The sequence below is a fragment of the Galbibacter sp. L-19 genome, from assembly GCF_056857615.1.
In genome coordinates this window covers 57,672-115,342 of sequence record NZ_JBSXNL010000046.1, presented here as the reverse complement: position 1 = coordinate 115,342, position 57,671 = coordinate 57,672, and the positions used below count along the sequence as shown (strand labels likewise).

Here is a 57,671-nt window from a genome sequence, read left to right as displayed (position 1 = left end):
GGATGGTCTTCTACAAAAGAACGAGAGCCATTCAATCCTTGTTCCTCACTTCCCCATAGTCCGATAATAATAGTACGCTTTGGATTAGGATACATTTTCTTTAAAACTCTCGCAGTTTCCATCATGGTAATGGTTCCAGTACCGTTATCGGTTGCTCCAGTTCCTCCATCCCACGAATCGAAATGAGCAGAAAGAATAACATATTCTTCTGGCTTTTCGGTTCCTTTAATTGTTGCAATGGTATTAAAAGTAGGAACTACGCCAAGGTCTTTGGCTTCTGCTACTATTTTAAGTTGAGGTTTTGCTCCATGTTCTACCATTCTGTAAAGCATTCCGTAGTCTTCTAAAGCAATATCTACCATTGGAATTTTTTTAGTACGAGCACTAAAAATTTTATTAACTCCAAAACCTTTAGACCAATAGGATTGTGCAATTCCAGCAGCGCCAGCTTTTTCTATTGCTTCTGGAAGTGTTCTAGAAGTATAACCCGTTTTTCTCATGTTATCTCGCCATGCTTTGTCTAAAGAATCGCGTTCTGCTTTCATTTTTTCAAAAGATTCTGGGGTAGCATATTCTTCCCAATTATCGTCTGGTCTTCCTGTAATCTGGTTCATAGAAACCATTACAATTTTTCCTTTTACAGATTTTAGCCATTTATCAAAAGCCAAGGAATCTTTTACTGTAGGAAGAACTATTAATTCTGCTGTAACTCCTTTGCTAGAAGTACCAGGATTCCAAGCAAGCTGTGTGCCTTCAATAGTTTTTACACGCGGATAGACCATGTCAATATGAGTAATTCCTCGTTCCCAGCCTTTCCATTCGCCCCATTTTTCATTTTCTGCAGCAATACCCCAAGAATCAAATTTCTTAACGGCCCAGTCATGCGCTTGTTCCATCTGTGGAGTTCCCACTAAACGCGGACCAATGCCATCCATAAGCTCATAAGCCAATTCTTTTAATTGCGAATTTTGAGAAGCTTCATTTACAATGTTCTCAATAACTTCTTTATCGGTTTGTGCATTTACAACACTGGTAATGATAAAGAATGCGGATAGTAGGTTTATTTTTTTAATCATGTTCTATAGGTTATTTTTTAAATTCTTTTAATGCAGCTTTGTTAGGTAATTCTTTATAACCCATATTGTAAAGGGTAAATCCAAAAATATCTGCATATTGGTCTATTGTTTTGCTTACTGGAGTTCCAGCTCCGTGTCCAGCGTTGGTTTCAATTCTAATAAGCACAGGATTGTTTCCACTTTGTTTTTCTTGTAATTCTGCCGCAAATTTAAAACTATGAGCAGGTACTACGCGGTCGTCATGGTCTCCCGTTGTTATTAGCGTTGCTGGATAAGCAGTTCCTTCTTTTACATTATGAACAGGCGAATATGCTTTTAGGTATTCAAACATTTCTTTATCGTCTTCGGCAGTACCATAATCGTACGCCCAACCTGCACCCGCAGTAAATGTATGGTAACGAAGCATATCTAAAACTCCTACAGCTGGTAAAGCTACTTTCATTAAATCTGGACGCTGTGTCATGGTTGCGCCAACCAATAATCCTCCATTAGAACCTCCGCGGATTGCTAAATAATCTGATGAAGTATAATTTTCTTTGATGAGGTATTCTCCCGCTGCAATAAAGTCGTCAAAAACATTTTGTTTCTGAAGTTTTGTTCCAGCATCATGCCATTTTTTACCGTATTCTCCACCACCGCGTAAGTTTGGAACTGCATACACACCACCTTGTTCTAACCAAACAGCCATAGCCGTACTAAATGAAGGTGTTAAGCTGATGTTGAATCCGCCGTAACCATAAAGAATAGTTGGGTTTTTTCCGTTAAGCTCGATTCCTTTTTTATAGGTAATAAGCATAGGAACTTTTGTACCATCTTTTGAAGTATAAAAAACTTGTTTTGACTCGAAATCGTTGCTATTAAAATCTATTTCTGGAGTCCAATAAACTTCAGACTCTCCTGTTTCAGGATTGTATTTATAAGTACTTCCTGGGGTGTTGTAATTGGTAAAAGAATAATAGATTACATCGTCTTCCTTTTTACTTCCAAAACCACCAACACTTCCAATACCTGGTAATTTAACATCTCGAACTAATTTCCCGTCGTAATCATATTGCTTTACTTGAGAAACGGCATCCACCATATATTCCGCAAAGAAATAACCACTTCCCGTATTCGGACTCAAAACATGTTCTGTTTCTGGAATAAAATCTTCCCAATTTTCTGGACTCGGATTAGAAGCATCTACAGTAACTATTTTTTTGTTTGGAGCGTTTAAATTGGTTACCAAATAAAGTTTAGAACCTACATTTTCTATTACATAAGTATCACTTTCTGTAGTTTCGATGATGGGAATTAAAGGAGCGTTCTTTTTATTGAGGTCTTTAATAAATAGCTTGTTTCCAGAGGTGGAAATAGATGCACTAATTAATAAATAATTATTGTCCTCGGTAACGTTTCCACCAACATAACGGTGTTTCTCGGCTTCTGTCCCTCCAAATATAAGCTGATCGTCTTTTTGAGGAGTTCCTAATTTATGATAGTACAATTTATGCTGATCTGTTTTTGCTGAAAGTTCACTTCCTTTTGGCTTGTCGTAGCTCGAATAAAAGAAGCCTTCGTCTCCTTTCCAAGAGAGGCCGCTAAACTTTACATCAACAATAGTATCTTCTACAATTTCTTTAGTTTTAGCATCTTTTATAATTACTTTTCTCCAATCGCTTCCTCCTTCAGAGATTGAGTAAGCAGCTAGATTTCCACTTTTAGAAAAACTTAAACCGCCTAAAGAAGTAGTTCCGTCTTCAGAAAAAGTATTTGGATCTAAAAATACTTCTTCGTTTCCTTCTTCTCCTTTTTTGCGGTACACTACATATTGATTCTGTAGTCCATCATTTTTGTAGTAATACGTATAATCTCCTTCTTTAAAAGGGGCAGAAATTTTCTCGAAATTCCATAGTTTTTCTAATCGTCCTTTTAACTGATTTCTAAAAGGGATTTTTTCCAGATACCCAAAAGTTACTTCATTTTCATTTTTTACCCAAGTAGCAGTTTCTTCAGAGCGGTCGTCTTCCAACCAACGGTATGGGTCTTTTACTTCGGTACCGAAATAGGTGTTTACGGTATCTACTTTTTTAGTAGCAGGATATTTCAATGTTAAATCTTTTTTGTTTTCGGTAGTATCACAAGAGGTTAAAACCCCAGCAATCACTACGCAAGTGATGAGTTTCTTCATTATTTATTGATTAGTAATTAGCGAGGATAATTTAAAGAAAAAGCCCTTGATAGCTTACTATCAAGGGCTTTTTTAACATATTTTTATGGTATCCTTATTACACCAATTTATTTTCTACCAAATACTCAGCAATTTGTACTGCGTTTGTTGCAGCACCTTTACGAAGGTTATCGGCTACAATCCACATATTAAGGGTGTTAGGTTGCGACTCATCTCTTCGGATTCTTCCTACAAACACATCGTCTTTATCATGCGCATAAATTGGCATTGGATATGTATTTGTATCTGGATTATCCTGTACTACAACCCCAGGAGTATCGTTTAAAACTCTTCGGATATCTGCTAAAGTAAAATCTTTTTCAAATTGAACATTTACAGCTTCAGAGTGTCCCCCAGAAGTAGGAATTCTAACTGCTGTTGCAGATACAGCAAATGTTTTATCGCTTAATATTTTTTGTGGCTCGCGGGCTAATTTCATTTCCTCTTTTGTGTATCCATTTTCTTCAAAAACATCACAATGAGGTAAGGCATTTCTGTTAATTGGATAAGGGTAAGCCATTTCTCCTTCTACACCAGCCAACTCGTTTTCCAACTGTTTAACAGCTTTTACACCCGTACCAGAAATAGATTGGTAGGTAGAAACTACCACACGCTTCATTCGGTATTGTTTGTGTAGTGGTGCTAATGCCATTACTAACTGAATAGTAGAGCAGTTAGGGTTCGCAATTATTTTGTCTTCTTTTGTAAGCTCATTTGCATTAATTTCTGGAACTACTAATTTCTTTGTAGGATCCATACGCCAAGCCGAAGAATTATCGATAACGGTAACCCCAGCTTCTGCAAATTTTGGTGCCCATTCTAATGAAGTTCCACCACCGGCAGAGAAAATGGCGATGTCTGGTTTTGCAGCCACAGCATCTTCTAGACCTATTACTTTATATGTTTTATCTTTAAAAGAAAGTTCTTTTCCTACAGATCGCTCTGATGCAACTAATAATAATTCTGTAATAGGGAAATTACGTTCCTCTAAAACTTTAAGCATTACTTCTCCAACCATTCCGGTTGCTCCTACAACGGCTATTTTCATGTGTTTATTTTTATTGTTTTTAACGGTAACATGGAACATCTAAAATAATCATTCTACAGGATGTCTACATTTAGACATGGATGTTTCATCTTTATCGTATTAATGTAAAGTTTATTGCTGGTAAACTTGTTTCTTCTTCAATTATGTAAGGCAAAAGTAATTAATATTCACAGTTGTACAACCTAAAAAAAGAAAATTCAAAAAAATATAACAGATTGTTATAAAAATAACTTTTTAGAAATTGTATTTCAAAAAAAAGAAGAAATTGAGTAGGCAAAGAGAAAATGTACTATATTTATTGAATTCCTCATAGAGGTTTTTATTCCCCAGAGCCTGTGCTGAGTTTACCGTAGGGCTCTACGTCTAAATGGATTAAATTATTTTCCTTTGAATCCCTCGTAGGCTTACCTCGAGGTAGTTGATTTGGTAGATAAATATATCAGTTATCAAATGGATGAGCCTTATATAGAACGTTTTGATGAGGTATTTCCTTATATGATTAAAAATAAACTAAATGAATAAAATATTTTTCTATATAATTATTTTCCAACTTTGTAGCTGTACTATTAGTAATAGCGGGGAGAATGCTGTTGTAGTTGATAAAAAAACTCAGGATTCCATTATCAAGATGTATGCTGCAGAATGTGCACATGCTTATAACTACAATCTTGATATGAAAAAATGGCAAGATTGTTTGGATAAGGGTTTGGCGGTAGATAGCACGATTGCATATTTATGGCAACAAAAAGCAATGCCTTATTTTAAAGCAAGAAAATATGAGGTAGGGATGGAATATATTGATAAGGCAGTAAAATACAATCCAAAACGATATTTAGGCTATCGGGCATTTATAAAATGCATTTTTGCTAAAACGTATCGTGATGCTATTGTAGACTTTGAAAAAGCTAAAGAGTTAGAAGGAAACAATTATGTAATGGATCATACTTACAATTTCTATATAGCACTATCTTTATTACAATTAAATGAATTTCAAAAGGCAGAAAAAATTTTTAAAGACGATATTTTTAACCAAAAAGAGCAATGGGGAGAAGGACATTACTTAGATTTATTTTATTACGGAATTTCTTTATATGAACAAGATAAGTGGGAAGAAGCAATTGTACAGTTTGATAAGTCTTTATTGCAATACAAGGAGTTTGCAGATGTCAAGTTTTTTAAAGCCACTTGCTTGTTTAAATTAGAGAAAATAGAGGAAGCGAGCGCGCTTTATGCAGAAGCAAATTTAGACGCAGAAAATGGATTTTCGATAAATGAAGACAATAGTATTTACGAAACATATCCATACCAAAGGAGATGGAAGTAGTAATTTTTTATAGCCTACAGTAGTCCTTTATAATATAACAGTACTAAAAAAACCACCTGTTTATAAGGTGGTTTAAGTTAGACTACATGTGTAGCGGTTTTGTCTCAATTAATGAGCTATATTATTTAGTGTTTTGCTTTTTAAGCTCGTCTCTAATTTCTGCTAACAATTCTTCGGTAGTAGGTCCAGCAGGTGCTGCAGGCGTTTCTTCTTCTTTCTTTTTAGTTTTTTCGTATGCTTTTAATACCATAAAAATACAGAAACCTATAATTACAAAATCCATTATTGTTTGGATAAACATACCATAATTAATGGTTACGGCTTCTGTTACGACTTCTTCCCCGTTTAAAATAGCATCTTTTAAAACAATTTTAAGTTCAGTAAATTTTACACCCCCAAGAAGCATTCCTATGGGAGGCATTAAAATATCTTTTGTAAAAGAAGTAACAATTTTTCCGAAGGCACCACCTACAATTACGGCGGTAGCCAAGTTTACGATATCGCCTTTTAGTAAGAAAGCTTTAAAATCTTTAAAAAATCCCATATATGTTTTTGTGTTAATCCCTCATAGAGGGTCTAATTCCCCGACGCTCTGCGTCGAAATGAATTAAATTTGTTTCCTTTGAATACCTTGTGAGTTTGCCCCGAGGTAGTTAATTTAGTCATTAAATAAAGATATAAAAAAAATGATAAAGTTTTTAGTCGATAAATAATGAAAAAATTGAGTGCTAAATATTATTTATAGAGAATGTAATTCTTTACAAATACCTAATAAACAATTTTACGTCTTATCCTTTGGGAAATGGCAGTTAGGATTTCGTAAGAAATTGTTCCAGCGGTAGCAGCAAATTCACTAGCCGTTGGGTTTTCTCCAAAAACAACAACTTCGTCTCCTTCTTTACACGCTACATTAGTAACGTCTATCATAAGCATATCCATACATACATTACCAATAATAGGGCATTTTTTTCCGTGTACTGTTAAAAAACCTTTTCCCTTTCCATAGTGTCTGCCAATTCCATCGGCGTGTCCTAAAGGAATCGTTGCTGTTTTCATAGTTGTCTTTGCAATATGCCCCTTATTGTAGCCTATGCTTTGGTTAGGTGTAATGCTATGAATTTGAGAAATCACACTTTTTAAAGCAACTACAGGTTTAAAGTCTTCTTTAAAACGAGCATCATTTCCAAAACCATAAAGACCAATACCACTTCTTACCATGTCAAATTGAGCTATGTCGGCATAATTTAATATGCCAGAAGTATTTAGAATATGGAGTAAGGGTTTATAATTTAATAGCGAAAGTAAACGATTTGTTATTTCTTTAAACGAAGTAATTTGCTGAAGTGTAAATGCTTTTTCTGTCAAATCTTCCGAAGCTCCTAAATGCGAAAATACGGAGGCAACCTTTATATTTTCATTGTTAATCAAATGGTTTTCTAAGGTAGAAATGTCTTCCGCAGAAAAACCAAGCCTATTGAGTCCAGTGTTAAATTTTAGATGCACAGGATATTCTTTTTCCTTTTCCGAAGCTATTAAAAAGGCATCAAAAACGTACTTGTTATAAAGGCTAGGTTCTAATTTATAAGCAATAAGCTCTGGAAAATGTATAGGGAGCGGGTGCAAAACTAAAATAGGCTTGGTAACGCCAGCTTTTCTTAATGCAATTCCTTCATCGGTATAAGCCACCGCAAAATAATCCACTTGAAGTTTTTCTAGAAAAAGGGCTAATTGTTCGGCGTCACTTCCGTAGGCATATGCTTTTACAACCGCCATAAACTTGGTAGACGGTTTTATTTTAGACTTTAAAAAAGATAAATTATTTTGTAATGCTGGGAGATTAATTTCTAGGGTTGTTTCCTGAATTTTCGTCATCATCAATATTTTTTCCACTTTCTTTTGAAAGTAATTCAACAGGATCTTTTACTTCTATTTTTTGTACTTTTTCTCTCAGCATAGCTTTAAAAAAAGCAGCTCTACTTAAAGGTTCATACTCTTCTGTTTCTCCAAGTAATACTAATTTATCATTAGTAGATTTTCTAAAACTGTAATTAGCAAGATTTCCTGTTCGGGTACAAATGGCGTGTACTTTGGTAACATACTCGGCAGTAGCCATTAAAGCAGGCATGGGGCCAAATGGATTTCCTTTAAAATCCATGTCCAATCCAGCTACCACTACTCTTATGCCTTTATTGGCAAGATCGTTACATACCGATACAATTTCATCATCAAAAAATTGAGCTTCATCAATACCAACAACATCGCAACCATCTGCTAATAAACGGATATTAGCTGCGGCAGGAACGGGCGTAGAACGGATTTCATTAGCATCATGAGAAACCACCATTTCATCATCATAACGAACATCTACCGCTGGTTTAAAAATTTCTACTCTTTGCCTTGCAAATTGGGCACGTTTTAGCCTACGGATAAGCTCTTCGGTTTTACCGGAAAACATGGATCCGCAGATGACTTCTATCCAGCCAAATTGCTCTTTATGATTTACTGTATTTTCGAGAAACATTTTGTAATTTTCTGTACTGAAAAGAAAAGAGATTTCTTTTCTAGAAAAACTAAACAAACTTAAGCAAATATTTAAAGCTGGATTTAGTATTGGAGAAATAATATCAACAAAAGTGAACTTTTTTTTAAGAAACCTGTTTAAGCAAGCTCACTGTTATAAGGAACATCAGTTTTAGTTTTAAAAGAAAATTAATAGAGAAATAGTAAAAAAATAGCTATCTTTTATGCGTATTTGGTAGTAATAAACTTAAAACCAAGCAAGTTGGTGTTTATTGAAAAGTTTTAAACTTTAGAGAACAATAGTATGAAGAAGAAATTAGAAGAAGAATTAGTTAGTATAGCGCACAGGATTTTAAAATTAAAAGGAAGAGAAAATCTTGATGCTTTGCAAAGTGAGGCTCAAAAATTATATGAGAAGTTGACATTGTTAAAGTATGTTGAAGATCATTTTGGAGAATTACAGTCAACTACTGGAAGAAGTGAAGTAGCCGATAAGTTTGAAATCCTTGCAAATTCTGTTTTAAAGGGAAATTCTGATGTGCCAGAATCAAACCCAAATGAACATGAGGATGAAATTATGACGCCTGTTATAAACACTATTAGAGATATTGTACAAGAAATGCCAGAAGAAGAAACACTAGATGACATCTTATCTGGAATAACACCAAACCCTACATTTGTAAAACGCGATATGGATTTGGTAACACCAAAGGTGAGTAACGGAAATACTGCAGTTGCAGAAAAAAGAGCCCGCTCTTTAAATGAACAATTAAAAGGAGGTTTTGCCATTGGTTTGAATGATAAATTGGCATTTATAAAACATTTATTTAACGGCAGTAATGAAGATTACATTAGAGTGATTTCTCAAATTAATACGATGGATTCTTTTGAAGAAGCCCATGGTTTTATAACTGAAATGATAAAACCCGATTATGAAAATTGGGAGGGAAAAGAAACTTATGAAAATCGTTTTTTAGAGATTATCGAGAAAAAATTTTCTTGAAAACTTTAAATTATTAAGCTTAATTAATTATGAAAATAAAGCTAATTTTATATTGGATAGTAACAGGACTTCTGTCCTTATTTCTTGCATTTGCCGTTTTTAATTACCTCACAAAATTTGAAATGGTACAGGAGATGCTTCAATCGTACAATTACCCATCGTACCTTATTTATGTGTTGATTATTGGTAAAGTTCTCGGGATTATAGCGCTGTTAGTGCCCGTAAAGGGAGTGCTAAAAGAATGGGCGTATGCAGGCTTATTTTATAATTTTATTTTAGCATTTTTAGTACATTATGCCGCAAATGATGGTGAAGGTGGTGGTGCAGTTATTGCTTTGGTTTTATTGATTATATCTTATTTTTTAGGGAAGCAAGTTCGCCCATGGATTATTAGGGGGTAAAAGTATTTAGGCTAATTTCCTTTTTTTACCTTTGCTACAAACTATAGTATGTCTAAATTATACATTGTACCTACGCCTATTGGGAATCTCGAAGATATAACCTTAAGAGCTATTAGCGTATTAAAAGAAGTGGATCTTATTCTTGCAGAAGATACCCGTACTAGTGGAAAACTTTTAAAACACCTAAATGTGCAAACGCATATGCAAAGTCACCATATGCACAATGAGCATAAAATGGTGGAAGGCATATGCCAGAAAATTCTAAGTGGAACATCGGTAGCATTAATTAGTGATGCAGGAACTCCTGCAATTTCCGACCCAGGCTTTTTATTAACCCGATCTTGTATAGAAAAAGGAATAGAAGTGGATTGTTTACCAGGTGCTACTGCTTTTGTGCCCGCAATTGTTAATAGTGGACTCCCAAACGATAAGTTTGTTTTTGAGGGTTTTCTTCCTGTAAAAAAAGGGCGCCAAACACGATTAAAATTTTTAGCTGAAGAAACAAGAACGATGGTTTTTTATGAGTCGCCTCACAAACTACTAAAAACCCTAAACGATTTTTCTACCTATTTTGAAGAAAAAAGACAAGCTTCTGTTTCTAGAGAAATAACAAAACTACATGAAGAAACTGTAAGAGGAACCTTAAAAGAACTGATTCAGCATTTTGAAGAAACTGCCCCTAGAGGTGAGTTTGTTTTAGTAGTAGCTGGAAAGAAATAGGTTTTTTCTGAGGAAAATGGTTTTCTTTTAGTTAATTGTTTTATCATATTTGAGAAAAATTGAATTTGATGGCAAAAATTAGAATAGAAAGAAATTCTGAATGGAATAATAAGGCTCGTGCAATCGGAATTTATATCGACGGAAAAAAAGTTGGAACCATAAATGACGGAGAAACTCAAGAATATCAAGTTGATAATGGAAAGCACGAAATTTTTATGAAAATAGATTGGTGCAGAAGTCCAAAGATTAATTTGGATATAACCGAAAACGAAACAAAAATTTTAAAATTGAGTGGATTTAAATATGGCGCGTGGATTTATTCAATTTTATTCGGAATAATATTAATCTATTTCATTGGAAAATACGCTTTAAATATTAATTTGAACTTTTTAATTTGGATTATGGTAATCGGATTTCTATATCCAATTTATTTCATAACAATCGGAAAAAATAGATATTTAATATTAACTGAAAAAGATAATAAAAACGTGTTACAATAGCATATATAGTTTATGGCATATTTTGTGTTAAACCGAAAAATTATAGAAAGCTTAAAAGTTCAACCGAATGGCGAGCGGTTTTATCCCGCCACAAACCATATGCGCAAACCATTACATACAAGCTGAAAAATGAAAACTCAAGAACACAAAATCAAATTGTATGAAAGTCTATTCATTTTATATAAATGTAAAAATTCAACCGACCTCATTTGGGAAAAAATAAATCAAGATAAATCAGTTTTAAAAGGAGCTAATTTCTCAGACTCACCTTTACTTTACCATATAATTCTAGAAGTTGTTAGCTTTCAAGAAGAGTATAGGAATTTTAGTTCGAAAACTCTAATTGAGTACTCCGAACGAGTTAATCAAGTGAGGGCAATTAATAAAAGCATCATTAAAAAAATAAATAAATGGGACTTACTTAGCTTTAGAAATAATATTGTTGCTCATCCATGGAGAAAAGAAGGTAAATTCATAATACCTGACTCAATCGAATATAATATACCGAGAAATATGTTCGAATTTCAACTATTAATTAATTATTTGAGTTATGCATGGAAAATGATAGAATCGGAATTTTCTAAAGAATTCGAATCCGCCATAGATTATATGCTGACAATTACAATTAATAGAAAACCAAAGCCTGATTATAAAAATATAAACGAAGAACAATTAAAACTTGCAGAAGATGTAAATAGAATTTGCAGAAAATTCGATAAGAACTATACTTTGAAAGTGTTTTTATATGATTTTGACAAGTAAAAAATGCAGCTACAATTTATATAAAAAATGACGGTTTAATCGCTTGAACAAGGGTAATTAGTAAAATAAATGAAAAGTTACATATTAGACGAAGCTGAAGACCTTTTGATTTGGAAAAAGGAACTAAAGAAAGAGACAAATATGAATTCGAGCTAAATCTTGAGTCATAGAAGTATGATTAAATTTAAACATACAGCTCTAAAAAATGATCATTTTATTTAAATAAAACAGTCCAAGAAAAACAATTATACCTAGCTCAATCTAATTAAAATATTTATTAATTGATGCAAAAGTTACTTCAAGAAATAAGTCAATGTCAAGTTTGTGCGGAATACCTTCCGTTAGAGCCAAGGCCTGTTTTAAGGGTTACAAAAAAATCTAAAATTTTAATTATTGGTCAGGCACCAGGATTAAAGGTTCATACAAGTGGGATTGATTGGGATGATCAAAGTGGAAAGAAATTAAGAACTTGGCTTGGAGTAGATAACTATACTTTTTATAATTCAGATAATTTTGGAATTCTCCCAATGGGATTTTGTTACCCTGGAAAAGCAAAAAGCGGAGATTTACCGCCTCGACCAGAATGCAAACCTCAGTGGCATGATAAAGTAGTAAAACAATTGGAATCTGTAGAACTCACTATTTTGGTGGGACAATATGCTCAAAAAAGTTATTTAAAAGACAGGTTTGAAAAGAATCTTACTGAAACAGTAAGAAAATACAATGAATTTCTACCAGAATTCCTTCCTATTCCACATCCATCTCCTACTAATAGATTTTGGATAGCAAAAAATAAATGGTTTGAAACCGATGTAATACCTATTCTTCAGCAGAAAGTAAAAGAAATTTTAAAATAAAAAGTACACGAAGTCCTTAAATGAATGTAGTGTCTTCAAAAGAGAATGTGTATTTTTGAAGTCTCCAAGACAAATAACTATAACTCATACTTTGGCAATGCCCTTTGGGAAGCTTAGGGCAAGCTTTTGAGAAATTAACTCTTGAAGAAATCCATAAGAAAGTCGAATTAAAATAATAAAAATGGGAGCTACAAATACCGTAATTACTACATGGAAAAAGAACATGCAATTTCATTCAACAAATCCAGCAGGCGATTTAATTATTGATGCTAGTCCTGAAGATGGTGGAAATGGCGATGGACTAAGGCCTAAGGCGTTAATGCTTTCTGCATTGGCAGGATGTTCTGGGTTGGATGTAGCTTCATTAATTAAGAAAATGAAATTGGAAGTAGACGATTTCAGAATAGATATTATTGCAGAACTTACCGATGAGCATCCTAAATATTATCATAAAGTAAAAGTAGAATATCACTTTTATGGAGCTGCTTTAGATGAAAAAAAATTACAGAGAGCAGTAGATCTTTCCGTAGAAAAATATTGTGGTGTAATGGAAATGTTTCGTCAATTTGCAGCAATGGAAATTGAAACTACGTTTCATTCAGCATAAAATATTTTACTAAAATAAACTACCTCATAGTAAACTCTGGAGGCAATAATTATTGATTGTTGAGTAAAACATATATATTTTTAAATGACTCGTTGGACTGTAAAAGCATCACATAATAAAGAAGCTATTAACTCACTTTCAGAAACATTGGGAGTGGATACTGTTATTGCTAGTTTACTTTTACAAAGAGAAATTACAAATTATGAAGAGGCAAAAAAGTTTTTTCGCCCTTCTTTGAGTCATTTACACGATCCTTTTTTGATGAAGGATATGGAAAAAGCGGTATCTAGAATTGAAAAGGCAATTGCCGAAGGAGAGAATATTTTAGTGTATGGAGATTATGATGTGGATGGAACTACGGCAGTTTCTTTGATGTCGTCTTATCTTTTAGAAGCATATCCAAATGTGGCAACATATATTCCAGATAGGTATAATGAAGGATATGGTGTTTCTTATCAAGGAATTGATTTTGCAGATGACAATGGCTTTACCTTAATTATAGCACTAGATTGTGGCATTAAAGCTGTAGATAAAGTAGCTTATGCCAAAGAAAAGGGAATCGATTTTATAATTTGCGATCACCATAGACCAGGCGATGTAATTCCAGATGCGGTAGCTATTTTAGACCCTAAACAAGACGATTGTAACTATCCATACGACGAACTTTGTGGTTGTGGAGTTGGGTTTAAATTAATCCAGGCTTTGGGTACAAAAGCTGGAAAAACAATCCTTGATTTTATTCCGTATTTAGATTTGGTGGCTACTGCTATTGGTGCCGATATTGTGCCTATAACTGGAGAAAATAGAGTGCTGGCTTATTTTGGATTAAAGGTTATAAATGACAATCCCAGAGCTGGAATTAAAGCAATTATCTCCAAACACCTTAAAAAGAAATTAACTATTACCGATGTTGTTTTTGTAATAGCTCCTCGGATAAATGCAGCTGGAAGAATGAAACATGGGTTGCATGCAGTGCAACTTTTAACAGAGAAAGATTTTGAAACAGCGCAAAGTTTTGCTGAAGAAATAGATATTTTTAATTCGGATAGAAAAAGCTTAGATAAAGAAATAACGAAAGAAGCGCTTCAGCAAATTATAGATAATAAAGAAGAAGATAAATTTACTTCGGTAGTTTATAATGAAGGTTGGCATAAAGGTGTTATCGGAATTGTAGCTTCAAGACTTATAGAAACTCATTATAGACCTACTTTAGTATTTACAAAAAGTGGCGAAAAACTTGCTGCTTCAGCCCGTTCGGTAAAAGGTTTTGATGTTTATAATGCTATTGAAGCTTGTGAAGATTGTTTGGAGCAATTTGGAGGACACAAATATGCGGCAGGGCTTACTTTAAAGCCGCAGCAATATGAAGCTTTTAAAACAAAGTTTGAGAAAGTAGTTTCGGAAACTATTGACACAAAACTTTTAACTCCTGAAATCATTATTGATAGCGAGCTTAATTTAGACCAAATTACACCTAAGTTTTATCGTATTTTAAAACAATTTGCTCCATTTGGTCCAGGGAATTTATCGCCATTGTTTCTTACCCAAAATTTAAAAGATACAGGATATAGCAAATGTGTGGGACAAGATGATGCACATTTAAAAATAAGCGTATCTCAAAATGGAAGTCCTTCTATTAATGGAATTGGTTTTAATCTTGGAGATAAAATAGCAAGGATTAAAAACCAACAAACATTTTCTGCTGTGTATGCTATTGATGAAAATGAATGGAATGGAACTATTTCCCTTCAACTTAAATTAAAAGACATCAAATAAGAGCAATCTAATTTTATCTTTTTCTGCTTATCATTTAACTTCAATTTATAGTATTTTACATATTTCAGTATTAGTTTTAAAAGAAGAAATAGGATTTGCATAATTACGATTAAATTCTATATCTTTAGAAGAAGTTATGTTTATAATTGTAAGGAATTGATAGTTACTTCGACTATTATTAAGTATCAAATAAGTCGAGATACCAAAATTTCATTAAGAACATTTTTAACCAATAAAGAAAGGACACTACAGTATGTTAACTTGGAAAGACGTTATTAATTTTTCTGTAAAAGGGAATCCAAAGCCAGACAGGCGTGTTGAAAAAACAGAGGCAGAATGGAAAGAAATACTCACATCAGAACAATATAGAATAACACGTTTAAAAGGCACGGAAATGGCACATTCGGGTGCTTTATGTTCTATTTATGATGCTGGACAGTATAATTGTGTATGTTGTGATACACCTTTGTTTGATTCTACCATAAAATACGATTCGAGTTCTGGTTGGCCAAGTTTTACACAACCAATAAAAGAGAATGCTATTAAATATATAAAAGATAGCTCCTTTGGAATGGTACGTGTAGAAGTTTTGTGTAATACTTGCGATGCGCATCAGGGACATGTTTTTCCAGATGGTCCAGAACCAAGTGGATTACGATATTGTATAAATTCAGTATCAATTAAATTAGAAAGGAAAGAAAATGACAACTAAAAAATTAGAATTAGCAACAATAGGTGGCGGATGTTTTTGGTGTATTGAAGCAGTTTTTCAAGAAGTTGCAGGGGTAGAAAAAGTTGTTTCTGGTTATACAGGGGGTAATGCTCCTGGAAAACCTACTTACCGAGAGGTATGTTCTGGACTTACAGGGCATGCGGAGGTAATACAGATAAGCTTTGACCCACAAGTTATTTCTTATGATGATTTGTTAGTTATTTTTATGACAAGTCATGATCCAACAACCATGAATCGTCAAGGAGCAGATGTTGGTTCTCAATACCGTTCGGTTATTTATTATCATAATGAGGAACAAAAGAAAATTGCCGAAGAAGTAGCAAAGCAAATAGCACCTTATTATGAAGATGAGATTGTTACAGAAATTAGTCCGATAGGAGCGTTTTTTGAAGCGGAGGAGTATCATCAAGATTACTATAAAAATAATCAAACACAAGGTTATTGCAGTGCTGTAATAACTCCAAAATTGACAAAATTACGTAAAATGCATGCCGATAAATTAAAAAAGGCGGCTTCGTAATTTTTAGTACTAATACCTCATAAGCATATTTTATATTGAGGGAATTTACTTAGATTATTTAACATTTTGAGCACCTAAGAGTTTATCTTTTAGGTGCTTTTTATTCCAAATAAGTGTAATCATTTTAAAAAGAAAGGGAATGAATAATGAGCAATCAAAATGAAGACAAAACAATATTTAATGCTCCAGCATTTGATGTAAATTTATGGATAGATGCTGATGGAAATAAAACAAATCCCATTGAGTTGTCCGATTTTCAAGGAAAATTCAAAGTAATATATTGTTTTCAAAGTTGGTGCCCAGGCTGTCATAGTCAGGGACTTCCAGCCTTACAGAAAATGGTAGAAGCATTAAAAAACAAGGATGAGGTAGAATTTTTAGCCATTCAAACCGTTTTTGAAGGACATGATGCTAATACTTTTGAAAAAATGGTAGAAACGCAGGCTAAATACAATTTAAAGATTCCTTTTGGACATGATCCTGGAGATGAGACTACAGGAAATCGTTCTAAAATCCTAATTAATTACCAAACGGGGGGAACACCTTGGTTTATTTTTATTGATAAGCATGATAAGGTAGTTTTTGCAGACTTTCATTTAAATGTGGAGAATGCGATTGAATTTTTAAAAACAGTTTAATGAAAAAAAATATTCCTATAATTAAATTATACGGAGCAGAAGGTTGTCATAAAACGCGCTACTACCAATTATTGTTGGAAGCGCGTGGACTTCCTTTTCAATTTTTGGATGTAGAAAAAAATGAAGATTATGCTGAGGAACTAAGAAGTTTGTATGAATCTGGGAAATTAAATTTTCCAACAATTACAATTGGATCAAAAAAGTTGAGAAATCCTAATAAAGAGGAACTCAATAAATGGATTAATAAGCTAATACCGTCAATTTTGGATGTACAACATGATAAAGTAAATAATGCGTATCTTTTAGCTATTAATGAGGAAATAGCAAAAGTTGAATATCAACTTAAAAATGGTAAAATGTATTTAATTCATTCTGAAGTTCCGATACAATTAAGAGGTAGAGGAATAGGAAAAGAATTGGTAGAAAAAACATTTGAAAAATTAACTAAAGAAGGTTATAAAGCAGTTGCTGTTTGTTCTTATGTTAAAGCTGTAGCTAAGAGAAGTGATAAATGGAAAGAAATAATAGAATTTTAAGAAAGTGAATACTATACAACTAAACATACAAGATACTTTTAATAAAGAACTCCCAGCAGACCCTATTTTAGAAAATTCAAGAAGGCAAGTTAAAGAAGCTTTCTTTTCATATGTTACTCCCAAAAAAACGACAGCGCCAGCGTTACTCCATGTGTCGGATGCTATGTTGCAAGCGCTTGGGATATCTGAGGAGGAAAAAAAATCGGATGCCTTTTTAAAAATTTTTACTGGAAATGAGGTGTTGGATAACACCAAGCCTTATGCTATGTGCTATGGCGGACATCAATTTGGGAATTGGGCAGGACAACTTGGAGATGGTCGCGCTATTAACCTTGGAGAAGTAGTTCACAATAATAAGCGGTGGGCAATCCAATTAAAAGGCGCTGGAGAAACGCCATATTCTAGATCTGCTGACGGACTTGCAGTATTGCGTTCTTCAATTCGAGAATATTTGTGTAGCGAAGCAATGTTTCATTTAGGAGTTCCAACTACAAGAGCCTTGTCTCTTGCGCTTACTGGAGATGAGGTATTAAGAGATGTGCTTTATAATGGAAATCCAGCTTATGAAAAAGGGGCTGTAGTTTGTAGGGTTGCACCTTCATTTATACGATTCGGGAATTTTGAAATTTTTGCAGCAAGGGGAGATCATGAGAATTTAAAAAAGCTAGCCGACTATACCATAAAACATTTTTATCCGTATTTAGGTACTCCTTCAAAAGAGGTTTATATTCAGTTTTTTAAAGAAGTAGCAATCCAAACTTTAGAAACGGTTTTGCATTGGCAACGAGTTGGCTTTGTACACGGAGTTCTTAATACAGATAATATGTCTATTCTAGGTCTTACCATAGATTATGGGCCTTATGGTTGGCTTGAAGGATTTGATTTTGGATGGACGCCCAATACAACAGATGCTACTAATAAAAGATACCGTTTTGGAAATCAACCAAATATTGGACTTTGGAATTTGTATCAGTTGGCAAATGCTATTTATCCGTTAATTGATGAAGTAGAAGGGTTAGAAAAAATACTAAACGACTATAAGGTAGATTTTGAAGAAAAGTCTTTAGAGATGATACGAAGTAAGCTTGGATTAGAGCAAAACGAGGAGGAAGATTCTCGCTTAATTCTTCAATTAGAAGAAAATTTAGAATTATCAGAAACAGACGTGACGATTTTTTTCAGAAATTTGAGTAAATTTACGAAAGAAAAAAATGGGAGTGGGGTAGACATAGTAAAAGAGGCTTTTTATTCTTCGGAAGAAATTCAAGGAGAAATTCTTGAAAAATGGAACACTTGGTTTACTTTTTATAGAAACCGATTGAAAAAAGAGCGCTTATCTGATGAAGCTAGAAAAGAGAAAATGAATAATGTAAACCCTAAATATGTATTGAGAAATTATATGGCTCAACTAGCAATAGAGAGTGCCGATAAAGGCAATTATTCTTTGATAGAAGAGTTATATCAATTACTAAAAAAACCGTATAATGAACAACCAGACAATGAGAAATGGTTTGTTAAACGCCCTGAATGGGCACGCCATAAAGTAGGTTGTTCCATGTTATCGTGTAGTTCTTAACCAAAAATAAAAAAATGAAAACAACCGTATTAACACTATTACTAATAGTTATGACCAATGCTGAAGGAATTGCTCAAAAAGGAAATCAATGGGTAGATAAGGTATATAGTATTAGAGGGAATTGGAGCGTTCAGAAAGAAAATAAAGAGATGTACTTTGTACTTGGAGGGGATTTTTACACCTTGGCTGGTCCAGATTTAAAGTTATATCTCTCTCAAAAAGAGATGAGTGAAATTAACAACAGAGATGCTATCGACAAAGAAGGAGGCGTTTATGTTGCAAGTTTAAAGTCGAATAAAGGGGCGCAGAAGTATAAATTTCCGCCAGATGTAAATATGGCAGACTATAAATCTTTGGTAATACATTGTCAGAAATTTTCAGTTGTTTGGGGAGGTATTGATTTAATGGATGAAGAGTGATACTTGAAAAAATAAAAAATTTACCTCTTGGTTATTCTGAAGTTGAATATCAACAGAAAAAATATGGAGTAACTAGAGCCGATTTTAATGATGGTAAAAGCATTAAAATCTATGCTAAAGAGCTTGGAGGAAATGATTTTATTAGTTTGAATTATTATATAACAAGTAAATCTGAAAATTTAAAACCTTGTGAAATGCCTGAACAAAAAGTGATTCATTTTTTAAATAATTATAAAGGGTAGAAATTAAAAAACAATAATAATTAAAATGAAATACAGAGCAAGTTGGAATGGAGAAATTTTAGCTGAAAGTAGTGAGATTAAAGAGATAGAAGGAAATAAATATTTTCCTCAGAATAGTCTTAACAAACAATTTTTTAAGGAAACAGAAACACATACTACTTGTTCTTGGAAAGGAAAAGCATCTTATTTTAATATTGATGTAGCTGGTAAGACTAATAAAATGGCTGCATGGTATTATCCAAATCCAACGCCATTGGCAAAAGAAATTAAAGATTATGTAGCCTTTTGGAAAGGGGTAGAAATAACAGAAGAAGGATAGTAAATGAATGAAATAGCACTTAGCGGGAGCTGTTATTGGTGTATGGAAGCTATTTACCAGTCGCTTGTAGGAGTGAAAAAAGTAGCGCAGGGGTTTGTAGCTTCAAAAGAGTATAAAGACCAATTTTCTGAGGCTATTATTGTTCATTTTATTCCAGATGAAATTTCTTTAAAAACGCTTATAGAAATTCACTTACATACCCATAAAAGCACTGTTAATCATAGTTGGAGAGATGCTTATAAATATGCAATCTATACTTTTTCAGAAGAGCAGAAAGATAAATCGATGGAGGTTTTAGAGTTGTTACAGAAAGAATTTTCAGAAGAAATAATTACCAAGGTATATAGTTTTGAAAGCTTCAAACCTTCTGAAGAAATGTTTCATAATTATTATTTCAGTAATCCAGAAAAGCCGTTTTGTAAAAGCTACATCAATCCTAAATTGAAAAAGTTATTAAAAGAATTTTCTGAATTTACAAATAAAGAAAAGTTAGAAAGCACTTTATAAAACTGATATATGCAAAGCCTTATTGAGGGATTTATTATAGCCAAAATAAATGCTTCCACAAAAGAAGATGAATAAAGCGAAGGCTTTTTAAGAGGTAGTGCTTGAGTGCTTAATTATGTAATATTCTAAAAAATAAATGTTTAACTTAATTTTATTCGTGTGAAAAATTCAAAGCTAGATATTATTAATAAAAAGGGATATAAGTTACAAGCTTATTTAGAGCTTCCTGCAAACCAAAAACCTAATTATTATGCAATTTTTGCGCATTGTTTTACATGTAACAGCAGTTTTGGTGCAGTACGTAATATAAGTAGGTCGCTTACAAATTTTGGCTTTGGAGTAATACGTTTTGATTTTACGGGTTTAGGGCGAAGTGAAGGAGAGTTTGCGGAAAGTCACTTTTCTGCAAATGTTGATGATTTGCTGGCTGTGAATCAGTTTGTAAAAGAAAATTATGCCGAACCTTCACTATTGGTAGGTCATTCTCTTGGAGGGGCAGCGGTTTTAGTGGCTGCATCTATGTTGGATTCGGTAAAAGCGGTAGCAACTATTGGAGCACCAGCTTCGATTTCCCATGTTAAGCAGTTGTTTTCTCATCAAATTGAAGACATAGAAAAGAAAGGAGATATTGAAGTAAACATTGGAGGGAGACCTTTTACAATTGATAAGGATTTTGTGGAAGATTTTGATAAGAAAAACCTTCCAGAAATTGTAAAATCCTTAAGAAAGCCTTTATTAATTATGCATGCTCCTTTTGATAAGAAGGTTGGGATTGAGAATGCACAAGAATTGTATCATAATGCAATGCATCCAAAAAGTTTTATCAGTTTAGATGATGCAGATCATCTTTTGTCGGAGACGAAAGATAGTGAGTATGCAGGAAATATAATTGGAATGTGGACACAACGTTATTTCTCTTCAGAAGAAAATAAAATGTTAAGTCCAAATGGCGAGCAATTAGTAGCTCATTTAAACTTAAAAGAAGATAATTTCACTACTAATATACAGACAAAAAATCACGCCTTTATTGCAGATGAACCCCAAAGTTTTGGTGGAGATGATTTTGGGCCAGGCCCCTACGATTATTTAAGCGCTGGATTGGCTGCTTGCACAACCATGACGATAAAACTTTATGCAGAAAGGAAAGGATGGCCGCTGGATGAAGTATTTGTATATATAACACATTCAAAAAAACACAGCGACGATTTAAAGGTAGATGTAGAAAAACCTGGACGGATTGATTATTTGTCCAAGAAATTAAAATTTGTAGGAAATTTGGATGAAACCCAACGGAATAAATTAAAAGAAATCGCCTCGAAATGTCCTGTTCATAGAACATTACAGAATGAAGTGATTATTGAAACAGAAGAAATTAAAAATCAATAAAAAATGAAAGAAAGTATTGTTGATAGTGTAAAAAGGTATTTTAAGAGTAAAGAAAATAATGATTCTGTAGGGAAATCTCCAGAAGGAATTTGCCCAAACTGTTGGGGAAGCCAAGAATGGGAAGGGCAGTTTTATGAGCTTATGAGAGCCAAAGACGTAAACCCACTTCATGATAATTATAATAATTTCATCAAAGAATTTGTTACTCAACATATAAGTGGTATTATTTTGGACGAACACTCGTATACATGTGTTACATGCCAAATAAAGTATGATTAATGAGTGGAAATAAGACAAAAATAGGTTTAGGTTTAGCAGCGCTTGGACGTCCAGAATATATTAATGTAAATAATTCGGTTGTAGATAATAAGTCAGAAAAAGCTTTTAAAAATAATGCATTTGAAGTTTTAGATCAAGCTTATAAATTGGGAATTCGTTATTTTGATACTGCTCCTTCTTACGGAAAGGGAGAAGCTTTTTTGTATGAATGGAATGTTAAACACGGCTACACAGATGTTGTTTTGGGTACTAAATGGGGCTATACATATATGGCAGACTGGGAACTTGGATATGCTGGAAAACATGAAATTAAAGAACATTCTTTATCAAAATTAACCGAGCAATGGGAAGTTTCTAAAGTGTTATTACCACAGCTTAAGTATTATCAAATACATTCCGCTACCTTAGAAAGTGGGGTTTTATTCAATAAGGACGTTCTAGTTAAGCTTTCTAAATTAAAAAGAGAATTTGGATTAAAAATAGGCTTAACATCTAGCGGAATTAATCAATCTGAAGTTATAAAAACTGCATTAAGTTTAGAGATAGATGGTATAGAATTATTCGATAGCTTTCAAGTAACATATAATATATTTGAACAGAGTGTTTTCAATATTTTAAAGGACGCAATAAAGAAACAAAAAACTGTTATTATAAAAGAAGCTTTGGCCAATGGAAGAGTTTTTAAGAATGAGAGTTATCCACATTATTCTGATTTATATGAGCTTTTAAAAACACTTTCTAAAAAATATAATGTAGGGTTGGATGCCATTGCTTTGCGTTATGTTATGGATAGTATAGAACCTTCCATTGTTTTGAGCGGAGCCTCTTCTAAGTCTCAATTAATAGATAATTTGAAAGCATATACTTTTGAATTATCTGAAGCGGAAATTGCACTATTAACTAAGCATAAAATTGCTGTAAATGAATATTGGGAGGAAAGAGCTAAGTTAGATTGGCATTAAGAATGAATTACCGATTAACCCATTCTTTTATAATTTTATTAATTTCACCGCTTTCCTTTAGTCTTAATATTTCAATATCAATCTGTTTTTTTAATGCATTTGCTTCAGGAAAAGCAAAGCCATAATGTTGAGGTAAAATACCCTTTTTACTTAAAAGAAACCCTTCTTTTTTACTATTCTTAAAGATGTGTTCTAAGGGTACAATATCATAAACTAATGCATCTACATCACCATTTATTAATTTTTTATAACCTTCCTTGGCATTTGTTACAATTACCGTTTCTCCTCCAAAGATATTAATATTGTCTATTAACTTTTGATTGGATGGCACGGCAACTTTTTTACTTTCAAGATGTGTAAGAGAAGTAATAGTTTTTCCTTCCTTGGATGTAATAGAGAGTGTTGTAGCAATTCCAGCCACAAAAGAAGTAGCCATAATAAGAGATATAATCATCCAGCTTCCTATAATAAACCTACCTAAAATGGTTTTTGGAGCATAATCACCATATCCAACAGTTGTCATCGTTACAATAGCAAGCCAAATACCAGTTCCTATTCCTTTTATAGCGCTATCACCATACTCTGCTCCCATATGTTTTCCTTCGGCAAGCCAGAATAATATTCCAACAATGGTAAGTACCAATAGCAAACCAAGCACGGCATACAAAAAAGTTGTACTAAAAAATGGCTGAATACGTTCCCAAAAAGTTAAATCTAGTACAGGAGCTAGAATAGCCATTTCTGTATCAAAATAAGGCTGAGAGAAAGTAGCATGTTGAGCCCGATTAGAATTAATGGTTATTGGGCCAATAAAAATATCAATTTTATTGTTTTTTACTGCAAGTAAGCCAGAATCAATTGTTTTGTATGGATATAGCTTATATTTAAAATCCTCATTAAATGCTATTTCTCGCCACACATCTACAATTATTCCTTTTGGAGTTTCATTAGTATATACAAAAGGCTCAGACCCACCATAACCAACCCGTAAAATACTGTCGTTAACCGATTGTGGATATAAGTTAAGAATGCTTATAGCGGATAAAAGTAAAAAGAAGAGAAAGCGCATTGTAGTTTTATTTTATTCAAAAGTATAAAATTCCTTGGGATGCAGAAAAAAATCTACTGATTTAGATTGTAATTAGAGATAATTATAAATTAAATAACTATTGAATATTTTGGATTAGAGAGTCAATTTCTTTTATAATAAGTTGTTGTTTTGTCCATGGAATAAAATGATTTTCATTTGGAAGTGTTATGGAATTTAGGAGTGTTTTTGGAAAATAATCCTCAACATATTCCATGTTTTTATAGGGAGCTAAAAAATCCTTTTTTCCATGTAGTATAAGCACAGGAACTGGTATTTTTTTCCATAAACTTTCCATAGTTTTTAATTCTTCGGCATGAGCATATTTTTCATCGGCTGCTACTACAAAAGCTCTTGGGACTAACCAACGGGTAGCTTTCCATTTGGCAAAATTTCCAACCCAAAAATATTCTTCTGAATTTGGATCTATTGCTGGAGAAAGCATAACTATGTCTTTTATTTTATTATTTTTTAATGCTGAGAGTGCAGCAATTGGTCCTCCATAAGAATGTCCTACAACAATTACATTTTTCAAATCTAAAGCCTGGATTATTTCATCTACAATTAAGGCTTGTTTTTCTATGGAGGGAAGCGACTTTCCAAAACCAGAATAGCCATAACCGGGACGATCGAACGTAATTAGTTTGGCGTTTTTTAATAAGGAAGAATCTTTTAGATACCCATAAAAAGCGTTTCCAGAGCCTGGAGCCCCATGAATAAATAAGACTGTATTTTTTTTAGAATTTCCTGTTTGAATAACCCTTACTTTAGAAGAAATTATGTTTGAAGGGATGTATTTTATAGAAGCAGAAACTTCCGATTTTTTAAAAAAACGTAGTGTTTCTTTATCGGATGTTCTAAATTGAAAAAAGAAATGAGAAAAAACACATAAAACAACCACAAACAGCGCAAAGAGAAAACGCTTTCTTTTTAAAGGGTGTTTTTTATGGTTATTTCTGTATATCATAAGTTTTTAGTCGGAGTTCGGTTCCGTCAAATTCTGCGTAGGTATAATAATGTATCCAGTCTCCTAAATTTACATATTTACTATTGTTATTCAAATCTATTTCAAGAGGTAAGTGTCGGTGTCCAAATACAAAATAATCGCGGTATTCACTTTCTAGTTTTCGTTTGCAATATTGCACAAGCCATTCATTCTCTTCGCCTAAAAATTTAATATCCTCATCTCCAGAAATAAGTTTGTTTTTTACCGACAGATATTGTGCTAATTTAACACCTAGATCTGGATGTAGCCATCTAAAAAACCATTTAGCAACAGGATTAGTAAATACTTTTTTCATGCGTTTGTACCCTTTGTCGCCTGGGCCTAGACCATCTCCGTGACCGATGAAAATTTTTTTATTGTTAAAAGTAAATTCTTGAGGAGTATGATAAACAGGAATATTGAGTTCTTCTTCAAAATAACCATCCATCCATAAATCGTGGTTACCAACAAAATAATAGATTGGGATTCCGGCATCTGTAATCTCTGCTAGTTTTCCAAAAGTTCTAGAAAACCCTTTTGGAATTACTGTTTTATATTCAAACCAAAAGTCGAATAAGTCTCCTAATAAAAAAATAGCTGCTGCATCTTGCTTTACTTCGTCGAGCCAAGCAACAAATTTTTTTTCACGGATTGCACTTTCTTTTCGAGTAGGTGCTCCTAAGTGGTTATCTGATGCGAAATATACTTTTTTACCTTCAGGAATATTCATTCTTTGTATTTAAAGATGTAAAGATAGAAAAATTGTTTTTGCGTTAGGGGTTGAAGCAAGCTACCGTGTAGCGCGGAAAACCCGACCCTTTTGGGGTAACGCCCTAGTTATTATCTGTAGCGTACCATTCGGCAAACGAGGTTTCTGTTTCTTGTAGTTTTAAGGAGTGCAGTTGGATATGCTCAGGAAGTCTTTTTTTAATTTTTTCAGCAAAATCTATGACCATATTTTCACTTGTAGGTTGATAATCAACCAAAATAACATTGTGTCCACGAGTAGAGAGTTCTTGCGCTAATTCTACGTGAGGAGTGTTTTTATTAAATACGGTAGCATGGTCAAAAACATCAACAATATCTTCTTTAACTATTTTTTTTAGATCTCCAAAATCTATCACCATTCCTAATTTAACATTGGCAGTATCGGTTATTGGAGTACCAATAACTGTAACAGAAAGTTTATAGCTATGCCCATGTACGTTTCTGCATTTGCCATCATAGCCATATAGGGCGTGCCCAGTTTCAAAGTTAAATTGTTTAGTTATACGTATGTTGCTCATTACCTTTGGTTCTTTATGCAAAGATAGGGAGTTTTTATGGGTTTTGTTTTTTATCGGTTACGGATGTTCATAGAAAATTTACCACATAATGTTATCGATTACATATATTCATTAAAATCAGTATAAGCATTAATTATTTAGCTTTAAAAACGTTTATTTCGTATAATATTGGCGCTATTTTTATGTGAATATTAAAAAAATGCTATCAAAATTTGGAAATTTGTAATTTATAAATATATTTGTGCAATCGATTACATGAAATTGTGCTTTACTGCAATCAAAACTTATAGTCAAATAGACTATTTTTTCATAAAACGGTAAGGATGGAATTTTTGAAGTCGAATAAATAAACTAGCTAACCAAAAAATAACTTTTATGACAAACCTAAACTTTTTAAGTTGCTACAGCTCTTCGTTGAGTTTAAGCAATGTTCAAAGTCCTCCTAAAGAATGGTGGTGTTTTTCAATACTGCTTTTTTTTATGTTTTTTACTACAACGATTGCGTCCCAAGAGCTTAATGTAATTGGGCAAGTAAGTGCAGCAGATATTTCTGACCCTTTACCTGGCGTTACAGTTATTGAAAAAGGAACCAGTAATGGGGTAGCCACAGATTTTGATGGGAATTATAATATTACAGTTTCTAACCCTAGTGCTACCTTAATTTTTTCATACATCGGCTATATTACCAAAGAAGTAGCGGTGAATGATCAGTCGGAAATTAATGTTAGTTTAGAAGCCGACGTTAATCAATTAGATGAAGTTGTTTTGATTGATTATGGTTACGGAAAAGTAAAGAGGCAAGATATGACAGGGTCCGTAGCGACCATGTCTGCCAAAGAAATTTCTAAGATTCCAGTTTCTAGTGCAGCTGAAGCACTCTCGGGAAGACTTCCAGGAGTAAATGTAACCACAGCCGATGGAGAGCCTGGAGCAGATATTAAAATTAGAGTTCGTGGAGGTGGATCTATTACCCAAGATAACTCTCCATTATATGTTGTGGATGGATTTATTGTAAGTAGTATTAACGATATTCCGCCAAACGATATTGCAAATATAGATGTACTTAAAGATGCAGCAGCAACTGCTGTTTATGGAGCGCAAGCTTCTAATGGAGTTATTGTAATTACTACAAAATCTCCTATTGCTGGGAAAGTTTCTATTTCTTATAACAATTTCTTTCAATTTAATACACTTCCAGAAGATAGACGTTATGAGGTGTTATCTCCTTATGAATATGTGCTGGCAAATTATGAGTATGCTAAACTACAAGGACAATCATCTGTTGATAATTTTGAAAAGTATTTTGGAAAATATGATGATATAGAATTGTATAAATCTAAGCCAGGAACCGATTGGCAAGATGAACTTTTTGGAGGATCGCGTTTATCTCAATATCACAATATCGCAATTAGCGGGGGTACAGATATGACCAAAATGAGATTGAGTGTTTCTAGAAATGACGATGAAGGACTTTTAACAGGTTCTGCATATGAGAGAACAGCAGTTAACTTTAAATTGAACCAGAAATTAGCAGATCCACTACGCTTAGATGTGTCTACCAGAATTACAAACTCTGTTATAGATGGAGCAGGAACATCTAACAATGCGCAATTAAAAATTAAAGATGCAGTGCAAGCAAGACCTGTAAATGGTATTGCAGATGAATTGGAAATAGATTTAAATCAACCTAATAATGATGACGATTACCAGCAGTTCTTATTGAGTTTAGTAGATCCTACAGAACTTGTTAAACAGGATTGGCGTAAAAGAACGGAAAATAGTTATGTATTGAATGCAGGTTTGACATGGTCTATTTTTTCTGATTTAGACTTTAAAACAACTTTTACAACCGAAAAGAAATTTAGAGAAGACCTTCGTTTTTATGGTCCTTTAACAGGAGAATCTTTTAACAATGGTGGGAGTATGCCTTTGGGACAAAAAGATAATAGGGAGAACGATTCTTATAGATGGTTAAATACTTTGAACTATAAAAAGAATTGGGGAGAAGATTATAAATTAGATTTCTTATTAGGTTTTGAAATGTCTTCTGCGGGAGGAAAAAGAAGCTTTATTCGTGCAGAAGATTTTAGACTTTCTATTACTCCAGAAGAGTTGTTTGCAAACATGGCTTTTGGTCGTGTAGATAGATTATTAACCTCAGAAGATACCGATGTAAATAGGCGTTCTTTATTTGGAAGATTAGATTTCCAACTTCAAGATAAATATATCTGGACACTTACTTTTAGAGGGGATGAATCGAGTCGTTTTGCAAAAGATAACCGTTTAGGGATTTTTCCAGCATTGGCATTTGCTTGGAAATTAAAGAATGAAGATTTCTTAAAAAATGCTGATTTTATAGACGAATTAAAACTGAGAATTACCTACGGAGAAACAGGGAACGACAGAATCGACCCAACAGCTACACAATTCTTATTTGGCGCAACAACCAACAGAGGTCCTGGTTTTGGAAATATAGATAATGTGTATTACACACCTAGTAGTGATGTGCTTTATAATCCAGATTTAAAATGGGAAACTACTGTTACCAATAATATAGGGTTGGATTTTGCCTTCTTTAATAGTCGTTTAAGAGGTAGTTTTGATTACTACAAAAACGAAACAAGGGATTTACTATTAGAATCTGCTATTCCAAATAATACAGGTTTTGAAAATCAATGGGATAATGTTGGTTCTACTTCAAATCAAGGGGTTGAGCTTGGTCTTAATTCCTATATTATTGAGAATACAGATTTTAGTTTATCGGCTAATTTTAATATTGGAGCTAATACCTTTAAAATAGAATCTTTAGATGGAACCAATGAGCGTTTCTTTAGATCAAATTGGGCAAGTACCGATTTAAATAATATCAACGATTATTACTTACAAGTAGGAGGTAAAGTTGGAGATATCTACGGATATGTAACCGATGGAATGTATACCGTAAACGATTTTGAAAGTTATGATGAAGCTTCTGGAGATTACATTTTAAAAGACGGAATAGCTTCTTCTGGAGGTGTTGTAGGAAATACAAACATTCGTCCAGGATTCTTAAAATTGAAAGATCTTGATGGAAATGGAGAGATTAATGCAGACGATAGACAAGTTATAGGTAATGCATTGCCAGACTTCCAAGGAGGTTTTGGAGTGAATGCCCGTTACAAAGGGTTTGATGTATCTATATTTTTTAATTATCAATATGGAAATGATGTTTATAACACAGGAAAAATTCAATATAACCAATTCCGAAGAGTTACTTACGGTAATATGTTGAATACCATGAATTCTGACAATCGTTTTACGTATATCGATATAGACGGACAATATACCGGAACACCAGGAGGTGTAGTAACAGATTTAAATCAGTTACAGCAATTAAATGGCGATAAAGATATTTGGTCTCATGCCAGTCATGGTATCGCAGGAGCAGTTGTTCATTCATGGGCAATAGAAGACGGTTCTTTCCTTAGATTAAACAACCTAACATTTGGGTATAATTTCCCAAAACAATGGATTTCTAAAGTGGGTTTAAGTCAATTTAGACTTTTTGCTACCGGAAGAAACTTACATATCTGGACAAATTATTCAGGTTATGATCCTGAAGTGAGCTCATCGGGCGGAGGATTAACTCCTGGAGTAGATTATTCTTCTTTTCCTAGAAGCCGTTCGTATACTATAGGTCTTAACTTAACTTTTTAATGGTCAATAAAATGAAAAATATATATAATTCAGCTAAAATAATAATTGCCTCATTATCATTGACACTAGTTACAAGTGCGTGTAGTGACGATTTTATGGAGCCAGATTCGATTTCTACCTTCGATAATAATTACATTTATTCCAATGTAGACGATGCCAGAAATGGTGTTAATGCCATATATTCTTACTTTAATCAAGACGCATTTCGTTCGAGATTATCCAACAATATGGCTGGAAATACAGATATAGAACATCAATCTGGTTGGAACAGTAATGGAGATAGATACCAAATATGGAATTTAGATGCATTACCTAGTAACCGAGATTTAGACATTGTATGGACAAATGCTTATAGAGCCATTAGAGATGCTAATATTTCTATTGAAGGTATTACAGCTAGCGGAAATTTGGAGAATGAGGATGAAACTGTTCGAAAAACAATGAATCAATTGCTAGGAGAGGCTTATACTTTAAGAGCTTATTGGTATAGTATGTTAATTTACTATTTTGGAGATGTACCTTATGTAGTTGCTGCACCAGTAGCTGGCGATAATTTTAATTTGCCAAAAACCGACCGAAATGAAATTCTAAGTGGTGAGATTCAAAATCTTATCGAAGTAGAAGAAAACACGCTTTGGGCAGACGAAACTCGTTATGGAGTAGAACAAGTTAACAGAGAATATACTTTGGCAATGATTGCGAGATTGGCATTGCAAAGAGGAGGTTATTATTTAAAGCCAGATTTGTCGCAAGCTAGAGGGAGTAATTATCAAGAATATTATACCATTGCGAGAGATTATGCTAAAAAGTTAATCGACCTTAAAGATAGACCATTACCGACAGATTTTCGTCAGATTTTCTTAAACAACGTTACCTTTCAAACTCCAGTAAATAGTGAAGTTTTATTTGAAGTTCCTTTTTCTCTTAACAGTGGAGATGTAGGTTGGAATATTGGAATTGAAGTAGAAGGAGGTCCAACATCTTCTCACAATTATGGTTCAGGAAACAACTATATGGCAATGCCTGTTACCTATTATTTTTCGTTTGATACGTTAGATGTTAGAAGAGATGTTACCTGTGGTTTATACAGAATAAATACAGACTTTGAACCTGAATTTATAGATGGACCAATGAATATTTCCCAAGGAAAATGGGGACGTCATTTATTGGAAACGCCACCTGGAGCTTCAACGGCAAAAAGTACGGGTATTAACTGGCCAATGATGCGTTATGCAGATGTACTTTTAATGTACGCAGAAGCAGAAAACGAATTAAATGGGCCAACAATGGAAGCGCAAAATGCACTTAGAAGAGTTCGTCAAAGAGCTTTTGAGGATGCCGATTGGGCTGAAAAAGTAGATCAGTATTTAACGAGTGTTTCCTCAAGTAAAGATTCATTTTTTGAAGCAATTGTAAACGAGCGTGCATGGGAATTTGGAGGAGAAATGATTCGTAAATATGAGTTAATCCGTTGGGGAATTTACTCTGAAAAAATGTCGGAAACTGTTGAAGGACTTAAACAATTAGCAGACGAAGCATATAATGGAACCACAGATTTACCAGATTATATGTATTGGAAATTAGATGAAGAAGGGAAATTTACCATCTTAAATAGAAACTCAAGAGTAGTTGCTCCACCAGACGAAACATGGAATCAAGTTCCTTTTTTACTTGATTTACATGATGATACCACTACATATGACGAATGGATTTTACGCGACTGGGAAAATTATATAAACGGTCCTAATCCAGGAGTGGCAAGATATATTTTTCCAATTCCAACCATAGCCGTAGAGAACAGTCAAGGAACATTGCAAAATGATGGTTACGGATTCTAAATCAACTTAAAAAAGGAACAAATGAAAAACAATAAAAGCATATTTAATATAAAATCGTTGTTAGGCTTATTGCTGTGCATCACCCTTTTTAATGCCTGTGATAAAGACGACGATAAAAGTTTTGAGCAAACAAGACTTTTTAGACCAGTACTTAATGAAGATTTGTTTTCTGAAGGAAATACCATTATTGTAAATATGGGAAAACTTAAAGAAGCAGAGTCTTATACATTAGAAGTTAGTAGAGATACCTTTACAACTATAGAATATACTATTCAAGCAGATACTAATTATGTAGAAATAAATAAAACATTAGTTGGAGAAGATTTGTTTTGGAATACACTTTATCAAGTAAGAGCAACTGCTCATGCTTCCGATCCTCAGTACGATAGTAAATTGTCGGATTTAGGGAATGTAAGAACACAGCGTTTTCCAACTATTTTAAATATCCCTGAAGCTTATGATGTTACCGATGTGGCTGCAAGAGTAACATGGACACCTGCGGGGGCAGCGGTTACGGGAATTAAAGTTTTTGCTGCGGAAGACTTAAAACTTCAAGAACCTTTATTTGAAGAGACTCCAGTTTCTTCAGAAGAGAATGATAATGGGGAAGGTTTTGTAGAAGGCTTGAGTCCGGAAACAGCATATCAAATTGCAATTTATAGCGGAGAAGATATCCGTGGTTGGGTAAATTACACTACAAAAGTTGCAGATATAGATGCTTCCGATCCTAATGTAATAGACATTAGAGAAAATGAAAGTGCTAGTGCAGTTGCAGATGCAGTTGCGGCCGCACCAGATGGAGCAACTATATTAGTAAAACGTGGAGTAACGTATGATTTACCAGGAGACAATTTAACAAAGTCTATCACTATTCAAGCAGCGTATGGTTTTGGAGAACAAAAGGCAAAATTATACACTACTGGAAACTGGAATATTGAAGGTAATTCTAATATTGACCATATCCGTTTTGTAGACCTTGAGTTGAGAGGAGAAGATTTTTCAGGAGATTATATTTTCAATCCAAATACAGATAATATTTATGTTAGAGAAGTAAGTTTTGAAAATTGTCAAATTGGAACTTTAAGAGGAATAATGCGTATTAGGGGTACTGTAGAGATAGATAATTTCATTATTAATAATAGTGTAGTGGACAGTATTGGTAATTACGGAATTATTACTGCCGATACTAATCCTGCGGATGCTGGAGAAACACCAACGGCTAGATTTAATAACATAACTTTTAGCAACAGTACTTTTAACAAAGTAGATACAGGAGTTCAGTCTAGAAACAACTCTCAATCTTTGGTTATTGAAAGCTGTACGTTTGCAAACTTTATCAATACGGGAGCTAGATTCTTACGTTACCGAGGAGGTGATGGAAATAATAATGTAGCTAATGGAATTCAGATAAGGAATTCAATATTCGGACATTCTTGGGATCAATCTGGTGAGGGTGTATATGGAATTCAAGGAGTTGGAGAAGGATTAGAAAGCACCAATTTTGAGTTATTAAATATTTATAGTACGTCAAACTTCTCCTTCAATGAAGGAAAAGAAATTCCAGGATTTCCTGTAGGAAACTATTCTGGTACTCAAGACGATTTATGGAAAGATGTAGATAATAACGATTTCAATTTTAAAGATACAGGATTCTCTGGGAAATATAATTCTGGAGATCCTAGATGGAGAGCACAATTATAATAATTAGTTTGTTTTAGTTAGTATGCAAATTCAACTAAAGGCTAGCACCTCAAATAGGCATAGAATGGTGCTAGCTTTGGTTGTTTTTATTAATTGAAATACTATTATTTATTAGTAAATAACTTTATTTTAAAATAATACATATAAGCACATGAAATATAAAGCAAGTTTATATTCCTTTTTTATTTTATTGATTACCTGCTTTATGAGTTGTTCTAATAGCGACGGAACAGGAATAAATCATGATGACGATACAGTACCAGAAAACTCCTCCGTAGAAAAGCCACCCCAAGTTGAAGAAGAAGCATATGCTTTTCCAGGGGCTGAGGGATTTGGTAGGAATACAACAGGAGGGAGAGGAGGAAAAGTACTTTTTGTAACTAATTTAAATGATAGTGGTGAAGGTAGTTTTAGAAAAGCCATAGAAACAGCAGGCTCTCGATATATTCTTTTTAAGGTTTCTGGAAATATAAGTTTAAAATCGAGGTTAGTTATTGAAAATGGAGATCTTACTATAGCAGGACAAACAGCTCCTGGTGATGGAATTACTATTAAAGATTATCCCGTTTTAATTAAAGCAGACAATGTAATCATTAGGTTTCTGCGTTTTCGAATGGGAGACGAAGGGCAGCAACAGGCAGATGGATTAGAAGCACGCTTTCAAAAAAATATTATTGTAGATCATTGCTCTATCAGTTGGAGTACCGACGAAACGGCAACTTTCTATGCAAATGAAAACACAACGCTTCAATGGTGCTTTGTAACGGAGAGTTTAAGAAACTCTGTTCATGAAAAAGGAGCACATGGTTATGGAGGTATTTGGGGTGGTAAAAAAGCATCTTTTCATCATAATTTACTAGCACATCATGATAGTCGCAATCCGCGTTTGGGAGAGCAAGCTGGGAAAGCCTTTGCATTAACAGATTTGGTGGATTTAAGGAATAACGTTATTTATAATTGGGGAAATAATAGTGCTTATGGAGGGGAAGCTATGAATGTTAATATTGTAAATTGTTACTATAAACCAGGACCTGCAACCGCAAAAAGAGATAGAATAATAGCTATAGATAAAAATAAAAATACAGATACCGAAGTGTATGATATTTGGGGGAAATTTTACATTTCTGGAAATTATATGGAGGGGAGTAAAGTTGTAACTCAAGATAATTGGAATTATGGAGTTTACAATCAGATCCATCATAGCTATGGAGAGGTTTCAGAAGAAGAAAAACAAGCAATGAGACTTCCTTCTCCCTTAGATGTTGAGAATAACGTTACTACACATACAGCTCAAGATGCATATAAAAGAGTTCTAGAATTTGGGGGTTCTTCTTTAGTTAGAGATGAAATAGACCAAAGAATAGTTAAAGAAGTAGAAGCTGGAAATTATACCTATGAAGGATCTAATGGAAGTTCAAAAGGAATTATAGATTCTCAAAATGATGTTGGAGGTTGGCCAGAACTTAAAAGTGAAACGCCACCACAAGATTCTTCTAAAGATGGAATGCCAGATGATTGGAAGATTGAAATGAAGCTTAATCCCGAGGCTAATAATCCTAACGGAAATGAATTGAGTACTGCTTATGACAATATAGAAGTTTATATAAATAGTCTTGTAGCATTGATTACCGAACAGCAAAACAAATAATTAAATGTTTTATCAGAAAAAAATAACATTTCTTTTCTCACTTTTTTTAGTTGTAAGCGCTTTCTTAAGCGCTCAACAATTGGCATTTCCAAATGCTGAAGGTTTTGGTCGCTATGCAACAGGTGGGCGTGGCGGACAAGTTTATGTGGTTACAAACCTTAACGACGATGGAGAAGGAAGTTTGCGGAAGGGAATTGTGAAAAATGGTCCCCGAACTATTGTTTTTAATGTTTCAGGGACTATAAATTTAAAGTCAGATTTAGATATTAACAAAGGAGATCTTACCATTCTTGGACAAACGGCTCCTGGCGATGGAATTACAATAAAAGGATATCCTGTAAGTGTAAAAGCAGACAATGTTATTATTAGATATTTAAGGTTTAGAATGGGCGATGTGTATGGAGTAGAAGACGATGCATTTGGAGGGCGAGGTTTCGAAAATGCCATTATTGATCATTGTTCTATAAGTTGGTCTACCGATGAAAATGCATCATTTTATCATACCAAAAACTTCACCATGCAATGGTGTATTATTTCCGAGGCATTAAATCGTTCTATTCATAAAAAAGGAGCGCATGGATATGGCGGAATTTGGGGTGGACAAAATGTCTCTTTTCATCATAATTTAATTGCAAGTAATAGTAGTCGGAATCCTAGATTTAGCGGTTCTTCATCAACCCCAAATACAAAAGATGAGTTTGTTGATTTTAGAAATAACGTCATTTATAATTGGAAACTAGACAATACCTATGGGGGTGAAAAAGGGCGTTATAATATCATTAATAATTATTATAAACCAGGACCTGCAACCGAAAAATCAAAAACTAATAGAATTGTAAATCCCTATAAGCCTTATGGTAAATTTTATGTAGAAGGTAATTTTTTAGAAGGGAACTCCGAAATTTCAGAAGATAATTGGAAAGGTCTTTTAGTTGATGATTTAGACGAAGTAAAACTTTCTTCAGAAGAAAAAATAACTAATGTAAACACACAAACAGCAACAGAATCTTATGCCTCGGTATTGAAAAATGCAGGAGCAAGCAAGGTTAGAGATGCTGTAGATAAAAGAATTATTTCTGAAGTTAAAAAAGGAATAGCTACTTATAAAAATGGAATCATTGACTCCCAAAAAGATGTAGGAGGCTGGCCAACTTTAAAAGAGGTTTCAATAGAAAATGATAAGGACGAAGATGGAATTCCAGACGATTGGGAGCTTAAGAATAATTTAAAACCTACTATTAAGGATTCACATATAATTGCTAAAAGTGAATATAGTAATATGGAAGTTTATGCAAATTCTCTTCTTAAAAAAAGGGAGTTTGATTATATAGTAAGTCTAGACGGTACAGGAGATTTTACCTCAGTTCAAGCAGCAATAGATGAGGTGCCAAATTTCAGAAAAAAACAAACACGTATTTTTATTAAAAATGGAGTCTATAAAGAAAAATTAGTACTCCCAGCTTCTAAAACTAATGTTGCTTTTATTGGAGAAGATAAAGAAAATACTATATTGACATTCAACGATTATGCAAGTAAGCACAATGCTTTTGGAGAAGAAATGGGAACAACAGGCTCTACTTCTTTCTTTGTTTTTGGAGACGACTTCTATGCTGAAAATATTACTTTTGAAAATAGCGCTGGACCTGTTGGGCAAGCAGTTGCAGTTCGTGTAGATGGGGATAGAGTGTATTTTAATAATTGCAAGTTTTTAGGAAATCAAGATACGCTTTACTTACATGGAAAAGAGAGTCGTCAATACTATAAAGATTGCTATATAGAGGGAACGGTGGATTATATATTCGGTTGGGCTACCGCTTTTTTTGAGAACTGTACAATTATGAGTAAAGACCATGGATATGTTACAGCTGCTTCTACAGAAAAGAGTGCTAATTACGGAATGGTGTTTTACAATTGTAAGCTTTTAAGCAAAGCCGAAGAACACTCGTTTTATTTAGGAAGGCCTTGGCGAGATTATGCGCAAACCATTTGGATTAATTGTTATATGGAAAACCATATAAAACCAGAGGGCTGGCATAATTGGAATAAGCCACAAGCCGAAAAAACTACTTTCTATGCTGAATACAATACTACAGGTCCAGGAGCGTCTAATAAGCGTGTACCATGGGCAAAACAATTAACAGCTTCGGATATTAAAAAATATACTAAAGAAGAAGTTTTAAAAGGAAACGATAACTGGAATCCAAACTAAATAAGAATAATAATCATTAACGCATGAAACTAAACAATCTATTTTTAAGTCTTATTGTAATTTTTACTTGCTTTTCTTGTAAAGAAGAGCCGAAGAAAGCTACTGCTGAATTACAAGACCCAGCCGATAAAATTATCAGTCAAATTGTTGTGCCTAACTTTCCTGATAAAAATTTCAATATTAAAGATTACGGAGCAGTAAACGATGGGGAAACAAATAATTCAAAAGCTATTAAAGATGCTATAAAAGCATGTAATGATGCTGGAGGAGGAAAAGTAATTGTTCCTAAAGGAAAGTATGTTACAGGGCCAATTCATTTATTAAGTAATGTGAATTTTCATTTAGAGGAAGGAGCAGAAATACTTTTTACAAAAGATAAAAAAGCTTATTTGCCTGTAGTTCACACTTCTTATGAAGGGGTGGAATTGATGAATTACTCTCCATTAATCTATGCATATAAACAAAAAAATATTGCAGTAACAGGAAAAGGAACTTTTAACGGACAAGCAGGGAAAGATAATTGGTGGCCTTGGTGTGGAGCAGAGCGTTACGGTCATATTGAAGGAGAGCCTCAGCAAAAAGATTCTGTAAATCTTCCGAGACTTCGAAAAATGAATGAAGCTGGAACTCCTGTTGCAGAACGTGTTTTTGGAGAAGGTTATCAATTGCGACCTACATTTTTTGAGCCATTTGAATGTGAAAATATTTTAGTTAAGGATGTTACGTTTACCAATGCGCCTTTTTGGGTTATGCATCCTATAAAATCTGTAAACATTACGGTGGATGGAGTTACGGTTCGTAGTCATGGACCAAATAACGACGGTTGCGACCCAGAGTATTCTAAAAATGTTCATATAAAAAATTGCTTATTTGATACAGGAGATGATTGTATTGCCATTAAATCGGGAAGAAACGATGATGGTAGACGTGTAAACATACCAAGTGAAAATATTGTGGTTGAAAACTGTGAAATGAAAGATGGTCATGGTGGTGTAGTAATGGGAAGCGAAATTTCTGCGGGCGTACGAAATGTATATGTTAGAAACTGTAAAATGGATAGTCCTAATTTAGATAGAGCTATCAGAATAAAAACAAATACTCTTAGAGGAGGTTTTGTGGAAAATGTTTTTGTAAAAAATATTGAAGTAGGTCAAGTAAAAGAAGCTTTTTTAAAGGTAAATACACACTACGGAATTTATGCTAATCAAGAAGGAGATTATATGCCTTCTATTAAAAATATTCATATTGAAGATGTAAAAGTAGACAATGGTGGGAAGTACGGAATTTTAGTGCGAGGCAGAGAAGCGTTACCAGTTAAAAATATTACGTTTAAAAATGTGGTAATAAATAAGGCAGCTACTCCTATGCTTATTGAACATTCAGAACCGATTCAATTTACAAATACATCAATTAACGGAAAACAATATTAAACACCTATTTTACAAGAATGAATTTACGCCAATCAAAACTATTTTTTATTTTATCTCTACTAGTAAGTTTTTCCTACGGACAAAACCCAGACAATTATAAGTCTAAAGTGTGGGTTGCAGACCAAGGAGATGGAACTTATAAAAATCCAATTCTGTATGCCGATTATTCAGATCCAGATGTGGTACGTGTGGGAGACGATTATTTTATGACTGCCTCCAGCTTTAACTGTGCGCCTGGATTGCCCATTTTACACTCTAAGGATATGGTAAATTGGAAGCTAATTAATTATGCGTTGCCCGAGCAAGTTCCAGTAGACCATTTTTCGGTTCCGCAACACGGTAATGGAGTTTGGGCGCCAAGTATTCGTTACCATAACAATGAAGTTTATATTTATTGGGGAGATCCAGATTTTGGAATTTATATGGTAAAGACCAAAGATCCTTTTGGAGAATGGGAGGCACCAGTATTAGTAATGGAAGCTAAAGGAGCAATTGATCCTAGTCCGCTTTGGGATGATAATGGAAAAGCATATATAGTACACGCTTGGGCTGGGAGTCGTGCTGGGGTAAAAAGTTTGTTGACGGTTCATGAAATGAATGCTGATGGAACCAAAGTTCTCGATAGTGGAAAACATGTTTTTGATGGTCATGAAAATCATCCTACTGTTGAAGGGTCTAAATTTTATAAGAGAAATGGATATTATTACATTTTTGCGCCTGCGGGAGGAGTTGCTACAGGATGGCAGCTTATTTTGAGGTCTAAAGATGTATATGGGCCTTATGAGGAGAAAGTCGTATTAGAACAAGGAAGTACTAAAATTAATGGGCCACATCAAGGAGCGTGGGTGGATACTCCAAATGGAGAATCATGGTTTTATCATTTTCAAGACGTAGATGCTTATGGTAGGATTGTGCATTTACAACCCATGAGTTGGAAAAACGATTGGCCAGTAATGGGAGAAGATTACGATAAAAACGGAATTGGAGAGCCAGTTGCAATACACAAAAAACCTAATGTTGGAAAATCTTATTCTATAGTTACTCCAGTTGAGACTGATGAGTTTGATATGGACGAATTAGGATTACAATGGCAATGGCAAGCAAATCCAAATGTACTTTGGAACGCACAATTTAGAAATACCGATTATTTAAGACTTTTCTCTATAAAAGTTCCAGAAGAGAGTCCTAATTTATGGATGGTTCCAAATTTATTATTACAAAAATTTCCAGCTCCAAATTTTTCAGCATCCACAAAGGTTAAATTGTTTCCAGAAGAGGCAGAGAGTGGTAAAAGCGCTGGACTTATAATTATGGGGATGGATTATGCAACCCTTACCATTTCATTAGATAAAGAGGGGTATTATATTACCCAAACAGAAGCTTTAGGAGCCATTAAAGGAAATGCAGAAAATGAAAATGCTAAAGAGCGAATCAAAAGTAATGAGGTTTATTTTAAAGTAACGGTTACAGCTCCAGATGCAATGTGTCAGTTTAGCTATAGCGAAAATGGAAGAAATTATAAAAAGATAGGAAAACCTTTTAAGGCACAACCAGGAAAATGGATTGGTGCCAAAGTAGGGATATTTAGTGTGAGTACTCAAGAAGCAAAACGTGGTGGGTATGCAGATTTTGATTGGTTTAAAGTGGAGCCTAATGAAAACTAAGTTTTATACGTTATTATTATTTTTATGTATTACCATTGGGAATGCTCAAAGCAATCATGTTTTATGGTATGATGAGCCTGCCGATAATTGGAATGAAGCGCTGCCCATAGGAAATGGGAGAATTGGCGCTATGTTATATGGAGGTGAAAAAGTTGATCAAATTCAGCTAAACGAAGAAACTGTTTGGGCTGGTAGCCCAGGAAATAATATTGCTAAAGATTATTATCAAGATGTAGAGTCTATTAGAGAACTACTATTTAATGGAAAATATACAGAAGCTCAACAAAAAGCTTTAGAAGTTTTTCCTAAAAATACTCCAGACAATACTAACTACGGAATGCCATACCAAACAGTAGGAAATATTAAATTGGCATTTAAAAACCATAATAAAATTTCCAATTTCCGAAGAGAATTAAATATTGAAAATGCTGTAGCAAAAGTTAGTTATTTGGCCGATGGAGTTCAATACAATAGACAGTATTTTGTTTCATATCCAGATCAGGTTATGGCAATTCATCTCCAAGCAAATAAATCAGAGAAATTGAATTTTGATATTGAAATTCAAAGTGCTCAAAAGCATGTAGCTTCTATTGAAAATAACATACTTCATTTAAAAGGCGTTAGTGAAACCCGTGAAAATAAACCAGGAAAAGTAAAGTTTAGTACACTAATTTATCCTAAGATAATTGGAGAAGGAAAAATAGTAAGCAGGGAAGGAAAACTTAGTGTAGAAAAAGCCCAAGAAGTACTACTTTTTATAAGTATAGGTACAAACTTTAAAAAGTACAACGATTTATCTAATGCCGAAGACGAAGTTGCTTTAAAGTTTTTAAATAATGTTAAAAATAAATCTATAGAAGCATTGTTAGAATCCCATATTGAAGATTATCAGGACTTATTTAAGCGAGTAGATTTAAAATTAGGAAAAGAAAACTTGAGCAACCTAACTACAGATGAAAGGTTGAAAACATTTTCTAAAAATCATGATTTATCTTTGATTTCCTTATACTTTCAATTTGGACGGTATTTATTAATTTCGAGTTCTAGAGAAGGCGGGCAGCCAGCAAACCTGCAAGGAATTTGGAATAATAAATTATCGCCGCCATGGGACAGTAAATACACAGTAAATATTAATACTGAAATGAATTATTGGCCAGCAGAAGTTACTAACTTATCAGAACTTCATGCTCCTTTATTTTCAATGCTAGAAGATTTATCGGAAACGGGGAAGGAAAGTGCTCATAAAATGTATCATGCTAGAGGATGGAATATGCATCATAACACAGATATATGGCGAATTTCTGGAATTGTAGACGGAGGTTTTTATGGATTTTGGCCAATGGGAGGCGCATGGTTAAGTCAGCATTTATGGCAGCATTTTTTATTTACAGGAGATATAAATTTTTTAAAAAAGTATTATCCAATTTTAAAAGAAACAGCACTTTTTTATGTTGATGTTTTACAAAAAGAACCTAAAAATGGATGGCTTGTAGTAACGCCTTCCATCTCTCCAGAAAATAAATACATCGATGGTGTAGGGGTAACTTATGGTACAACTATGGATAATCAATTGGTTTTTGATGTTTTTAATAATGTCATTACTGCAGCAAAAACTTTAAATATAGATGCCGATTTTATTAAGGTGGTTGAAGAGAAGAAGTCAAAATTACCGCCTATGCAAATAGGAAAACACGCTCAATTACAAGAGTGGATTGAAGATTGGGATAACCCTAATAATAAACATAGGCATATCTCTCATTTATACGGGTTGTATCCATCGGCTCAAATATCTCCTTTTAAAAATCCAGAACTATTTCAGGCGTCAAGAAGTACATTAAATCAGCGAGGCGATAAATCTACAGGGTGGTCTATGGGTTGGAAAGTAAATTTTTGGGCAAGAATGCTAAATGGAAATCGTGCTTATAAATTAATACAAGAACAACTTACCATGGTGGAAGATGGAACCACTTCTGGAGGAACCTATCCTAATTTATTTGATGCGCATCCTCCTTTTCAGATTGATGGTAATTTTGGTTGTACAGCGGGGATTGCAGAGATGTTAATTCAATCTCATGATGAGGCATTATTTCTCTTACCTGCATTGCCATCCGATTGGGATAAAGGAAGTGTAAAAGGACTTATGGCGAGAGGTGGTTTTGAAGTAGATTTAAATTGGACTCATAACAAACTTGTATCGGTAAAAGTTAAGTCTAAACTTGGTGGGAATTTGCGTATTCGTACAAAAGAAGTTTTGCTTGATGCTTCTGGGAAGGAATTACCAAAAGCATTGGGAGAAAATAAAAATTTGTTTTATCAAAATCCGTCAATAAAAGACGTTATTATTTCAAAAGACGCACAATTAGAAGACGAAGAGGAGTATAATTTTTATTTGTACGAGATTCCTACAAAAAAAGGAACTTCTTATAGTTTTATAACCAAAGAATAATTTAATCCCATAGAGGGTTTAAGTCCCTAGGTCTTGTCCTGAGTTTGCCTAAAGACTCTGTGTAGAAATAAGTAAAAGGAGCTGAATAAATCGAAGGTTTTTAAAATAGACTCCTAGCTATTAATAAAAATGAATTAAAAGAGGGTTTTAGTAATGTTGTTTCTTTAAACTACTTGTTTTATGGCAGTTAAGATTTAGTCTTTTTTCTTATAGTGAAGCGGTCTTGTATTTTTACTAGGACATTAATGATTTAAAATTAAAATGTATAACATAAATATATTCTTGTGAAGAACAAATTTCAAAATACTTATACTTTCAAAATGCATATTCTAATATGTATATTATTAAGTTTTACCATAGGAATGTCTCAAGAAATTGAGCCTGTCCCCTCTTCGATTTATGAAAATGTAGCTATTGAGATGTCAAAAGTGCCGTTGGTTTCTTTTCCAAAATTAACTGTTAGTATTGAAAAATATGGTGCCGTTGCTGGAGGGTTGGAGAAGAATACACAAGCTATAGAAAAGGCAATTAGTGAGGTGTCTAAAAAGGGAGGTGGAACTGTTAAAATCCCGAGAGGTATTTGGTTAACAGGCCCTATTACATTAAAGAGTAATATTAATCTTCATTTAGAAGATGGTGCTTTGTTGTTATTCAGTAAAAATTTTGAAGATTATCCTTTGATTGATACCAGTTTTGAAGGCTTAAATACCATGCGCTGTATCTCTCCAATAAATGCAATGAATGTTGAGAATATTGCAATTACAGGGAAAGGTGTTATTGATGGAAATGGAGATGCGTGGAGACCTGTAAAGAAGGGAAAAATGACTTCAAAGCAATGGGATAATTTAGTAGCTTCTGGAGGAGTGCTTTCTGAAGACGGGAAAATATGGTTTCCAACAAAAAGCTCTAAAAAAGGATTTGATAGCAGAGAATATTTTAATGTGCCTAATCTTACAAAAAAAGAAGACTTAGAATCGGTGAAAGATTTTCTTCGTCCAGTAATGGTAAGCATTGTAAATTGTAATAAAGTGTTATTAGATGGGCCAACATTTCAGAATTCTCCTGCTTGGAATATTCATCCATTAATGAGTGAGAATGTAATTATAAGAAATCTTAAGGTAAGAAATCCTTGGTACAGTCAAAATGGAGATGGATTAGATTTAGAATCTTGTAAAAATGTTTTAATCTACAATAATACTTTTGATGTTGGAGACGATGCCATTTGCATTAAATCTGGTAAAGATAAAGACGGTCGAGATAGAGGCATTCCTACTGAAAATGTTATTGTTAAAAATAATACCGTTTATCATGCTCATGGAGGGTTTGTAATAGGGAGTGAAATGTCTGGAGGTGTAAAAAATATACATGTATCTAATTGTAATTTTATTGGAACCGATGTTGGTTTGCGTTTTAAAAGTACTCGTGGAAGAGGGGGAGTGGTAGAAAACATCTATATATCTGACATTAATATGATAAATATTCCTACGGAAGCTATTCGCTTTAATATGTTTTATAGCGGAAACGCTCCTATTTTAGAAGAAAATCAAAAAGCAGAAGATGAACAAAGAGACGAACAAAAGGTTGCTGTAACTGAAGAAACTCCTGTTTTTAAAAATATTTATATGAAAAACATCATAGCAACAAATTCAGGAAAAGCAGCTTTTTTTATGGGACTTCCAGAGAAAAGTTTAGAAAATGTAACCTTAGAAAATGCGATGCTTGAAGCTGATGAAGGAATTACGGTAATTGATACTCGTGGTCTTCAGCTAAAAAATGTAAAAGTGATTAGCAAGAAAACAGAAGCGCTTATCATTTATAATTCTAATGATATTGTTGTTGAAGGTTTTACTTTTTCTGATAATGGTAAAAAGGCCGTTAAGGTTTTAGGTACAACTTCTTCTGAGATTAAATTAGAGTTGGCAGACTTTAACAATGTAAAGCAACAAATATCAATTGCTAAATCATTATCAAAAGAAACCGTATCTTTTCATTAGTAAATTAACTCGGAGATATTGATGTCTCAATTATCGAGTAAAACCAACCAACTATGAAGCAATTAACTACGATTCTATTTCTTTTTTTAAGTTTTAATTTTTGTTTTTCGCAATCAGAAAAATACCCATTTCAAAATACCGAATTACCTGAAGATGAGCGTGTAAACGATTTAATAAATAGATTAACAGTAGACGAAAAAATAGCGCAATTACTGTATCAATCTCCAGCAATTGAAAGATTAGGAATTCCAGCATACAACTGGTGGAATGAGTCTTTACACGGCGTAGCTCGAGCAGGATATGCAACAGTATTTCCTCAATCTATCACTATTGCAGCCTCTTGGGATGATGAATTGGTTGCTGAGGTTGCAAATGTAATTTCAGATGAAGCGAGAGCAAAACACCATGAGTATCTCCGGAGAGGACAACATGATATTTACCAAGGACTAACTTTTTGGTCGCCTAACATCAATATTTTTAGAGACCCTCGCTGGGGTCGTGGTCATGAAACTTATGGAGAAGATCCATATTTAACAGGAGTTTTAGGAACAGAATATGTAAAAGGATTACAAGGAAACAATGCTAAGTATTTAAAAGTGGTGGCTACCGCAAAACACTTTGCTGTGCATTCGGGACCAGAGCCTCTAAGACATGAGTTTGATGTAGCTCCTTCTCAACGAGATTTGTGGGAAACGTATTTACCAGCTTTCCGAACTTTAGTAAAAGATGGGAATGTGTATTCTATTATGACGGCTTATAATAGAATTTATGGAGAAGCGGCCAGTGCAAGTAATTCTTTATATTCTATTTTAAGAGATAAATGGGGCTTTAATGGTTATGTAGTTTCAGATTGTGGAGCAATTGCAGATATGTGGAAAACACATCATGTAGCTAAAGATGCTGCCGAAGCTTCTGCAATGGCGGTTAAAGAAGGATGCGATTTAAACTGTGGGAATTCCTATGAAAAACTTACAGATGCTCTTCAAGATGGACTTATTACAGAAGCAGATTTAGATGTTGCGCTTCACCGATTGATGCGTGCACGTTTTAAACTTGGAATGTTTGATTCAGATGAAAAAGTACCTTATGCAAAGATTCCTTTTTCAGTAAATAATAATCCAAAACATAAGGTGTTAGCACTTAAAGCGGCTCAAAAAAGTATTGTCTTATTAAAAAATGAGAATGCTATTTTACCATTGTCTAAAAATCTAAAAAATATAGCTGTTATTGGTCCAAATGCCGATAATATACAATCGCTTTGGGGGAATTATAATGGAATGCCAAAAAATCCTGTTACCGTTTTAGAAGGAATAAAAAATAAAGTGGGAGCACAAGTAAATGTACATTTTGAGGAAGGAGCGCCATTAGCAAAAGGAATCCCAACTATGGAAGTAATTCCATCAGCATATTTTTCTACAGAAGACGGAAAGCAAGGTCTTACAGCAGCATATTACAATAGTACAGAATGGAAAGGAGCACCTCTTTTTACTAGGGTAGATCAAGCTGTAAATTTTCAATGGGATATTGATACGCCAGACTCACGTTTAAAAATAGGAAATTATAGCGTGCGTTGGTCGGGTTACATAACACCTCCTAAATCGGGGACGTATTATTTTAGCGATTGGGGAAAGCCATTTATGACGTTTACAATTTCCGATACTATAAAAGGAGGAGGCACGCATGAGCATCATGCGGTTATAAACCCAAAAAATATGTATTTAGAGGAAGGTGAAAAGTATAAAATTGAAATAAGATATAACAATTATTATGGAGATGCTACTGCAAAAATGATGTGGAGTATTCCTACAGAAAACCAACTTGAAAAAGCAGTATTAGCAGCTAATAAATCGGATGTAGTAGTATTGGCTTTAGGGTTAAATGAACGGTTAGAGGGAGAAGAAATGAAGGTAGAAGTAGAAGGATTTGCCGATGGCGATCGTACTAGCTTAAATCTTCCTAAAAAGCAGGTTGAGTTAATGAAGGAAGTAGTTGCTACAGGAAAACCAGTAGTACTTGTATTACTTAATGGAAGCGCATTATCTATTAATTGGGCTTCAGAGAATATTCCTGCTATAATTTCAGCTGGCTACCCAGGGCAAGAAGGTGGAAATGCTATTGCAAATGTATTGTTTGGCGATTATAACCCTGCGGGAAGACTTCCTGTAACTTATTATAAATCGGTTGACGATTTGCCACCTTTTGAAGATTATAATATGGATGGGCGGACGTATAAATATTTTAAAAAAGAACCGCTTTATCCTTTTGGGTATGGATTAAGTTATACAAAATTTAAATATTCAAATCTAGAAATTCCTTTAGAAATAAAAATAAACGAGCCTATAAAAGTTTCCGTTCAAGTTGCTAATGAGGGAGATTTTGATGGCGATGAGGTTGTTCAATTGTATGTAAGAGATGAAGAAGGCTCTACTCCTAGGCCTATTTGTGAATTGGTTGGGTTTAAAAGAATTCATCTAAAAAAAGGTGCTAAGCAGAAGGTAGAATTTACTATTCAGCCTAGGGAGTTAGCAATGATAAATAAGGATGATAAATTTGTAATTGAGCCTGGTTGGTTCTCTATTTCTGTAGGAGGTTCACAACCAAATTTCACAGAAAATAAACATATTAATTCTACAAACACAGTAATCGGAAGGGTTGAAATAAAAGGAAAAACTACCGAATTAGAATTTTAAATAAAACCATTATGTTAAGAAGATACAAGCCATTGTATTTGCTATTGTTTACTATAATTGCTAACTGTTTTATATTACAAGCTCAAGAGAAACCGACTACAATTTATTTAATAGGCGATTCTACGATGGCCGATTATACTGGAGATTATGATCCAGATAAAGACTATATGGAAACCCGGTATCCAGTAACGGGTTGGGGGCAAGTATTCCAACAGTTTTTTGTGGATGATAGCTTGTCTCAAATAAAAAATCTCATTTTTGGAGGTCAGGTAATTGTAGACGATCGTGCTCGTGGAGGAAGAAGTACACGAACTTTTTTTCAGGAAGGACGTTGGAGATCGGTTTTTGAAAATTTACAACCAAATGATATCGTTATTATGCAATTTGGACATAATGATGCAGCTGAGAATAAGCCAGAACGTTATGTAGATATTGAGGGTTATAAAGAGTTTTTACGCTTATATGTATCTCAAACTAGAGAAAAAGGAGGTTTGCCAATTATTTTAACTCCTGTGGCTCGAAATTATCCTTGGGAAAATGGTGTTTTAAAAGATGTTCATGGAGATTATGATATAGCCCCAAAAGAAGTTGCTGAAGAAATGGATGTGAATTTAATCGATTTAAATAAACTATCGCAAGCGTATTTTACTTCTAAAGGAAAAGATTTTGTAACTAAAAACTACTTTATGAATTTACCTGCAGGAAAATATAAAGCATATCCTGAAGGCCAAAATGACAACACTCACTTTCAGCTTAAAGGTGCAGAAGCAATAGCGCAATTGGTTTTTAACGATTTAAAAAGAATTTCTTCAAACACTATAAAACTGAAGCCATATACTATTGAAACTACGTATGAGAAACTAAAAAAACATTATCCAGAGATTAGTCCTATTTCTGAAGATAAATCTTCAGAAATTATAAGTATTGAAAATGTAATTTATAAAACTACGAAGGAGAAAGATTTGACTGCCGATGTTTTTATTCCGAATAAAAAGAAAGAAAATTATCCTGCGGTTTTATTAATTCATGGCGGTGGATGGATTTCTGGGAGTAAAGAAAATCAAAAAGTAATGGCTCAAAAGTTAGCTGAAAATGGCTATGTAGCGGTGTCAATTAATTATACATTGAGTACGGTGGCGCCATATCCGCAAGCTGTTTTAGATATAAAGGATGCATTGAAATGGATGCGAACTCATGGAGATAATTTAAAAATAGATACTGATAAAATAGCTGTTTTAGGAGCTTCTGCAGGCGCGCAACTAGCAACTTTGGTAGGGGTTACTCCAAATAATCCATCTTTTAAAACTTCAAGTACAGTCTCAGATAAGGTTCAGGCGATTGTTAATATTGATGGGATTACTTCTTTTATTCATCCTGAAGCTGAAGAAAGTGAAATAGCAGGAAAATGGTTGGGGGGGTTTAAGAAATGAAAACCCGACAAATTGGAAGTCGGCATCTCCGTTGGAATATGCAGGAGAAGATACCCCACCTATTTTGTTTGTTAATAGTGCCCAGCCTAGATTTCATGCAGGGCGAGACGATATGATTTTAAAGTTAGATGAATATAATATTTATGCTGAAGTGCATACATTACCAGATTCGCCACATTCTTTTTGGTTGATGAATCCATGGTTTCAGCCAACTTTAAAATATACATTGGATTTTCTAAAGAAAACATTGAAGTAAAAAGCGAGGATTTAAAGTGGTTTTTTTACATTAAAAAATTAATTAATACCAATTGAATTAAAGTCTATATTTGCGCACTTTTTTAAATAGCGCATAATGGATGAGTTGTTCGATCAGTTGGAGTTTATTGAAAACCCACTATATGAATCAATTATTGAGGATCTTTTGGAACAACAGTATAGCGTTGTAGATAATTTCTTTTCTGCTGAGGAAGTTTTTTTACTTAGGGCTTCTTTGTTGGATAAATATGAAGAAGACAAGTTTAAAAAGGCAGCTATTGGAAATAAGTTTGAAGAGCAAATAATAAAATCTATCCGTGGGGATTTTGTGCTTTGGATAGATGAAAAAAATAGTAATTCTGCTGAAAAGCTTTTCTTTAATAAAATTAATAGTCTGATTGATTATTTAAATAAAACCTGTTTTTTAGGGATTTTGCATAAAGAATTTCATTATGCAATCTATCCTGAAGGTACTTTTTATAAGCGACATTTAGATACTTTTCAGAACGATGATCGCCGAAAGCTTTCTTTTGTTTGTTATTTAAATGATGAAGATTGGAAGAATGAAAATGGAGGAGAACTTGTTATTTATAAAGATGAGAACGGAGTAGAAGTTCCAAAAAATTTATATCCACTTCCTGGGCGAGTTGTAATTTTTGAAAGTCAGCTATTAGAACATGAGGTAAAAACTGTACTCGCTTCCGAAAGATATAGTATAACAGGTTGGTTGAAGACAAGATGATTTTGTAAACATGTCCTTTCGACTGAAAGGAGAAATCACATTCTTGTTTTTTAATTCAAGAGTATTTTTTGGGATGAGATGTCTCCCTTTAGTCGACATGACTGTTCAAGGATGCTTTTGGTAATGAGAAGTCCCTCTTGGTCGACATGACTGTTCAAGGATGTTTCTGGTAGTGAGATGCCTCCTTTTGGTGGGTATGACTGTGGAGTTTTAGAAAAGAATTTTTATAAATCAAATCATCGAGTCCTTTCGACTGAAAGGAGAAATCGGATTCTTGTTTTTTAATTCAAGAGTATTTTTGGGATGAGATGTCTCCCTTTGGTCGACATGACTGTTCAAGGATGCTTTTTGGTAATGAGAAGTCCCCTTTGGTCGGCATGACTGTTCAAGGATGCTTTTGGTAATGAGATGCCTCCTTTTGGTTAGCATGACTGTGAAGTTTTAGAAAAGAATTTTTATATATCAAATCATCGAGTCCTTTCGACTGAAAGGAGAAATCGCATTCTTGTTTTTTAATTTAAAAGTATTTCTAGGGATGAGATGTCTCCCCTTGGTCGGCATGACTGTTCAAGGATGTTTCTGGTAGTGAGATGCCTCCTTTTGGAGGGCATGACTGTGGAGTTTTAGAAAAGAATTTTTATATATCAAATCATCGAGTCCTTTCGACTGAAAGGAGAAATCACATTCTTGTTTTTTAATTCAAGAGTATTTTTTGGGATGAGATGTCTCCCTTTGGTCGACATGACTGTTCAAGGATGCTTCTGGTAGTGAGATGCCTCCTTTTGGTGGGCATGACTGTGGAGTATGAAACATCTAAAAACATACTTTACACAAACTGAAAATCAGAAAACTTTTCCTCTACTTCATCAAAAGCAGCGAAAACATCTGCAGATTCATCGCTTGTTACCATTTTCATTCGGTATTCTTTAAAGTGTGGAATCCCTTTAAAATAATTGGTATAATGTCTTCTAGTTTCAAAAACACCCAGTTTTTCACCTTTCCAATCTATCGACATTTGAAGGTGTCGGCGAGCGGCTTTTACTCTTTCCTCAATAGTAGGCGGATTTAAATGTTCTCCAGTTTTAAAAAAGTGTTTTACTTCTTTAAAAAACCAAGGGTATCCAATACTAGCTCTCCCAATCATTGCGCCGTCTAATCCGTATTCGTCTCGCATTTTAACGGCCATTTCTGGAGTGTCAACATCTCCATTTCCAAAAACTGGAATGTGCATCCGTTGGTTATTTTTTACTTCAGCAATAGGAGCCCAATTAGCATTTCCTTTGTACATTTGGACACGAGTACGTCCATGAATAGAAATTGCTTTAATTCCAACGTCTTGGAGTCGCTCAGCAACTTCAACAATTTTTATAGAATCGGCATCCCAACCTAAACGAGTTTTTACGGTAATAGGTAAATTGGTGCGCTTTACCATTTCTTCGGTAAGTTTTACCATCAGAGGGATATCTTTTAAAATCCCTGCGCCAGCATTTTTACTAACCACTTTTTTTACTGGACATCCAAAATTGATATCAATAATATCTGGATTTGATTTCTCTACAATATCAATAGCTTGAAGCATAGAGTCGAGTTCTGCTCCAAAAATCTGGATTCCAACAGGGCGTTCCTTCTCGTAGATATCGAGTTTTTGCATACTTTTTGCAGCATCTCGAATAAGACCTTCCGAAGAGATAAATTCGGTATAAACTACATCGGCTCCTTGCTCTTTACACAATGCACGAAATGGAGGATCACTAACATCTTCCATTGGCGCTAGTAAAAGCGGAAATTCTCCAACATCTATCGTTCCAATTTTTGCCACAGTTCTATGTTTTAATGCTGTATAGGTTTTCTAACCTGCGTTTGTTGATTTTGCAAAGATAGGGATTTAAAAAAAACTGCTCAGCAGGATTTTAATCCCCATAGAGGAAGTTTAATTTTTCCAATCTCTCATAAAGGGTTTGATTTATTTAGGTAGGATTAAAAAATATTTTTCTTATCCAAGTAAATAAGCCCTTTAGAATCTTCATTTAAAATACGTTTAGTACGTAAGTAGCGGTTTAGGTTGTATTCATCATAATTATCTGCGTTTTTATCCATACTACTAATATGTACGCTTCCTGCTGAATGAATAAACTCGTTGTTGCCAATCCACATACCAACATGAATAACACGCTCTTTGGTAGAACCTGTTGCTTTTTTTCCAAAGAAAAGTAAATCTCCAGGAATTAGTTTACTAAAATCTTTGGTATCGTCTACTAAAATTCCTTCATTAATTTGTTGGGAAGCATCTCTAGGAATCACCATTCCGTTTAAGAAATATACAGTTTTGGTAAATCCGCTACAGTCCACACCTTTTGGAGAGGTTCCTCCCCATAAATATGGTAAGCCCATGAGGGTTTTAGAGGTTTCTACTAAGCTTTCTTTGGTGTGAGTTAAAGAGTTAATCCACTCTTTGTAAGGTTTAGCTTCGTTCTTTTTAAGATAAGCAACCCTTCCGTCAGGGTATTTTACTTCATAAAAATCATTTTTTTCGTCTAGTAAACTTAAAATATTCCCACCAACGAGATCAGAAATTACTTGTGAGTTGGCATTTGCTTCAGCATAAGAACTTCCTGCGGTAGCGGTAAAAATAATTTTATCTGAAGCTTTCCATGTATTAAATTCTTCTTTATCCATAGGTGTTACGCCTCCATAATCTACCCAAGCAATGTATTTATCTGGGGTTTGGATTAAATACCAGCTTCCTTCTTTCTTAAAAATATTTACGGGCATTCCTAAAGTTCCTTGCGTTACGAGTTCTGCTGAATGCCTTGGATTACCTCTCAAATTTGCTGCAGAAATTGCTATAATTCCTTGAGTTTTTCCTTCTAATTTTTTTGAAGGTAAAATCTCAATGCTATCTACAAAATTGATGTTTTCAGCTTTTAGTTTCCCTTTTAAATCTGCTACGGCGTCTGGTAAATTAGAACTTCCTTTTACCACATAACCATTATTGGATTTAATAGTTTCAATATCAAACATGGCAACCCTTTTATCTGGCGCATATTGTTCTTTTACCGAATTAATTATCGGGTCAACTTTACTTACTTCTTCCTTTTGAGGAGTATCTTTACACGAAATAAATAGTGTAGTAACTCCTAAAAATAAAAGGACATTTTTCTTTATAAAATTCATTTGTCAATATTTATTATTCTTTAAAACGTAGCTAGAATACCTTGAATACTATATTAGTTTTAACTAATTATAAGTAGTTGTTTTATAACCAAAAGTTGGTTAAAAATGCAAAGTAACATAAGATTTCTAAAGAGAAGTGTTAAAATTCTGTTTCTTCTTTTAATCTCTCTTCTTCTTTAAAATCGATATTTCTTTTGTTATCTGCTAATCTAAAGTTTCCAAATTTATAATTAAAGCCAATGGTAAATGTTCTTTGTTCAGGCTTAGCAGTATACCCATTATCTTGGTTTAAATACCTAGTGGTAAGGGGGATGTTATAAGTATTAAATACATCATTTAAATTTATGTTTAGGCTTGCTCTGCCGTTCCATAGTTTTTTACGTAAGCCAAAGTTTGTTTTAAATCGGTCTTTCATCAGGTAATTTCCAATAAAAAATCTAGATACATATTCTAGATATACATCGGCTGATATCGATTTTTCTTTGGAAATGGTAAACGAATTGTATAATTGTCCGAAATAACCAACAGTATTTTGTGTTTGTATAGCATCGTTACTTTCTCTAGCTATAAAAGACATTTCATAGAAAAAACCAGACATATACGTACTTAAAAACCACCATTTAGTAATTGGTCTGTAATGGATAAAATCAATGCTGTATTGGAAAGATTCTTCAATATTAAAAGTAGAATTATAAACTACTTGTGCATTATTCCTCTGAAAAGTTAAATTGTTTAATTCGTTTTTTTCTTGCTGATAATACACTTCAAAAATATAATTTCCATCAAAAGTGTAGTCTAAGGATATTTTATTTTCAATAGAAGGTTTTAAATAAGGGTTTCCAGCTATAAAATTATTTTCATTTAAATAATATCGAAATGGATTTAAACTTTGGTAGCGCGGTCTTGCAATGGCACGCTTGTAGCTTACTCCTATTTCATGCTTTTCCGAAACTTGATGGTGTAAACTGAAAGTAGGAAACAATTCTAAATAATGTTGTTTGTTTATAGTCCCTAGTGCAACAGAATTCCCGATAGCATCTGTGTATTCTCCTCTTAAACCAGCTACTAAAGACCATGAGTCCCAATCTCGTGAGAAATTTGCATAGGAAGCCCAAATCTGTTCGTCGTAATCAAAATGGTCATCTCTGGACGAACTCGGAGTGTAATCTCCATAAAAAGCAATTATATTTCCGCTACTAATAGAAGAGTATTTAGCTCCTAATTCTAAATTATTGGCGCCTAACGGACTAGAAAAGTCTATTTGCCCGGTAAAAATATTGTTTTTCTGACTTGCTTCTGTATCGAAAGCATTGGTGTATTGGTAAGAGTCGTTCTCATCAAAATAATCGGTTGCTAATATTTGGTTTTCTCCTTCGTTATAATAAACATAATTAGTTTGAATATCCAAATGGGTTCCATTTTTGCCAATTTCTCTATTATAAGTTGCGTTTAAGGTAATATTAGTGTTGTCTATATCAATATCGCTATTGGTGTTAAAGCTACTTTCTTTAGTGTCTTCCGCAGATAAAACATCGGTATTGACTTTGTTTTCAATACTTTTACTTGGGTTGTAAATAATGTTGGAAGAAAAGCTCACTTTATTTTTATCATCTAAATTAAAATCTAAAATAGTATTGAAATTATGCGCTTTAGAGCGTGTTGTTTTGTACAAAGAAGTCTCCCATTGGTTGCTTGGTAAATTACCATCAAAAAAATTTACATAACTATCACTTCTTTTATAATCTTTTCTTGGGTTGAAAGAATATCCTGCATAAAAATCTACTACATTATTTTTGTAATAATGACTTGTTCCGAGTGTATATTTAGGAAAAATAGCATCTTCCCATGTCCCATTTACAGCTCCTTTATAACCTATAGAAATGTTTTTTGAGGTAATTATATTAAGTACAGCGCCACCTTCAGCATCGTATTTTGCCGATGGGTTTGTAATTACCTCTATGGAAGCAATATTATTGCCTGCAAAGTTTTCCAAAAGATTTTTCAGTTCTCTATCATCAAGGTAAACTCTCTTATTATTTATATAGACGGTAGTTTTTAAATTTTTTACTGAAATTTTATCATCTAAAGAGATAACTCCAGGAGTTCTTTGTAGAATTTCATAGGTAGATAAAGAGGATAAAGTGGAATTTTCTACCTGAAAAATAAGTCGCCCATTCTTTTTTTCTAGTCGTGGTTTTTGAAAACTTAGGGTTACCTCTTCCAAGTTTTCTATATCATGCTTTAAGATAATAGTATCAGCATTAAAGTTATTATGGACAGTTATATTTTTATAATTATTATGATACCCTATATAAGAAGTTTTTAAAATATAATTTCCTTCTGGGATTTTATTGAGAATGAAAGTTCCATTTTCTTCAGTGGAGGTGCCTGCAATAGATACCGAATCTTTTGCATTTAAAAGCATAACATTTACAAAAGAGAGTGTTCTATTGTTAGAATCTATAGTTTTTCCTTTAACCATAAATTCTTGTGAAAGAAGAGGTTTACAAGTAACTAGCAAAAAAAGGAGTACTAAAACTTGGTTTCGGTGCATGGATTTAGGCGATTTAGGGCTATAAATATAGATTTTTTTTTAAAACCTTATATTTTTAACTGTGTAATTTAGAATTTATAGTTGATATATCTTCAATAAAAAATAATATCTTATTCAAGCGTGTTAAAATAGTTTATATTTGCTGATTGAAAATTTGCATTGATAAACGGCTATGAAGCACATAAGAAACTTTTGTATAATCGCTCATATTGACCACGGGAAAAGTACGTTGGCAGATAGGTTATTAGATTTTACTGGATCTGTTACCGAGCGAGAAAAGAAAGAACAACTTTTAGATAGTATGGATTTAGAGCGTGAACGTGGTATTACCATTAAGAGTCACGCTATTCAAATGGAATACATATATAAAGGAGAAGAATATATTTTAAACTTGATAGATACTCCTGGGCACGTAGATTTCTCGTATGAGGTTTCTCGTTCTATTGCAGCTTGTGAAGGTGCTTTACTGGTTGTAGATGCAGCTCAAAGTATCCAAGCGCAAACAATTTCTAATTTATATTTAGCATTGGAGAATGATCTTGAAATTATTCCAGTGCTTAATAAAGTGGATCTTCCGAGTGCAAATCCAGAAGAAGTAACCGATGATATTGTAGATTTATTAGGTTGTGATGCTGAAGAAGTAATTCCTGCTAGCGCCAAAACAGGTATTGGAATTGAGGAAATTCTTTCTGCAATTATTGAAAGAATTCCACCGCCTAAAGGAAATCCAGAAGAGCCACTTCAAGCTTTAATTTTTGACTCTGTTTATAATCCGTTTAGAGGAGTAGAAACCTATTTTAGAGTTATTAATGGAGAAATTTCAAAAGGGCAAAAGATTAAATTTTTGGCCACTGGAAAAACTTATGATGCCGATGAGGTTGGAACGTTAAAACTTATTCAGCACCCTAAAAAAGTGGTTAAAACTGGAGATGTAGGGTATTTAATTACAGGAATTAAGGATGCTAGAGAGGTAAAAGTGGGAGATACTATTACAGACTCAGCCAATCCAACTAAAAATATGATTGCAGGTTTTGAAAATGTAAAACCTATGGTATTTGCAGGAGTATATCCTGTAGATACAGAAGATTATGAAGAGCTTAGAGGTGCTATGGAAAAACTACAGTTGAATGATGCTTCTTTGGTTTTTACTCCAGAAAGTTCTGCAGCTCTTGGTTTTGGTTTCCGTTGTGGATTCTTAGGAATGCTTCACCTTGAAATTATTCAGGAACGTTTAGAGCGTGAGTTTGATATGACGGTTATTACTACCGTACCAAACGTTAGTTACCATGCCTATACTAAGAAGAACCCAGACGAAAAGATAATATTAAACAATCCATCAGATCTTCCAGACCCTTCAAGTATTGATCGGGTGGAGGAGCCATATATTAAAGCTACAATTATTACAAAAGCCGATTTTGTAGGTCCAGTAATGTCTTTATGTATTGAAAAAAGAGGAATTATTACCAATCAAACTTATTTAACACCAGAACGTGTTGAGCTTTCTTTTGATATGCCTCTTGCAGAAATAGTGTTCGATTTTTATGACCGCTTAAAAACGGTATCAAAAGGATATGCATCATTTGATTATTCGCCTATAGGAATGCGCGAATCTAAATTGGTAAGGGTAGATATTTTATTAAATGCAAACTCTGTAGATGCCCTTTCAGCATTAATTCATGCCGATAATGCTTATAATATTGGTAAGAAAATGGTGGAGAAGTTGAAAGAATTAATTCCAAGACAGCAATTTGATATTCCAATTCAAGCTGCAATTGGGGCTAAAATTATTTCTAGAGAAACGGTTAAAGCATTAAGAAAAGATGTAACTGCAAAATGTTACGGAGGAGATATTTCTCGTAAAAGAAAACTTTTAGAGAAACAGAAAAAAGGTAAAAAGAGAATGCGTCAAGTAGGGAATGTTG

The 57,671-nt window shown here is 33.7% G+C and carries 48 protein-coding genes (2 of these 48 cut by a window edge); 35 read left to right on the top strand and 13 right to left on the bottom strand.

Features of this window, described 5'->3' with window-relative positions:
- The 3 genes from AC13CQ_RS06490 to AC13CQ_RS06480 all read right to left on the bottom strand — a co-directional run.
- Positions 1 to 1,076, bottom strand: the 5' portion of a protein-coding gene (locus tag AC13CQ_RS06490; protein WP_456868008.1) for a M20/M25/M40 family metallo-hydrolase. The gene continues 475 nt to the left of window position 1, outside the view; only the first 1,076 of its 1,551 coding nucleotides appear in the window; it begins with the start codon at positions 1,074 to 1,076; the stop codon falls past the left edge of the window.
- Between the two features lie 10 nt (positions 1,077 to 1,086).
- Positions 1,087 to 3,246, bottom strand: a complete 2,160-nt coding sequence (locus AC13CQ_RS06485; protein ID WP_474507006.1) for a prolyl oligopeptidase family serine peptidase — start codon at positions 3,244 to 3,246, stop codon at positions 1,087 to 1,089.
- 97 nt (positions 3,247 to 3,343) lie between these two features.
- Positions 3,344 to 4,333, bottom strand: coding sequence for an aspartate-semialdehyde dehydrogenase (locus tag AC13CQ_RS06480; protein ID WP_008611383.1), 990 nt, complete (start codon positions 4,331 to 4,333; stop codon positions 3,344 to 3,346).
- Positions 4,334 to 4,847: 514 nt separating this feature from the next.
- On the opposite strand from AC13CQ_RS06480, the gene AC13CQ_RS06475 reads away from it, so the two are divergent.
- Positions 4,848 to 5,657, top strand: a complete 810-nt coding sequence (locus tag AC13CQ_RS06475) for a tetratricopeptide repeat protein (RefSeq protein ID WP_474507005.1) — start codon at positions 4,848 to 4,850, stop codon at positions 5,655 to 5,657.
- 121 nt (positions 5,658 to 5,778) lie between these two features.
- Here AC13CQ_RS06475 and mscL read toward each other — a convergent pair whose 3' ends face one another.
- The 3 genes from mscL to AC13CQ_RS06460 form a co-directional block, all read right to left on the bottom strand.
- Positions 5,779 to 6,201: a large-conductance mechanosensitive channel protein MscL gene (gene mscL, locus AC13CQ_RS06470; RefSeq protein ID WP_474507004.1), complete on the bottom strand. Its 423-nt coding sequence runs from the start codon at positions 6,199 to 6,201 to the stop codon at positions 5,779 to 5,781.
- 224 nt (positions 6,202 to 6,425) lie between these two features.
- Positions 6,426 to 7,529, bottom strand: a complete 1,104-nt coding sequence (alr, locus tag AC13CQ_RS06465) for an alanine racemase (RefSeq protein ID WP_040879510.1) — start codon at positions 7,527 to 7,529, stop codon at positions 6,426 to 6,428.
- Entirely contained in the window at positions 7,495 to 8,178 is a 684-nt protein-coding gene (locus AC13CQ_RS06460; protein ID WP_008611378.1) for a thymidine kinase, read from the bottom strand. The genes alr and AC13CQ_RS06460 overlap by 35 nt, the downstream gene beginning before the upstream one ends.
- 303 nt (positions 8,179 to 8,481) lie before the next feature.
- Here AC13CQ_RS06460 and AC13CQ_RS06455 point away from each other — a divergent pair, with 303 nt between their 5' ends.
- The 20 genes from AC13CQ_RS06455 to AC13CQ_RS06360 all read left to right on the top strand — a co-directional run bounded on the left by AC13CQ_RS06455 (position 8,482) and on the right by AC13CQ_RS06360 (position 22,920).
- On the top strand, positions 8,482 to 9,180 hold the full coding sequence (locus AC13CQ_RS06455; RefSeq protein ID WP_008611377.1) for a hypothetical protein: 699 nt from the start codon (positions 8,482 to 8,484) through the stop codon (positions 9,178 to 9,180).
- A 29-nt stretch (positions 9,181 to 9,209) separates the two neighbouring features.
- Positions 9,210 to 9,581, top strand: a complete 372-nt coding sequence (locus AC13CQ_RS06450; RefSeq protein ID WP_335587639.1) for a DoxX family protein — start codon at positions 9,210 to 9,212, stop codon at positions 9,579 to 9,581.
- Between the two features lie 48 nt (positions 9,582 to 9,629).
- Entirely contained in the window at positions 9,630 to 10,301 is a 672-nt protein-coding gene (gene rsmI, locus AC13CQ_RS06445; protein WP_474507003.1) for a 16S rRNA (cytidine(1402)-2'-O)-methyltransferase, read from the top strand.
- Between the two features lie 68 nt (positions 10,302 to 10,369).
- Positions 10,370 to 10,801 (top strand): hypothetical protein, encoded by a 432-nt coding sequence (locus AC13CQ_RS06440; RefSeq protein ID WP_474507002.1) that lies wholly within the window; start codon positions 10,370 to 10,372, stop codon positions 10,799 to 10,801.
- Between the two features lie 129 nt (positions 10,802 to 10,930).
- Positions 10,931 to 11,563 (top strand): hypothetical protein, encoded by a 633-nt coding sequence (locus AC13CQ_RS06435; protein ID WP_474507001.1) that lies wholly within the window; start codon positions 10,931 to 10,933, stop codon positions 11,561 to 11,563.
- A gap of 284 nt (positions 11,564 to 11,847) precedes the next feature.
- A complete protein-coding gene (locus tag AC13CQ_RS06430; RefSeq protein WP_335587643.1) occupies positions 11,848 to 12,420 on the top strand; it encodes a uracil-DNA glycosylase family protein in 573 nt (190 codons plus the stop codon).
- 181 nt (positions 12,421 to 12,601) lie between these two features.
- Positions 12,602 to 13,027: an OsmC family protein gene (locus AC13CQ_RS06425; protein ID WP_008611358.1), complete on the top strand. Its 426-nt coding sequence runs from the start codon at positions 12,602 to 12,604 to the stop codon at positions 13,025 to 13,027.
- Between the two features lie 84 nt (positions 13,028 to 13,111).
- Positions 13,112 to 14,803: a single-stranded-DNA-specific exonuclease RecJ gene (gene recJ, locus AC13CQ_RS06420; protein ID WP_474507000.1), complete on the top strand. Its 1,692-nt coding sequence runs from the start codon at positions 13,112 to 13,114 to the stop codon at positions 14,801 to 14,803.
- 253 nt (positions 14,804 to 15,056) lie between these two features.
- Positions 15,057 to 15,515 carry a peptide-methionine (R)-S-oxide reductase MsrB gene (gene msrB, locus AC13CQ_RS06415; RefSeq protein WP_474506999.1) on the top strand — a complete coding sequence of 153 codons (459 nt, stop codon included), beginning with the start codon at positions 15,057 to 15,059 and terminating at the stop codon, positions 15,513 to 15,515.
- Positions 15,505 to 16,056: a peptide-methionine (S)-S-oxide reductase MsrA gene (gene msrA / locus AC13CQ_RS06410; protein WP_474506998.1), complete on the top strand. Its 552-nt coding sequence runs from the start codon at positions 15,505 to 15,507 to the stop codon at positions 16,054 to 16,056. Before msrB ends, msrA begins: the two co-directional genes overlap by 11 nt.
- Positions 16,057 to 16,202: 146 nt before the next feature.
- Positions 16,203 to 16,694 carry a peroxiredoxin family protein gene (locus tag AC13CQ_RS06405; protein WP_474506997.1) on the top strand — a complete coding sequence of 164 codons (492 nt, stop codon included), beginning with the start codon at positions 16,203 to 16,205 and terminating at the stop codon, positions 16,692 to 16,694.
- Positions 16,694 to 17,230, top strand: coding sequence for an N-acetyltransferase (locus tag AC13CQ_RS06400; RefSeq protein ID WP_335587646.1), 537 nt, complete (start codon positions 16,694 to 16,696; stop codon positions 17,228 to 17,230). The genes AC13CQ_RS06405 and AC13CQ_RS06400 overlap by 1 nt, the downstream gene beginning before the upstream one ends.
- A 13-nt stretch (positions 17,231 to 17,243) precedes the next feature.
- Positions 17,244 to 18,806, top strand: a complete 1,563-nt coding sequence (locus AC13CQ_RS06395) for a protein adenylyltransferase SelO (protein WP_474507008.1) — start codon at positions 17,244 to 17,246, stop codon at positions 18,804 to 18,806.
- Between the two features lie 14 nt (positions 18,807 to 18,820).
- Complete coding sequence (locus AC13CQ_RS06390; RefSeq protein WP_474506996.1) at positions 18,821 to 19,225, top strand: DM13 domain-containing protein; 405 nt, start codon at positions 18,821 to 18,823, stop codon at positions 19,223 to 19,225.
- Complete coding sequence (locus AC13CQ_RS06385; RefSeq protein WP_008611350.1) at positions 19,222 to 19,467, top strand: hypothetical protein; 246 nt, start codon at positions 19,222 to 19,224, stop codon at positions 19,465 to 19,467. The genes AC13CQ_RS06390 and AC13CQ_RS06385 overlap by 4 nt, the downstream gene beginning before the upstream one ends.
- 25 nt (positions 19,468 to 19,492) lie before the next feature.
- A complete protein-coding gene (locus AC13CQ_RS06380; RefSeq protein ID WP_008611349.1) occupies positions 19,493 to 19,786 on the top strand; it encodes a DUF427 domain-containing protein in 294 nt (97 codons plus the stop codon).
- 3 nt (positions 19,787 to 19,789) lie between these two features.
- Positions 19,790 to 20,293 (top strand): peptide-methionine (S)-S-oxide reductase, encoded by a 504-nt coding sequence (locus tag AC13CQ_RS06375; protein WP_474506995.1) that lies wholly within the window; start codon positions 19,790 to 19,792, stop codon positions 20,291 to 20,293.
- Positions 20,294 to 20,452: 159 nt separating this feature from the next.
- The gene (locus AC13CQ_RS06370; protein WP_474506994.1) at positions 20,453 to 21,679 is read left to right on the top strand and encodes a bifunctional alpha/beta hydrolase/OsmC family protein; all 1,227 of its coding nucleotides are present in this window, start codon (positions 20,453 to 20,455) and stop codon (positions 21,677 to 21,679) included.
- A gap of 3 nt (positions 21,680 to 21,682) precedes the next feature.
- Entirely contained in the window at positions 21,683 to 21,958 is a 276-nt protein-coding gene (locus AC13CQ_RS06365; RefSeq protein WP_474506993.1) for a hypothetical protein, read from the top strand.
- Positions 21,958 to 22,920, top strand: coding sequence for an aldo/keto reductase (locus AC13CQ_RS06360; protein WP_474506992.1), 963 nt, complete (start codon positions 21,958 to 21,960; stop codon positions 22,918 to 22,920). The genes AC13CQ_RS06365 and AC13CQ_RS06360 overlap by 1 nt, the downstream gene beginning before the upstream one ends.
- A gap of 7 nt (positions 22,921 to 22,927) precedes the next feature.
- Here the strand turns inward: AC13CQ_RS06360 and AC13CQ_RS06355 are convergent, their stop codons facing one another.
- From AC13CQ_RS06355 to AC13CQ_RS06340, 4 genes are all read right to left on the bottom strand, one after another.
- Positions 22,928 to 23,989, bottom strand: coding sequence for a transporter substrate-binding domain-containing protein (locus AC13CQ_RS06355; protein ID WP_474506991.1), 1,062 nt, complete (start codon positions 23,987 to 23,989; stop codon positions 22,928 to 22,930).
- A 97-nt stretch (positions 23,990 to 24,086) separates the two neighbouring features.
- Entirely contained in the window at positions 24,087 to 24,974 is an 888-nt protein-coding gene (locus tag AC13CQ_RS06350; protein ID WP_474506990.1) for an alpha/beta fold hydrolase, read from the bottom strand.
- Positions 24,958 to 25,722 (bottom strand): UDP-2,3-diacylglucosamine diphosphatase, encoded by a 765-nt coding sequence (locus AC13CQ_RS06345; RefSeq protein ID WP_474506989.1) that lies wholly within the window; start codon positions 25,720 to 25,722, stop codon positions 24,958 to 24,960. Before AC13CQ_RS06345 ends, AC13CQ_RS06350 begins: the two co-directional genes overlap by 17 nt.
- A gap of 103 nt (positions 25,723 to 25,825) precedes the next feature.
- On the bottom strand, positions 25,826 to 26,278 hold the full coding sequence (locus AC13CQ_RS06340) for a 6-pyruvoyl trahydropterin synthase family protein (RefSeq protein ID WP_040879503.1): 453 nt from the start codon (positions 26,276 to 26,278) through the stop codon (positions 25,826 to 25,828).
- A 375-nt stretch (positions 26,279 to 26,653) separates the two neighbouring features.
- Here AC13CQ_RS06340 and AC13CQ_RS06335 point away from each other — a divergent pair, with 375 nt between their 5' ends.
- From AC13CQ_RS06335 to AC13CQ_RS06275, 13 genes are all read left to right on the top strand, one after another.
- On the top strand, positions 26,654 to 29,974 hold the full coding sequence (locus tag AC13CQ_RS06335) for a SusC/RagA family TonB-linked outer membrane protein (RefSeq protein ID WP_474506988.1): 3,321 nt from the start codon (positions 26,654 to 26,656) through the stop codon (positions 29,972 to 29,974).
- An 11-nt stretch (positions 29,975 to 29,985) separates the two neighbouring features.
- On the top strand, positions 29,986 to 31,812 hold the full coding sequence (locus tag AC13CQ_RS06330) for a RagB/SusD family nutrient uptake outer membrane protein (RefSeq protein WP_482882752.1): 1,827 nt from the start codon (positions 29,986 to 29,988) through the stop codon (positions 31,810 to 31,812).
- Between the two features lie 21 nt (positions 31,813 to 31,833).
- Positions 31,834 to 33,513: a DUF4957 domain-containing protein gene (locus AC13CQ_RS06325; protein WP_008611336.1), complete on the top strand. Its 1,680-nt coding sequence runs from the start codon at positions 31,834 to 31,836 to the stop codon at positions 33,511 to 33,513.
- Between the two features lie 151 nt (positions 33,514 to 33,664).
- Positions 33,665 to 35,161 carry a pectate lyase family protein gene (locus tag AC13CQ_RS06320; protein ID WP_335587656.1) on the top strand — a complete coding sequence of 499 codons (1,497 nt, stop codon included), beginning with the start codon at positions 33,665 to 33,667 and terminating at the stop codon, positions 35,159 to 35,161.
- 4 nt (positions 35,162 to 35,165) lie between these two features.
- Positions 35,166 to 37,370 carry a pectinesterase family protein gene (locus AC13CQ_RS06315; RefSeq protein WP_474506987.1) on the top strand — a complete coding sequence of 735 codons (2,205 nt, stop codon included), beginning with the start codon at positions 35,166 to 35,168 and terminating at the stop codon, positions 37,368 to 37,370.
- Positions 37,371 to 37,393: 23 nt separating this feature from the next.
- A complete protein-coding gene (locus tag AC13CQ_RS06310) occupies positions 37,394 to 38,800 on the top strand; it encodes a glycoside hydrolase family 28 protein (protein WP_335587658.1) in 1,407 nt (468 codons plus the stop codon).
- Between the two features lie 17 nt (positions 38,801 to 38,817).
- Positions 38,818 to 40,464 (top strand): glycoside hydrolase family 43 protein, encoded by a 1,647-nt coding sequence (locus tag AC13CQ_RS06305; RefSeq protein ID WP_335587659.1) that lies wholly within the window; start codon positions 38,818 to 38,820, stop codon positions 40,462 to 40,464.
- Complete coding sequence (locus AC13CQ_RS06300; protein ID WP_474506986.1) at positions 40,454 to 42,910, top strand: glycoside hydrolase family 95 protein; 2,457 nt, start codon at positions 40,454 to 40,456, stop codon at positions 42,908 to 42,910. Before AC13CQ_RS06305 ends, AC13CQ_RS06300 begins: the two co-directional genes overlap by 11 nt.
- A gap of 284 nt (positions 42,911 to 43,194) precedes the next feature.
- Complete coding sequence (locus AC13CQ_RS06295) at positions 43,195 to 44,904, top strand: glycoside hydrolase family 28 protein (protein WP_474506985.1); 1,710 nt, start codon at positions 43,195 to 43,197, stop codon at positions 44,902 to 44,904.
- 53 nt (positions 44,905 to 44,957) lie between these two features.
- Complete coding sequence (locus AC13CQ_RS06290; protein ID WP_335587662.1) at positions 44,958 to 47,594, top strand: glycoside hydrolase family 3 C-terminal domain-containing protein; 2,637 nt, start codon at positions 44,958 to 44,960, stop codon at positions 47,592 to 47,594.
- Between the two features lie 11 nt (positions 47,595 to 47,605).
- On the top strand, positions 47,606 to 49,024 hold the full coding sequence (locus AC13CQ_RS06285; protein ID WP_482882749.1) for an alpha/beta hydrolase fold domain-containing protein: 1,419 nt from the start codon (positions 47,606 to 47,608) through the stop codon (positions 49,022 to 49,024).
- Positions 49,025 to 49,055: 31 nt separating this feature from the next.
- Complete coding sequence (locus AC13CQ_RS06280) at positions 49,056 to 49,280, top strand: hypothetical protein (protein ID WP_482882748.1); 225 nt, start codon at positions 49,056 to 49,058, stop codon at positions 49,278 to 49,280.
- 96 nt (positions 49,281 to 49,376) lie between these two features.
- Entirely contained in the window at positions 49,377 to 50,021 is a 645-nt protein-coding gene (locus AC13CQ_RS06275; protein WP_337900887.1) for a 2OG-Fe(II) oxygenase, read from the top strand.
- Between the two features lie 826 nt (positions 50,022 to 50,847).
- Here the strand turns inward: AC13CQ_RS06275 and dusB are convergent.
- From dusB to AC13CQ_RS06260, 3 genes are all read right to left on the bottom strand, one after another.
- Positions 50,848 to 51,840, bottom strand: a complete 993-nt coding sequence (dusB, locus tag AC13CQ_RS06270) for a tRNA dihydrouridine synthase DusB (protein WP_008611321.1) — start codon at positions 51,838 to 51,840, stop codon at positions 50,848 to 50,850.
- Positions 51,841 to 51,998: 158 nt separating this feature from the next.
- Positions 51,999 to 53,195, bottom strand: a complete 1,197-nt coding sequence (locus AC13CQ_RS06265; protein ID WP_474506853.1) for a C40 family peptidase — start codon at positions 53,193 to 53,195, stop codon at positions 51,999 to 52,001.
- 139 nt (positions 53,196 to 53,334) lie between these two features.
- Positions 53,335 to 55,677 (bottom strand): outer membrane beta-barrel protein, encoded by a 2,343-nt coding sequence (locus AC13CQ_RS06260; protein WP_474506854.1) that lies wholly within the window; start codon positions 55,675 to 55,677, stop codon positions 53,335 to 53,337.
- 244 nt (positions 55,678 to 55,921) lie between these two features.
- On the opposite strand from AC13CQ_RS06260, the gene lepA reads away from it, so the two are divergent.
- Positions 55,922 to 57,671, top strand: the 5' portion of a protein-coding gene (lepA, locus tag AC13CQ_RS06255; RefSeq protein WP_335587666.1) for a translation elongation factor 4. 47 nt of this gene lie beyond the right edge of the window; the window shows 1,750 of its 1,797 coding nt (coding positions 1-1,750); the start codon lies at positions 55,922 to 55,924; its stop codon lies off the right edge, out of view.

What these genes read in the sequence shown, in the direction of transcription:
- rsmI (WP_474507003.1), top strand. Translation starts at nt 9,630, where the DNA reads ATGTCTAAATTATACATTGTACCTACGCCTATTGGGAATCTCGAAGAT.
- mscL (WP_474507004.1), bottom strand. Translation starts at nt 6,201, where the DNA reads ATGGGATTTTTTAAAGATTTTAAAGCTTTCTTACTAAAAGGCGATATC.
- AC13CQ_RS06265 (WP_474506853.1), bottom strand. Translation starts at nt 53,195, where the DNA reads ATGAATTTTATAAAGAAAAATGTCCTTTTATTTTTAGGAGTTACTACA.
- AC13CQ_RS06440 (WP_474507002.1), top strand. Translation starts at nt 10,370, where the DNA reads ATGGCAAAAATTAGAATAGAAAGAAATTCTGAATGGAATAATAAGGCT.
- AC13CQ_RS06320 (WP_335587656.1), top strand. Translation starts at nt 33,665, where the DNA reads ATGAAATATAAAGCAAGTTTATATTCCTTTTTTATTTTATTGATTACC.
- AC13CQ_RS06435 (WP_474507001.1), top strand. Translation starts at nt 10,931, where the DNA reads ATGAAAACTCAAGAACACAAAATCAAATTGTATGAAAGTCTATTCATT.
- AC13CQ_RS06360 (WP_474506992.1), top strand. Translation starts at nt 21,958, where the DNA reads ATGAGTGGAAATAAGACAAAAATAGGTTTAGGTTTAGCAGCGCTTGGA.
- AC13CQ_RS06330 (WP_482882752.1), top strand. Translation starts at nt 29,986, where the DNA reads ATGAAAAATATATATAATTCAGCTAAAATAATAATTGCCTCATTATCA.
- AC13CQ_RS06390 (WP_474506996.1), top strand. Translation starts at nt 18,821, where the DNA reads ATGAAAACAACCGTATTAACACTATTACTAATAGTTATGACCAATGCT.
- AC13CQ_RS06400 (WP_335587646.1), top strand. Translation starts at nt 16,694, where the DNA reads ATGAAAAAAAATATTCCTATAATTAAATTATACGGAGCAGAAGGTTGT.
- AC13CQ_RS06285 (WP_482882749.1), top strand. Translation starts at nt 47,606, where the DNA reads ATGTTAAGAAGATACAAGCCATTGTATTTGCTATTGTTTACTATAATT.
- AC13CQ_RS06475 (WP_474507005.1), top strand. Translation starts at nt 4,848, where the DNA reads ATGAATAAAATATTTTTCTATATAATTATTTTCCAACTTTGTAGCTGT.
- alr (WP_040879510.1), bottom strand. Translation starts at nt 7,529, where the DNA reads ATGACGAAAATTCAGGAAACAACCCTAGAAATTAATCTCCCAGCATTA.
- AC13CQ_RS06275 (WP_337900887.1), top strand. Translation starts at nt 49,377, where the DNA reads ATGGATGAGTTGTTCGATCAGTTGGAGTTTATTGAAAACCCACTATAT.
- AC13CQ_RS06315 (WP_474506987.1), top strand. Translation starts at nt 35,166, where the DNA reads ATGTTTTATCAGAAAAAAATAACATTTCTTTTCTCACTTTTTTTAGTT.
- AC13CQ_RS06425 (WP_008611358.1), top strand. Translation starts at nt 12,602, where the DNA reads ATGGGAGCTACAAATACCGTAATTACTACATGGAAAAAGAACATGCAA.
- AC13CQ_RS06345 (WP_474506989.1), bottom strand. Translation starts at nt 25,722, where the DNA reads ATGAATATTCCTGAAGGTAAAAAAGTATATTTCGCATCAGATAACCAC.
- AC13CQ_RS06460 (WP_008611378.1), bottom strand. Translation starts at nt 8,178, where the DNA reads ATGTTTCTCGAAAATACAGTAAATCATAAAGAGCAATTTGGCTGGATA.
- msrA (WP_474506998.1), top strand. Translation starts at nt 15,505, where the DNA reads ATGACAACTAAAAAATTAGAATTAGCAACAATAGGTGGCGGATGTTTT.
- AC13CQ_RS06450 (WP_335587639.1), top strand. Translation starts at nt 9,210, where the DNA reads ATGAAAATAAAGCTAATTTTATATTGGATAGTAACAGGACTTCTGTCC.
- AC13CQ_RS06310 (WP_335587658.1), top strand. Translation starts at nt 37,394, where the DNA reads ATGAAACTAAACAATCTATTTTTAAGTCTTATTGTAATTTTTACTTGC.
- AC13CQ_RS06355 (WP_474506991.1), bottom strand. Translation starts at nt 23,989, where the DNA reads ATGCGCTTTCTCTTCTTTTTACTTTTATCCGCTATAAGCATTCTTAAC.
- AC13CQ_RS06480 (WP_008611383.1), bottom strand. Translation starts at nt 4,333, where the DNA reads ATGAAAATAGCCGTTGTAGGAGCAACCGGAATGGTTGGAGAAGTAATG.
- AC13CQ_RS06405 (WP_474506997.1), top strand. Translation starts at nt 16,203, where the DNA reads ATGAGCAATCAAAATGAAGACAAAACAATATTTAATGCTCCAGCATTT.
- AC13CQ_RS06325 (WP_008611336.1), top strand. Translation starts at nt 31,834, where the DNA reads ATGAAAAACAATAAAAGCATATTTAATATAAAATCGTTGTTAGGCTTA.
- recJ (WP_474507000.1), top strand. Translation starts at nt 13,112, where the DNA reads ATGACTCGTTGGACTGTAAAAGCATCACATAATAAAGAAGCTATTAAC.
- msrB (WP_474506999.1), top strand. Translation starts at nt 15,057, where the DNA reads ATGTTAACTTGGAAAGACGTTATTAATTTTTCTGTAAAAGGGAATCCA.
- AC13CQ_RS06340 (WP_040879503.1), bottom strand. Translation starts at nt 26,278, where the DNA reads ATGAGCAACATACGTATAACTAAACAATTTAACTTTGAAACTGGGCAC.
- AC13CQ_RS06380 (WP_008611349.1), top strand. Translation starts at nt 19,493, where the DNA reads ATGAAATACAGAGCAAGTTGGAATGGAGAAATTTTAGCTGAAAGTAGT.
- AC13CQ_RS06260 (WP_474506854.1), bottom strand. Translation starts at nt 55,677, where the DNA reads ATGGTTAAAGGAAAAACTATAGATTCTAACAATAGAACACTCTCTTTT.
- AC13CQ_RS06430 (WP_335587643.1), top strand. Translation starts at nt 11,848, where the DNA reads ATGCAAAAGTTACTTCAAGAAATAAGTCAATGTCAAGTTTGTGCGGAA.
- AC13CQ_RS06375 (WP_474506995.1), top strand. Translation starts at nt 19,790, where the DNA reads ATGAATGAAATAGCACTTAGCGGGAGCTGTTATTGGTGTATGGAAGCT.
- AC13CQ_RS06305 (WP_335587659.1), top strand. Translation starts at nt 38,818, where the DNA reads ATGAATTTACGCCAATCAAAACTATTTTTTATTTTATCTCTACTAGTA.
- AC13CQ_RS06300 (WP_474506986.1), top strand. Translation starts at nt 40,454, where the DNA reads ATGAAAACTAAGTTTTATACGTTATTATTATTTTTATGTATTACCATT.
- AC13CQ_RS06350 (WP_474506990.1), bottom strand. Translation starts at nt 24,974, where the DNA reads ATGATATACAGAAATAACCATAAAAAACACCCTTTAAAAAGAAAGCGT.
- AC13CQ_RS06455 (WP_008611377.1), top strand. Translation starts at nt 8,482, where the DNA reads ATGAAGAAGAAATTAGAAGAAGAATTAGTTAGTATAGCGCACAGGATT.
- AC13CQ_RS06290 (WP_335587662.1), top strand. Translation starts at nt 44,958, where the DNA reads ATGAAGCAATTAACTACGATTCTATTTCTTTTTTTAAGTTTTAATTTT.
- AC13CQ_RS06485 (WP_474507006.1), bottom strand. Translation starts at nt 3,246, where the DNA reads ATGAAGAAACTCATCACTTGCGTAGTGATTGCTGGGGTTTTAACCTCT.
- AC13CQ_RS06335 (WP_474506988.1), top strand. Translation starts at nt 26,654, where the DNA reads ATGACAAACCTAAACTTTTTAAGTTGCTACAGCTCTTCGTTGAGTTTA.
- AC13CQ_RS06365 (WP_474506993.1), top strand. Translation starts at nt 21,683, where the DNA reads ATGAAAGAAAGTATTGTTGATAGTGTAAAAAGGTATTTTAAGAGTAAA.